Source organism: Mesorhizobium sp. M2A.F.Ca.ET.043.02.1.1 (genome assembly GCF_003952405.1).
In the GTDB taxonomy this organism is placed as follows: Bacteria; Pseudomonadota; Alphaproteobacteria; order Rhizobiales; family Rhizobiaceae; genus Mesorhizobium.
The window spans coordinates 278,146-335,348 of sequence record NZ_CP034445.1 but is presented as its reverse complement, the minus strand read 5'-3'; the positions used below and the strand labels follow the sequence as shown (position 1 = coordinate 335,348).

The window sequence follows — 57,203 nt, the reverse complement described above, 5'->3', positions numbered from 1 at the left end:
GCCGAACAGCATTTCCGCAAGGCGGTCGAGCTCAGATCCGACAATGCCGAAGCCTGGATGGGGCTTGCCGCTTCCTATGACGAGCTCGGCCGTTTCGACTTCGCCGACCGCGCCTATGCGCAATTGTTGAAGGTCGCCGGCCGCAAGCCGCAGATCGTCAACAATATGGGTTATTCGCAGCTTCTGCGCGGCAACAGGAAGAAGGCGCGTGCGCTGCTCCTCGAAGCCAAGGCCGGCATGGCCGACCAGACGGTGGTCAACGCCAATCTGGCACTCCTGAACAAGAGCTAGAGCCTTATCGGGCTTGGCTTAAATCGTTCCGCCCGAATTCCTCGGCCGCCGGCCGAACGCCGTTTCAGCGAAACGCGACAAGTTCCACCCGTTACAATTTTCGTTTGTCGATTGGCGAAATCAAAGCGACAGGGTTGAATTTCCGGCTGGCGGACGCACGCCTGTCAACCGGCTTACCAGGTGTACAACGTCGGGCGAATATCGTTTTTCGCGGGGATCGCCTCGCGCTGGTGAAAAGAACTGTTTCAATATAAACCAACAATTTCTAGTCTTCGCTTCTGCTGGATGCAGTAGTGGATGCTTTGTAAACCTTGTCGGAAGGTTGGGTCGAAAGGTTAGCTGAAAACGGTATCAGCGGGCCGCCGTTAACCTAGAATGCAGCGTCACTGACCACTCCCAAGAGGCGGCGGCTCAACAATGTTGGATTTTAGTTCGCTCCTGCTCGCGGCGGCGTTGTCGGGTACGTGCCTCAGCATCACCATGCTTGCGATCTGGCTCACCGCTCCGCGGGCGCCCTTCGTGCTGACGGTGGCGTGCGGCATCCTTGTGCTTGTCGCGCATGTCGTTCTGTTCTGGCAATACAGCAAGGAGCCCAACCCCTGGCTCTGCCAGGCAGTGCTGGTGCTGCTCAGCCTGGGTTTCCTCATCATCTGCCTGTCGGCGATGCAATATCTGGGCGTCGGCAACCATGGTAGCGTTGTTCTGCCGACATTGGCAGCCATGGCCGCCGGCGCCGTCTTCACCTATCTCGGATTCGACGGCATCGGTTTCCTCATCACCTATTCGGCCGTCACGGCGCTGCTCGCGGCGATCGGAACGATGTTCTGGATGAAGGGCGATCACGACCGCAGGATCCTGCTCGTCGTCTCGTTCCTGAGCGGAGCCTGCGGCTTGTCCTTCGCGCTGTGCGGCCTGGTGTTGCTGGTGCAAGGGCAATGGGTTCTCGGTGCTGCGCCCGACAACTGGGCGGAGCGGTTGAACACCGTCGTCGCGGTTGCCTGCATGACCGGCCTCGGGGCGCTGACGCTTTCGCTGCATCATCTGCAAGCGCAGATCGAGCTCAAGGCCGAGACCATGACCGATCCGTTGACCGGCCTGATGAACCGCAGGGCGCTCAACGAACTCTACGGCGATCGCAGCTTCGGTCCGTTCATGGCGATCGCGATGTTCGATCTTGACCATTTCAAGACGACCAACGATGTCTTCGGCCATCCCGTCGGCGACAAGGTCCTTTGCCGCTTCGCGGCGGTGATCAAGAAATATGGCAGGACAGGGGTCGACGCCTTCCGGCTCGGCGGCGAGGAGTTCGCGATCGTCATGTCGCGGATCACGCCTGAAAAGGCGCATGACATGGCAAGCCGCATCGGCGTCGCCTTCGGCACCGAGATCGTCGCGACGCATCGCGGCCCGCTGCGCAGCAGCGTCAGCGGCGGCATGGGATTTGGCGCAGCTAGTGGCCGGACCCTGGACGAGGTGCTGGCCGAAGCGGACGCCGCGCTCTATGCCGCCAAGCGCGCCGGGCGGAACCGCGTTATCGCCCAACGAGAACAGGGCCAGCCCGATAGCGGGTCGGCCCAGAAAACCGCCTGAACGACTACTCCGCGGCGCCGAGATATTCCGACAGCGGCGGGCAGGAGCAGACCAGGTTGCGGTCGCCAGCGACATTGTCGATGCGCGAGACCGGCGGCCAGTATTTCGCCGCCAGGTCGGCGTCGCCCGCTGGATAGGCCGCATCGAGCCGCGAGTAGGGATGCTTCCACTCAGCTGCGAGCGCCTCGGCGGCGGTGTGCGGAGCGTTGACCAGCGGATTATCGTTGGGCGGCCATTCGCCCTTTGCCACTTTTGCCGCCTCGCCGGCGATGGCGATCATCGCCTCGCAGAAGCGGTCGAGCTCACGCTTGGGCTCGGACTCGGTCGGCTCGACCATCAGCGTGCCGGCGACCGGGAACGACATGGTCGGCGCGTGGAAACCGTAGTCGATCAGGCGCTTGGCGATGTCGTCGACGCTGATGCCGGCGCTCTCCTTGAGCACGCGAGTGTCGAGGATGCATTCATGGGCGATGCGATCGTGCCTGCCCTTGTAGAGGAGCGGGAAGTGCGGCGCGAGCCGGGTGGCGATGTAGTTGGCGGAAACGATCGCCGTTTCCGTCGCGTGCTTCAGTCCCGAAGCGCCCATCATGCGGATGTACATCCAGGTGATCGGCAGGATGGAGGCGCTGCCGAACGGCGCCGCCGCCACGGCATGGGTAGTGCCTTCCGTCACGTGGCCGGGCAGGTAGGGCTTCAGATGGGCCTTGACGCCGATCGGACCGACACCCGGCCCACCGCCGCCATGCGGGATGCAGAAGGTCTTGTGCAGGTTCATGTGGCAGACGTCGGCGCCGATATCGCCTGGACGGGCGAGGCCGACCAGCGCGTTGAGGTTGGCGCCGTCGAAATAGACCTGGCCGCCATGCTCATGGACGATGGCGCAGAGGTCGCGCGCGCCTTCCTCGTAGACGCCGTGCGTCGAGGGGTAGGTGAACATCAGCGCCGCGAGGTCCTTCGAATGCTCGGCCGCCTTGGCCTTGAGGTCCTCGACATCGATGTTGCCGTCCTCGGTGCAACGCACGACGACGACGCTCATGCCGGCCATCGCGGCGCTCGCAGGATTGGTGCCATGCGCGGAGGACGGGATCAGGCAGACGGTGCGGTGACCTTCGCCGCGCGCGCGGTGATAGCCGCGAATGGCGAGCAGGCCGGCATATTCGCCCTGGCTGCCGGCATTGGGCTGCAAGGTCACGGCGTCGAAGCCGGTGATCTCCGACAGCCAGCCATCGAGATCGGCGATCATTGCGCGGTAGCCGCCCGAATGGCCGGCAGGCGCGAAGGGATGCAGATTGGCGACGCTGGGCCAGCTCACCGGCATCATTTCAGCGGCGGCATTGAGCTTCATCGTGCAGGAGCCGAGCGGGATCATGGCGCGGTCGAGCGCCAGGTCCTTGTCGGCCAGCCGGCGCAGGAAGCGCATCATGTCGGTCTCGGAGCGGTTCTCGTGGAAGACCGGCTGCGTCAGGAACTCCTTGCCGCGCGGCTTGCCGGGCATCGAGCCGCCGTCTGCGCCTGGCTTGGCGCCGAAAAGGCCGGCTATGGCCTCGAGATCGGCTTCCGTCGAGGTCTCGTCGAAGGCGATGCTGATCTTGTCCGCATCGATGACGCGCAGCAGCCGGCCTGTCTTCTCCGCCGCGGTGGCGATCGCGCTGGCCTTGCCCTTCACCTCGACCGTCACCGTGTCGAAGCGGCTTGCGCCGAGCACCGATACGCCGGCGGCTTTGAGACCTGAGGCGAGGCGGTCGGCAAGGCCGTGGATGCGACCGGCAATCGCCTGGAGGCCGGCAGGGCCATGCCAGATCGCATAGGCCGTGGCCATGTTGGCCAGCAGCGCCTGCGCGGTGCAGATGTTGGAGGTGGCCTTGTCGCGGCGGATGTGCTGCTCACGCGTCTGCAGCGCCAGCCGGTAGCCGGGGCGGCCCTTGGTGTCGGTCGACTGGCCGACGAGGCGGCCGGGCATCAGACGGGTCAGCTTGTCGGAAACGGCGCAATAAGCGGCATGCGGGCCGCCGAAACCCATCGGCACGCCGAAGCGCTGCATCGGACCGACGGCGATGTCGGCGCCGAGCTGCGCCGGCGCATCCGTCAGCGTCAGCGCCAGCGGATCGGCGATGAAGACGACCAGCGCGCCGGCGGCGCGGGCCTTCTCGATCGCCGCCTTGTGATCGCCATAGACGCCCAACGTGTCCGGCCAGGAGACGAGCAGGGCGGCGGTGTTGTCGTCGATCGTCTCGCCATCGACCTCGATGCCGAGCGGCTCGGCGCGGGTGCGCACGACGTCCAGCGTCTGCGGGTGCGGGGTGCCTGCAAGCGCCACCTTGGTGCGCTTGTCGCGATGATGGCGCAGCGCGATGCCGACGGCCTCGGCAACGGCGGTCGCTTCATCGAGCAGCGAAGCCGACGCCACCGGCAGGCCGGTGAGCTCGGTGACCAGGGTCTGGAAGTTGAACAGCATTTCCAACCGGCCCTGGCTGATCTCGGCCTGGTAGGGCGTGTAGGCCGTGTACCAGGCCGGATTCTCGAACAGGTTGCGCTGGATGACCGGCGGCACGAAGACGCCGTGATAACCGGCGCCGATGAAGCTCTTCAGCACCGTGTTCTTCGCCATCATCGCCGACAATTCGGCCAGCGCTTCGGCTTCGCTCGCCGGAGCGGGCAGGTCGAGTGGCCGATCGAGGCGGATCGACTTCGGCACGGCCTGGCTGATCAGCGTTTCGACGGATGGAACGCCGATGGCGGCGAGCATCGCCCTGACGTCGTTGACGGAGGGACCGATATGGCGGGCCGAGAAAGGAGCAGGTGCTGCGGTCATTTCCAAGATCCTGTTGTCAGCCGATATGGGCTTTGTAGGCGGCCTCATCCATGAGGCTGTCGAGTTGACCTTCGTCGGAGAGCTTCATCTTCCAGAGCCAGCCGTCGCCGGTCGCCGCCGAATTGACCAGCGAAGGGTCGGCCGACAGTGAGCCGTTGGCCTCGGTAATCTCGCCGTCGACCGGCGCGTAAACGTCCGAAGCCGCCTTCACGGATTCGACGACGACGGCGGTATCGCCCTTGGCGAGCTTGCGGCCAATTTCCGGCAGCTCGACGAAAACGAGATCGCCGAGCTGTTCCTGCGCATAGTCGGTGATGCCGACAGTGGCGACGCCGCCTTCGACGCGGAGCCATTCATGGTCTTCAGTGAAATAGGTCTTTGCCATTCGGAATCATCCTTTGCGGTAGCGGTGTGGGGTAAAGGGCAGGGACGTGACGTCGACCGGGATTTTCGTCCCGCGGACATCGGCGAAGAGTTTCGTGTCGGGCTTGGCCAGCGCGGTGTCGACATAACCCATGGCGACAGGGTGGCCGGTCGAAGGGCCGAAGCCGCCGGAGGTGACATGGCCGGCCGGATTGCCGCCGGCATCGACGAGCGTCGCGCCTGCGCGCACCGGCTGGCGGCCGTCGGGCTTCAGGCCGACGCGCTTCTGCGACGGCCCGCGCTCCAGGATCGAGCGCAGCGCGTCGGCACCGATGAAATGGCCAGTGGCGCGAACCTCCTTCGAGATCGCCCACATCAGCCCGGCGCTTGCCGGATCGATCTCCGGCGTCAGGTCCTGGCCATGCAGGCAGAGACCGGCTTCGAGGCGAAGGCTGTCGCGGGCGGCGAGGCCGATCCATTGCACGCGCTCGTCTTCCAGGAGTTTGGCGACGAGATCCCGCGCGTCCTTCTCCGGCAGGCCGATCTCGAAACCGTCCTCGCCGGTGTAGCCTGACCGGCTCATGAACCAGTTCTGGCGCGGCTCGATGCCATGCATGAAGAGCAGCGAGCCGGTCTCGATGCCGGCCCGTGCCAAAGCCGCCCAGGCATCCGGACCCTGAATCGCCAGGAAGACGCGGTCGAGCGGCTCGACCGTGGCGTCGAAACCGGCGGAGAGCGTGCGCAGATGCTTCTCGTCCTCGATGGCGTTGCCGGCATTGGCTACGACCATGAACCGGTCGTCGCCAAGGCGCGTGACGATCAGGTCGTCGATAATGCCGGCAGCCTCGTTGAGGAAAAAAGTGTATTTGGACTGCGAGATGTCCAGCGCGCCGGCATCAAGCGGGCAGGCCCGGTTCAACAGCGCCGCGGCGCCCGGACCGTCGACCTCGAACAGCTTCATATGCGAGATGTCGAACAGCCCGGCGTGCTCGCGCGTGTGCAGGTGCTCCTTCATCACGCCGGGCGGATAGGTGAGCGGCATCGACCAGCCGGCAAAAGCGCCGAAGCGCGCGCCCGCGGCCTGATGCAAATCCTCGAGGGGTAGGTGCCTGGTGTCTTCGCCTGTCATGTCTTCTCCAGAGTCGCACGCAATCGACCGCCATTGGCGGCCTGTTCCGTGCCCCTCTGTCTGAAGCCTGAGAGACTCGCGCCCCGTAACTCTGTCGGCAGCGCTTACACCTTCGGCGCGGGGCCAGGCCCCGACTTTCCAGAGTTGTCTTTCCCGTCAACGGTTCTTTTGCCTGAGAGATTTCGGGCGATTTCCCCTTCGGCGACAGCTTGCGCTGCTCTCTCCCGCAAACAGGTGGGACTCACAAACCGAGCCCCCGACGCGCCATCCATAGCTCGTTGACGACACCTTGTCACCTCCCAGCGACATGTTGCCGACAAGTCTTCGCTAACCACGCCATTTGCCCGTTTCTCAAGACACCGCTGTTAAACCTGACGGGATAACGCCGGCAAAAGGCGACAGGCAGGGACGGCAGATGGGCGAATTGATCATGAGCGCTCCGTTGGCGGGGCTGATGTCGAAGAACAAGATCACGGCTGAGAACGTGGCAATGCTGCGGCGCGAGGTATTCGCCGACGGCGTGGTGAGCCGCGGCGAGGCGGAGGCGCTGTTCGCGCTCGACCAGACGGCGCGCGACAAATGCGGAGAATGGGCACCGTTCTTCGTCGAGGCGGTGACCGACTACATCGTCCACCAGGAAAAGCCGGAAGGCTATATCTCGGAGGAGAATGCCGACTGGCTGGTCCGCACCGTCTCGCGTGACGGCATGGTCGACAGCCGCACGGCACTCGAGCTGCTGGTGCATGTGCTGGAGGAAGCGAAATCCTCACCCGGCCAGCTTTCGGCCTATGCGCTGGAGCAGGTCGCGCATGCGGTGATCGGCGGCAAGGGGCCGTTGATGATCGGCGGAGAGCTGGTTCCGGGCTTGATTGCCAGGGCCGAGGTCGATCTCCTTCGCCGCATCCTCCATGCCTTCGGCGGCGACGGCAACATCGCCATTACCAAAGCCGAGGCAGAGGTGCTGTTCAGGATCAATGACCGAACAGCGGCCGCAGACAATGATCCGTCCTGGAACGAGCTCTTCGTCAAGGCGATCGCCAACTATATCATGTGCTCGGCCGGCTACGAGCCGCCGACGCGCGAAGCGGCGCTGCGCCATGAAAACTTCCTTGACGAGGCAGGCCCGACGCTCGGTGGGTTCTTCAGCCGGATGGTGTCGGGCGGATTCGCCGCGGTCCTCGAAGCCTATCATTCTCCCGGCGATATCGAGGCCGAATGGGAAGCCAGGAACCGGGCCGCCGAGGCGCTTGCCCGCCGTGCCGAGACCATCGATGCCGACGAAGCCAAATGGCTGGTCGAGCGCGGCGGCGGCCAGCGGCCGCTGCGCGACAACGAGCGCGCGCTGCTGACGCTGATCAGGCACGCTTCGCCGGAAATCCATCCGGCGCTGAAGCCGCTGCTGGATAAAGTCGCTTAGGCGCTCTTAAATCGTCTTGCAAAGGATGATGTTGGAATGGCCTTCGGGCCATCCGGTGAGTTCGGCGATGCGCTCGAAACCGGCCTTTTCGTACAAGCCCGGCGCCTGGAAGTCGTGGGTCGAAACCCATATCCGCAGGGAGCCGCGCGCAGCGGCCTCCGCGACAAAGGCATCAAGCAGCTTCCTGCCGTGGCCAAGGCCGCAATAAGTTTCGTCGACCCACATCAGCGTGAGCTCGGCGATGCCGGCCCAGGAATGACCGGCGGCGATCCCGACGACGCGCCCTTGCTCATCCCGCAAGGCAAAGGTGAGGGCACGGTCGTCGTCACGACCGGTCAGCCGTCGGTTGTCGTCATGCAGACGCTCCTCGACGGCATCAAGCTCGGCAGACGGCAGATCGTGCTCGGCCCGCAGGCGAGGGATCATCAAATCCCGCCATACCAGTCGTAGCCATTATCCTCCCAATAGCCGCCGCGGCCGCCGCCGATAGTGGCGAAACTGTCGACCAGCTCGATCTTAGAAATGTATTTCGGCATCTTGTAGCCGAGCTGGCGCTCGACCCGGACGCGCAGCGGCGCGCCGTTCTCGACCGGAAGCGGCTTGCCGTTGAGACCGTAGGCCAAAATGGTCTGCGGATGGCGGGCATCGATCAGGTCGATGGTGCCGTAATATTTGATGTCGCCGGACAAACTCTGCTCGATCGTGTCGAGGCAGTGGAACATGACGTAGCGCGCCTGCGGCTTGACCACCGCCTGGTCGAGCACCAGCGACAGCGGCGTGCCGGTCCATTTGGCGATGCAGCTCCAGCCTTCGACACAGTCGTGGCGGGTGATCTGGGTGCGGCTCGGCATGTTCTGGAGCTGCTCGCGGGTCAGCGACAGCGGCTTCTCGACAAGGCCGGTCACCTCCAGGCGCCAGTCGGCGAAATTGTTGGCGAGCAGACCCTTGTAGGTGTCGTCATCGGGCGCCGTGACGCCATTCGGTCGCTGCGGCTGGCGGATATCGGCCTCGGTGAATTCCGGCGCCAGCGCGTCGCGGCCTGCAAGAAAGCGCTGCGCGCGGTAAGTCAGGCCATTGGCGTTTTCGAGGAAGCTGCGCAGGCCGCCGCCAATGCCGAGACCGCTGTCGAAGGCGTCGCAGCCCGACAATGCGATGCCTGACAGGCCCAGGCTGCCGGCGGTCAGGAACTTACGGCGCGTGATCTGGAATTTCGCCATGTCAGACGCTCCTCTCGGTCGACTGGTCGTGCTTCGCGGGCGGGTCCGTGCGGTACCAGCCGGTGATGATCGAGCGCAGCTCGTTGATCGGGCCGGCGGCGAGGATCATCAGGATGTGGACGATGAAGAAGAGGACGAGCAGCACCATGACGGTGAAATGGATGGTGCGCGCCGTCTGTCGGCCGCCAAGGATTTCGTTGAGCCACGGCAGCACCGAATCCATGCTCGGCGACATGGCGAGCCCGGTCACGATCATCAACGGCAGAGCCACGAACAGCACGCCGCCATAAGCCATCTTCTGCAGGGTGTTGTACTCGCGCGTGTGGTGGAATTTCAGCTTCGCGTGGTCGACGATGTCGCGCGGCAGCTTGCGCAGATCCGAGGGGCGAGGGGCGAGGTCGCGGCGGATATGGCCGTTGATCAGGCCGGCGATCAGCCAGACGAGCAGCGTGGTGGTCAGGATCCAGGCGAAGAAGAAATGCACGACGCGGGCGGTGCCAAGGTCGTAATAGGAGGGAATGGTCGCCCAGGCCGGAAAGGCGCGAGGCGTCTCTTGTCCCAGCGGACCCGACCAGCCGAGCACGCCGGTAGTGTCGAAGCGGTGGCCGAGGATTTCGGTGAAGCCGCGTGGGCCGTTGGCGGTGTTTTCGGCGCCGATCTCGAGAATGGTGTTGTTGAACTCGAAACCGGACTGCTTGCCGAGATAAAGCTGCGGCCGCGCATTGAAGATCTGCAGGCCGGAAAGCAGCATGAAGAACAGCGAGAAAGCCCAGAGCCAATGGGTCAAGCGCGTCCAGCGCGACTGCCGGTAGATGAGGGTGGTGTCCTTGCCGCCCGCCTTGGGGGCGGATTGGTTGTTGGCAACAGCGTCCATCTTGCCTCCGGCCGCCTCAGGCAGGCGGCTTCTCAGGTCCTTGTCTTCCCCTCAATACGTCACCGCACAAGGCAATGTTTCATGCGATCACGGATTTATTACGGAGGGCCTAGGCTGACCGCGAGATTGACCGCCGCGGCAACGATCACCGTGTTGAAGAAAAAGCTCAGGATCGAGTGGACAAGCACGACAAGGCGCATTTGCGAGGTGGTTATGGCGGTGTCCGCCGTCTGCGCCGTCATGCCGATGACCGTCGCGAAATAGAGGAAGTCCCAACCTTCTGGTCTTTTGCCGCCGGGAAAATCGAGGCCGCCGACCGGCATTTTCTTCTGGGTTTTCTGATCGATCTCGCCTCCATCCTTCCAATAGACATGCGCATAGTGAAGCGACGCCATGGCGTGGATGGTGAACCAGCCGAGCGGGATCGACAGCATGGCGAAGGCAAGCTGCCAAGGGTGCGCCGCATCTTTCTGATTGATCAAAAGAAACAGCGAGACGATGGCCGCAACGACGACGAAGAACGTGACGGCGAAGATAAGCAGCACGGGCATGTCCGTCGCGCGCGCGTTCCTGCTGAGATAGCGGCCGGTGAGGCTCGGCATCAGCGCCAGCACCATGGCGATATAGCTCACGAAGAACACATTGGCGCCGATGGAGTAGGGGAGCGGTGCCTTGAGCAGAAGAGCCACCAGTAGGGCGACGATGCCGATCGCAAAGGCCAGTGCGAACTGCATGTGGCGATGCATCGGCGTCTTGAGGTCTTCACCCATGGGTCGGGTCCCTGAAGACGTTGGATCAATCCGGTGTGACGGATTTGAGCGCGCGCCGCAAGATGCGGTCGAGCTCGCCTAGAAACTGCGACCTGTCCTTTTGCGTGAAGGAGGCATTGAAGCCGCGGCTTTCGCCGGTCTCGCGCAGATGCTGCTTCAGATCGCGCATCGCCACCGCCATGCCGATGGTTTCCGGGGTGAACGGGCGTCCGGTCGGCCCCAGCACATGCGCGCCGAGCGCCACCGTGCGCGCGGCAAGCGGAATGTCGGCCGTCACCACGATGTCGCTCTCCCTGGCGTTCTCGACGATCCAGTCGTCCGCGGCATCGGCGCCTTTGGAGACGACGACATTGCGGATCATCGGATCGCGCGATGGGCGCAGGCCGCCATTGGAGACATAGGTGACGACAACCCCATGACGCTCGGCGACCTTCTCGACCTCGGCCTTGACCGGGCAGGCGTCGGCATCGACGTAGATCATGATTTCCCGAGCGATCGGCGACTCCTGGCGGCTATTTGTCTTCCGGCGCCAGTTCCACCAGCAACCGAGTGACGATCATGTCACGCAGCACGATGCCCTCCGGCACCCCGGCGGCGGTGATGGCCACGAGTCTGGCTGTATTCTCGCTTTGCATTTTCTGCAAGGCGTCGACGTTGCTGGCCGTGTCGGCGATGGATTTGTCGGAGAAGCCGCCGACCGTCCGAATCGCCGCCGGATCGGACCCCCGCAGGACAGCCATCAGACGGCTGATCTGCTCAGAGTTCCTGTTATCGGTCAGCTGCGCCAGCACGACGCTGCCCTTGGCTGAGGCGACATACTTTCCGGCAGGGTCGATGACCACTACCGACATGTCGGGATCATGTTGCGATAGGACACGGATATACTCTGCAATGACGGGCGCCTGATAATAGTCGCCACGGCCAAGCTGCAAAGTCATGCTCACCGGCTTTCCCGGCGCCAAATTGCGATCGACATTCTCAAGCTGGACGAAGTCGCCCTTGGCGACGAACTCGCCTTCGACAATGGAAGAACTGATCGGTATCGGGTCGATTGTCTTCTTGGCTTCCTCGCGGAATTTCGCGCCCCAGCCACCCGGCCCGGTGAACTCGCTGATATCGCCGGACACTACCCCATAAGCGAGCAACGGAATGATCATGAGAGCGATCAGGGTTACACTGTCGCCAAGGGAAAACCGTTTGATGCCATAAGCGAGAACTATCCCGATCAAGAGCACGGCCGCTGCGATGGCTGTTGCCAGCATTTGTCCCTCCGGGCGAACGTCGACCAATGGGCGATCTTTCGATCGCCCATTGGCAATTTCCATGAAGCATTTCACGCAGGAGCGCCCGGTCGTCACCGGACCGACTGGGCTCAGGCCGGCAGCGCGCCGGACTTCTTCGCCGTCCAGGTGGCCATATAGTCCATCAGGCCGGGGTTGAGGCAGTCATAGGGCTCGAGCCCAATCGATCTCAGTTGCGCGCGGATACCGTCCATGCGGCTGGGGTCGACGCCGGATTCGATGATCGAGGAGACGAAGGCGGCGAAGCCCGGCGGCGACCAGCCGTCCTCTTCGAAGCGTTCCGGATGGATGAAGGACAGGCCTTTGAAGGGATGGTCGCGCTCGACCGGGCCATGCATGTGGACGCCGCAGCCGGTGCAGGCGTGGCGCTGGATCAGCGCCGAAGGATCGACCACCTTCAGCTTGTCTCCATTCTCGGTGACGGTGACGTCGCCGGTACCGGCGACGGCCACGACCGAGAATATGGCGCCTTCCGGCTTCCAGCATTTGGTGCAGCCGCAGGCGTGGTCGTGAGCGATCTGGCCCTTGACCTTCACCTTCACAGGGTTGCTGGTGCAGAGGCAGACCAGCGTGCCGCCGGAGAAGGATGCGCTTTCCTTCGGCAAGCCATTGTCAATCTTCGGATGCAGTTTTTCGGCCATTCCATTCCTCCCATGTTTTACCACAGAGGTCGCCGGCGTTCCGGCCTGCGGCCTAGTGGCTTTCCTCAGTAAACCACGACGCTCCGGATCGACTTGCCCTCATGCATGAGGTCGAAACCCTTGTTGATGTCCTCGAGCTTCAGCGTATGGGTGATCATCGGATCGATCTCAATCTTCTTTTCCATGTACCAGTCGACGATCCTGGGCACATCGGTGCGGCCGCGCGCGCCGCCGAAAGCGGTGCCCATCCAGGTGCGGCCGGTGACCAGCTGGAAGGGCCGCGTCGAGATCTCCTGGCCGGCGCCGGCGACGCCGATGATGACCGACTTGCCCCAACCGCGATGCGAGGCTTCCAGCGCCTGGCGCATCACCTTGGTGTTGCCGGTGCAGTCGAATGTGTAGTCGGCGCCGCCGATCTGGTCGGCGCCGCGCTTGGTCATGTTGACCAAGTAAGGCACGATGTCGCCGTCGATCTCCTTCGGATTGACGAAATGCGTCATGCCGAATTTCTCGCCCCAGGCCTTCTTGTCGTTGTTGACATCGACGCCGATGATCATGTCGGCGCCGGCCAGACGTAGCCCCTGGATGACGTTGAGGCCAATGCCGCCGAGGCCGAAGACGACGGCCGTCGCCCCTTGCTCGACCTTGGCCGTGTTGATGACGGCGCCGATGCCCGTGGTGACGCCGCAGCCGATGTAACAGATCTTGTCGAAGGGCGCGTCGGGATTGACCTTGGCGACAGCGATCTCCGGCAGCACGGTGAAGTTGGAGAAGGTCGAGCAGCCCATGTAATGGAACAGTTTTTCGCCGCCGAGCGAGAAGCGCGAGGTGCCGTCGGGCATCAACCCCTGGCCCTGTGTGGCGCGGATGGCGGTGCACAGATTGGTCTTGCGCGACAGACAGGACGGGCACTGGCGGCATTCGGGCGTGTAGAGCGGGATGACATGGTCGCCCTTCCTGACCGAGGTCACACCCTTGCCGATATCGACGACGATGCCGGCGCCCTCATGGCCCAGGATCGCCGGAAACAGCCCTTCCGGATCGGCGCCCGACAGCGTGAACTCGTCGGTGTGGCAGATGCCGGTCGCCTTGACCTCGACCAGAACCTCACCCTCGCGCGGACCTTCGAGGTCCACCTCCATGATCTCCAGCGGCTTTCCGGCGGCAACGGCAACGGCGGCACGCGTTTTCATGAGGCATTCCTCCCAAGCGATCTGTAAGTTTTAGCTAACGGCAGGCTGCCCGTGGCGAATGCCAGCCTGCCATCATTTAGTGTTGGGGTAACATTAGCGAGTTCCGTGCGGACGGCCAATGTCTCTTGCGACGTTTTTCGGCGCGGTTTCTGCAATCGGTGCCAGCCTTGGGAGCCTGCCCGTGGCACTTGAGGCGCGCCGGAATTATCCATAGAACTGGTCCGCTTCGCCGGAGGAACGACATCCGAATGTTCAAGAAGATCCTAATCGCCAATCGCGGCGAGATCGCCTGTCGCGTCATCAAGACGGCGCGCAAGATGGGCATTGCCACCGTCGCGGTCTATTCGGATGCCGATCGCGATGCCGTGCATGTCGAAATGGCCGACGAAGCGGTGCATATCGGCCCACCGCCCGCCGCGCAGAGCTATCTCCTGCCGGAGAAGATCATCGCCGCCTGCAAGGAAACCGGCGCCGAGGCCGTCCATCCGGGCTACGGCTTCCTGTCGGAGCGCGCCTCATTTTGCGAGGCGCTGGAGAAAGAAGGCATCGTCTTCATCGGACCGAAGTCCAAAGCCATCAAGGCGATGGGCGACAAGATCGAATCGAAGAAGTTCGCCAGCGAAGCCAAGGTCTCGACCGTGCCTGGATGGCTCGGTGTCATCGAAGATGCCGACCATGCCGAGCGGATCGCCGGCGAGATCGGCTATCCGGTCATGATCAAGGCCTCGGCCGGCGGCGGCGGCAAGGGCATGCGCATCGCCTGGAGCCAAGCGGAGGTGCGCGACGGCTTCGACCGGGCGCGTTCGGAGGCGAAAAGCTCCTTCGGCGACGACCGCGTCTTCATCGAGAAATTTGTCGTCGATCCGCGCCATATCGAGATCCAGGTGCTGGCTGACGCGCATGGCACGGCGCTCTATCTCGGTGAGCGCGAGTGCTCGATCCAGCGCCGCAACCAGAAGGTGGTCGAGGAGGCGCCGTCGCCATTCCTCGACGCCAAGACCAGGAAGGCGATGGGCGAGCAGGCGGTGGCGCTGGCGAAAGCCGTCGACTACCAGAGCGCCGGCACGGTCGAGTTCATCGTCGACAAGGACAAGAACTTCTATTTCCTCGAAATGAACACGCGATTGCAGGTCGAGCATCCGGTGACTGAACTGGTCACCGGCATCGACCTGGTCGAGCAGATGATCCGCGTCGCCGCCGGGGAGAAGCTCGGCATCAAGCAGAGCGATGTGAAGCTCAACGGCTGGGCGGTGGAAAGCCGCCTCTATGCCGAGGATCCTTTCCGCAACTTCCTCCCGTCGATCGGCCGGCTGACCCGCTATAGGCCGCCGCAGGAGGGCACGTTCGGCGACATCGTCATCCGCAACGATACCGGCGTCACCGAAGGCTCCGAAATCTCGATGTTCTATGACCCGATGGTGGCGAAGCTCTGCACCTGGGCGCCGACAAGGCTTGAGGCCATCGACGCCATGTCGGAGGCGCTCGACAGCTTCCTCGTCGACGGCATCGAGCACAACATTCCGTTCCTTTCGGCGCTGATGCAGCACCCGCGCTGGCGCGAGGGACGGCTGTCGACCGGCTTCATCGCCGAGGAGTATCCGGACGGTTTTTCGCCGGTCGCGCCGGATGGCGAGGAGAGGGCGGTTTTCGCCGCCGTCGCAACCGCGATCGAACTTTTGCGCCGCGACCGGCTCGACCGGCTGAGCGGCCGGCTGGCGCCGCATTCCGGCCATCTCAAGCGCGACTGGGTGGTGAAAATCGGCGCAGCCTATCTTCCGGTCGAGATTGTCGACGGCATGGTCTCGATCCCGATGGAGGTCGATCTGTCGATCGACGGCGGCAAGCCGCTGACCGTTGCCTCCGACTGGCGTCCAGGCGATGCGATCTGGCATGGCACGGTCGGCGGCAGCCGGATCGCGGCGCAGGTCCGGCCCGTGCTGAACGGTCTTCGCATCGCCTGGAAAGGCATGTCGGTTACGGTTCAGGCCATGCTGCCGCGCACCGCGGAGCTGGAAAGGCTGATGCCGGAAAAGCTGCCGCCAGACACCTCGAAGATGCTTCTCTGCCCGATGCCGGGCCTCGTCGTCTCGATCGCGGTGGCCGAGGGCCAAGAGGTCAAGGCCGGCGAGACGCTTGCCGTGGTCGAGGCCATGAAGATGGAAAATGTGCTGCGTGCCGAGCGCGACCTCACGATAGCCAAGCTCAACGCCAAGCCAGGCGACAGCCTGGCGGTCGATGCGGTGATCATGGAGTTCGCCTGAGAAGAGGCGGTAGCCAGCCGGCCTAAGCCTGTGCCCTGTCGGTCATTTGTGCTGGACTGGCACGGCCGCGTCCGGGACAATACATCTCAACAGATTGAGTCTTTGGGACAGCGCGAAAAAACATGGCGGATGAACGACTTCCACGCGATCCGTTGCAGCGCGAAGCAGCCGTGAGGGCCGCGCGGCCGGAAGCGCCGGCGCGGACCTTTATCCATTTGCGCGTGCACTCGGCCTATTCGCTTCTCGAAGGCGCGCTTCAGCTTGGCGCGATCGTCGGCCATGCGGTCAAGGACGAGGCGCCGGCGATAGCGGTCACCGACACCAACAATTTGTTCGGCGCGCTGGAATTCGCCCAGAAGGCGGTCAAGGACGGCGTCCAGCCGATCATCGGCTGCCAGGTCGATCTCGCCTTTTCCGGCGAGGCGAGCGATGGCCAGCGCGACCGTCGCCGGCATGGGCCGGAGATGTCGCCGGTCGTGCTGATCGCCGCCAGCGAGGCTGGCTATGCCAATCTCGTGCGGCTGATCAGCAAGGTGTATCTGGAGACGCCGCCCGGCGAGCCGGTGCACCTCACCAGCGCCATGCTGGAAGGCCGGTCCGATGGGCTGATCTGCCTGACCGGCGGCCCGCGCGGTCCGATCGGCAGCGCGCTCAAAGCGGACCGGCGCGACCTCGCCGAACAGCGGCTGCTGTTCCTCAAGGGTCTGTTCGGCGACAGGCTCTATGTCGAGCTGGAGCGGGTCGCCGGCTATGACCGCATGGTCGAAAAGTCGACGGTCGACCTTGCCTACACGCACGACCTGCCGCTGGTCGCCACCAACGAGGCGTTTTTCTCCAAGCGCGAGGATTACGAGGCGCATGACGCCCTGATCGCCATCGCCGAGGGATCAGTGGTCGCAGCGGACAATCGCCGGCGGCTTTCGCCGGACAATTTCCTGCGCAGCCAGGCCGAGATGGCGCGGCTGTTCTCGGACCTGCCGGAAGCGATCGACAACACGGTCGAGATCGCGATGCGCTGCTCCTACTATCCGAAGAACCGCAGCCCGATCCTGCCGCGCTTCACCGGCGCCGACGCGGCCGACAAGGACGCGGCGGAAAAGGCGGAAGCCGCAGAGCTTGCCCGCCAGGCGCGCGAGGGGCTGGAGGCGCGGCTTGCCGCGCACGGCCCGACGCCGGGCTACACGGTCGAGCAATATCGCGAGCGGCTCGAATTCGAGCTCGGCATCATCGAGAAGATGAAGTTTCCGGGCTATTTCCTGATCGTCGCCGACTTCATCAAATGGGCGAAATCGCAAGGAATTCCGGTGGGGCCGGGGCGCGGTTCGGGCGCCGGTTCGCTGGTCGCCTATTCGACCACCATCACCGACATCGACCCGCTGCGTTTCTCGCTGCTGTTCGAGCGCTTCCTCAACCCAGACCGCGTCTCGATGCCGGACTTCGACATCGACTTCTGCCAGGACCGCCGCGAGGAGGTCATCCGCTACGTCCAGCAGAAATACGGCCGCGACCAGGTGGGCCAGATCATCACCTTCGGTACGCTGCAGGCGCGCGCGGTGCTGCGCGACGTCGGCCGTGTGCTGCAGATGCCTTACGGCCAGGTGGACAAGCTCTCAAAGATGGTGCCGCAGAACCCGGCCAATCCGGTCAAGCTGGCGGATGCGATCGCCAACGAGCCGCGCTTCGCCGAGGAAGCGGAGAAGGAGCCGATCGTGCAGACGCTGCTCGACACGGCGCAGAAGCTCGAAGGCCTGTACCGCCACGCCTCGACGCATGCCGCCGGTATCGTCATCGGCGACCGGCCGTTGTCCGAGTTGGTGCCGATGTACCGCGATCCGCGCTCGGACATGCCGGTCACCCAGTTCAACATGAAATATGTCGAGCAGGCCGGGCTGGTGAAGTTCGACTTCCTCGGCCTGAAAACGCTGACCGTGCTGGAAACGGCGGTGAAGCTCATCCGCCGGCGCGGCGTCGACATAGACCTTGCCCGCATTCCGCTCGACGACAAAGAGACTTACTCGATGCTGTCGCGCGGCGAGGTCGTCGGCGTGTTCCAGGTTGAAAGTGCCGGCATGCGCAAGGCGCTGATCGGCATGCGGCCGGACTGCATCGAGGACATCATCGCGCTGGTGGCGCTCTACCGCCCCGGCCCGATGGAGAACATCCCGACCTACAATGCCAGAAAGCATGGCGAGGAGGAGATGGCCTCGATCCATCCCAAGATCGACCATCTGGTGAAGGAAACGCAAGGCGTCATCGTCTACCAGGAACAGGTGATGCAGATCGCGCAGGAGCTGTCCGGCTATTCGCTCGGCGAAGCCGACCTCTTGCGCCGCGCCATGGGCAAGAAGATTCGCGCCGAGATGGACAAGCAGCGCGAGCGCTTCGTGTCCGGCGCGGTCGAACGCGGCGTCTCCAAGCCGCAGGCCGACTTCATCTTCGATCTTCTGGCGAAGTTCGCCGACTACGGCTTCAACAAGTCGCATGCCGCCGCTTATGCGGTGGTGTCCTATCAGACCGCCTATCTCAAGGCGCATTACCCGGTCGAGTTCCTGGCGGCGTCGATGACGCTCGACATGAGCAACACAGACAAGCTGGCCGACTTCCGCCAGGACGCCATGCGCCTCGGCATCGAGGTGGTGGCGCCGTCGGTGATGACCAGCTTCCGCCCGTTCGAAGTGGGTGAAAACAAGATCTTCTATTCTCTGGCGGCGCTCAAAGGCGTGGGCGAGGCGGCGGTCGAGCACATCGTCGCCGTGCGCGGCGAGAAGCCGTTCAAGAACCTTGCCGATTTTTGCGAGCGGGTCGATCCGAAGATCGTCGGCAAGCGCGTCTTCGAAAGCCTGATCATGGCCGGTGCGCTGGATTGCTTCGGCAACGACCGCGCGCAGATGATGGCTGGGGTCGAGCGGATGATGGGGCTTGCCTCGCTGGCGCAGCAGAACGCCATCTCCGGCCAGGCCGACATTTTCGGCGCATCGCTCGGCAGCCAATCGCAGGCGCTCAACCTGCCGGCGACCGACCCTTGGCTTGCAGCCGACCGGCTGCACCGCGAGTTCCAGGTGGTGGGTTTCTATCTCTCCGCGCATCCGCTGGACGAGTACAAGGCCGCGCTTCAGAAGATGCGGGTGCAGAACTGGGCGGAATTCTCGGCCGCCGTCAAACGGGGCGCGGCCGCCGGGCGGCTTGCCGGCACCGTCACCACCAAGCAGGAGCGCAAGACCCGCACCGGCAACAAGATGGGCGTGGTGCAGTTTTCCGATACGACCGGCCAGTATGAGGCGGTGCTGTTCTCGGAAGGCCTGGCGCAGTATCGCGACATGCTGGAGCCCGGCCGCTCGGTGGTGATCACCGTTTCGGCCGAAGACCGGCCGGAAGGCATCAATCTGCGCATCCAGACCGTGCAGTCGCTGGAAGACGAAGCCAGCCGCATCCAGAAGGCGCTGCGCATCTTCGTGCGTGACGCAGCACCCCTCGGCACGCTCGCCAACCAGCTTTCGGTCAAGGGCGAAGGGCAGGTGAGCTTCGTGCTGATCAAGGATGCAGGACAGGGCGAGGTCGAGATCGAGCTGCCCAGCCGCTACCGCATCTCGCCGCAAGTGGCGTCGGCAATGCGCGCGGTGCCGGGCGTGGTCGAGGTGGAGTTGGTTTAGCTCAGGGCGTTGCCGCCTCAGCCTCCGCCACTTGCGGCGTCTTCTTCTGCAAATTGAGCAGGTTGCCGGCCAGAATCAGCGCCGCGCCGCCGGCGGTGAAGATGTCGATCTGTTCGTGATAGAGCAGCCAGCCGACAAACGCCGACAGCGGCACCCGCAGGAAATCCATCGGCGAGATGAGGGTGGCGTCCGCATAGGCCAGTGCGCGCGCCATGCAGAAGTGCGACGACATGCCTGTGAAAGCGATTACCACGATCCATGGCCAGAGCGAAAGCGGCGGGTTGCGCCACTCGTAGAGCGCGGGCAGCAGGCCGAGCACCGACTGGATGATCAGCATCCAGAAGATAATGCGCACGACGCTGTCTGTCCTCGTCAGCGATTTCACCATGACCACCGAACAGCCGAAGCAGACCGCGGCGCCCAGTACGATGAGCTGCCCCGGATTGACCGAGCTGACGCCTGGACGCACGATGATGATCACCCCGATCAGGCCGAGCACGATAGCCGTCAGCCTGGGCCTGGAGAGCCGTTCGCCAAGAAAACCGACTGCGAAAACCGCGGTCCAGATCGGTGTGGTGAATTCAATGGAAATCAGCACGGCGAGTGGTATCAGCGTCAGCGCATAGAGCCACGCCGCCTGGCCGGTATAGTGGATGACATTGCGGGCGATATGCGTAAACGGGCGTTTCGTGAGCATCGCCCGGAAGCCGCCGCTTGTCATCACCAGCGGCAGCAGGATGAAGAAACCGATCACCGAGCGCAGCTCCAGCACCTGGAAGACGTTGAGATCGCTGGTCGTGGCGCGGCCGGCAACGGTCATCGCCAGGAAGGAGGCGATTGACAGCGCCATCCAGAATGCGGCTTTGGGGATCGAGGGAGCGGGTGCCATTTGGGGCTCTATCTCGCAAGCCCGGACCTGGCCTGCAACCGTTAGCGACGTTATTCCACTGGGCCAGGGATTCGTGTCAAAAAACAGTCATCGCCGCGGCGGAACCTGACGCCTGGGCATCCGTTAAGCCCACGCCTTCCGTCGGCAGGCGCCGGCCGAACCGTTTCGTACTTTTCCTGGAATTGTACTAGTGATCGCGAGAGGGGAACGCCTTGATGAAATCGACCGCTGCCTTGCTGGCCGCCGCCTGTCTTTTCTGCGCGACCGGCGCGCATGCCGACGAGGCGGCCTGCCTGCGTTCGCTGCAGGGCGAGTTTTCCGGCAAGGGAACGGTCAGGATCAGGACGAACACGCCGGTGATGAACATCAACTGCACCTTCACCTCGGACGCGACGGCGGACTCGCTGTCGCTCGACGGCACCTGCCGCGCGCTGCTGATCATGTCGCGCGAAATCCGCGCCGACCTGAAGGTCAGCGGGGCGAGCTACACCGGCACCTATATCGGCTCGCGCAGCGGACCCGCCGGGCTCAACGGAAGCCGCAAGGGCGATGCGATCGACCTCGACATCCATTGGGCGAAAGTCGTCAATGGCGACCGCGACGCGGAGCTGACGGTCGAGAAGATCGGGCCGGACAATATGCGCATGACGGTGACCGACATGGATCCGGCCACCGGCAAGATGGTGGTGACCAGCCGGATGGATCTGAAGCGCAACTGACCGTTGCTTTGACGCAATTCCGGACGGAAAACCGCTCACACTTTTCCTGGAATTGCTCGAAACCTCAATCCTCCAGCGGCTCGGGCGGATTGGCGGCACGGCCCTTGCCGAATGTATAGCCGGTCTCGACCGCTTTCCTGCCGAACTTGTCGCGCAACGTGTCCATCGCGCCTTCGGCCAGCGCGCGCTTGCGCGACTGGATGTCGACCAGGTCGGGCGGGTCGGCCTTGTCGTCATTGGAGAGATCGCTGACGCCGATGCCGAGCAGGCGGAACTTCGTGCCGTCGGCTTCGCGGCGCAACAGGTCGAGGCCGGTCTGGAAAATGCGGTCGGCAAGGCGCGTCGGATCGCCGAGCTGGCGGTTGCGGGTGCGGGTCTTGAAATCCTGGGTCTTCAGCTTCAGCACCACGGTGCGCCCCGCAATGCCGGATTTCTTCAGCCGGGCCGAGACCTTTTCCGACAGGCCGCGCAGCACCGGCACCAGTTCCGACAGGGCGCCGATGTCATTATCGAAAGTGGTTTCGGCCGACACGCTCTTGGCATCGCCGCCGGGGTCGACCGGGCGGTCGTCTTCGCCGCGCGAGAGCCGGTAGAGCCGGTCGCCCATGACGCCATAGCGGCGCATCAGGTCGCCGCGCTCCATGCGCTGCAATTGCGCGATCATGCGGATGCCGTCGCGCTCCAGCGTCGCGGCCAAAGCCTTGCCGACGCCCCAGATCAGCGTCACCGGCTGCGCGGCGAGGAAGCTTGGCGCCTCCGCTTCGCCGATCACCGAAAAGCCGCGCGGCTTGCGGAAATCCGAGGCGATCTTGGCCAGGAACTTGCAGTAGGAAAGGCCCGCCGAGACGGTGATGCCGAGTTCCTTTTCCACCGTCTGCGCGAAGCGCGCCAGCACCAGCGCCGGCGGCATGCCGTGCAGACGCTCGGTGCCGGCGAGGTCGAGAAACGCCTCGTCGATCGACAGCGGCTCGACCTGCGGCGTCAGCGCCAGCATCAACGCGCGGACCTGGCGGCCGACGCCGACATATTTCTCCATATTGGGCGGGATCACCACCGCTTCCGGGCAGAGTTCCAGCGCCTTGAACATTGGCATGGCCGAGCGAACGCCCTGGATGCGGGCGATGTAGCAGGCGGTGGAGACGACGCCGCGCCGGCCGCCGCCGACGATGACCGGCCGGTCCTTCAGCGCCGGATTGTCGCGCTTTTCGATCGCCGCGTAGAAGGCGTCGCAATCGATATGGGCGATCTTCAGCCGGTAGAGCTCGGCGTGTCGGACAAGGCGCGGACTTCCGCAGCGATCGCAGCGCCGCGTCTCAGAGCGCTGGAACGCCAGGCAGTCACGGCAAAAACCGTGTTCGGGATTGTTGACAGGAGCCGCCATCGCTGCGAACATAAAGAGAACAAACGCAATGGTACGACAGCGCAGGGCTGGCAACAAGCTTGGCCTGGGGAGAACGCATGAGCACGACCATAGCACCGCTGACCCCCGAGCGCTGGGCCGATTTCGAGGACCTCTTCGGCAAGCAGGGCGCCTGTTACGGCTGCTGGTGCACGCATTTCCGGCTGGCACCGGCGGAGCGCCGCGCCAGCGACAAGGAGCGCAATAAGGATCTTATCAAGGCGCGCGTCGAGGCAGGTCCGCCGCCGGGGCTCCTGGCGTTCGAGGAGGGCAAGGCCGTCGGCTGGATGCAGGTCGGCCCGCGCGCAGACGTGCCCGAGTGGAACAATCAAGGGAGGGGTTCGGCGCCGGTTGACCCGGCCGACGCCGGCGACCCGGATGTCTGGGCGATCTCCTGCTTCTTCATCCGCGTCAAAGCGAGGGGCCGCGGCGTCACGCACCGGCTCGTCAAGGGCGGCATCGCCTTCGCCCGCGAGAATGGCGCGAGGCTGCTGGAAGCCTGCCCGATCGACCTGTCGCGCGATTCGCGTTCGATCGGGCTTTTCGTCGGTTCGTCGCGGGTGTTCGAGAAGGCCGGCTTCGAAAGGCTAGTGGAGCGCAAGCCCGGCCGGCCGCTGATGCGGCTGGTGCTTTAGCCGGATACGCTTTTGGCCTACAGTCGGCGTCTTGCGGCTGTAACGCTTCTTGCCTACCAGAAGCACCATTGTTTCGTCTTCCGACAGCACGGAGAACCGACGTGAAGCGTATTTTGCCACTTGCCTTTGCCCTCGCGCTCAGCGCGCCAGCCTTTGCCCAGACCGTGGACAATCAAGGCGCCAAGCAGCTTTCCGACGATCTGGCGCGCTATTTCGGCAAGCAGGCGTTCGACAAGGGCGTGCTCAAGGTTTCGGTGGAGGGCGACGCCTACAAGATCGCGCTCGACATCAAAGCGCTCGTCAATGCGGTGCCGGAGCAGAAGCTCCTGAAGTTCGACATGGCCCCGTACGCGCTGATGGTGAAGCCGCGCAGCGACGGGTCGTGGGACGTCTCGTCAAATTTCTCGCAGGGCGCCTCATTCGAGCTCGAAGGGCCGGAGGGCCGCCAGAGCATGGAATTCACGATCAAGGACGGCAAGCTGACCAGCGTCTACGATCCGGCCCTTGCGGCCTTCACCAATGCAACCAGCTCCTTGGCCGGGATGACAATGACGTCCCGGGACGCCAAGCAGCAGGCCGATGCCTCGACCGGCGCCGGCACCGCCACGGTTGTCGCGACCAAATCCGCCAGTGGCGGCGTCGACTTCAGGGCGACTCAAAAGGTCTCGGACTTCGTCGAGACCATCAAGATCAACGATGCCGACAACGGGATGAATTTTCCGCTTACCTTGAAAACGCCGGAACTTTCCGTTGACGCAAACGGCAAGGGCGTCCGGACCAAGCCGCTGCTCGACCTGCTCGCCTTTGCCGTGGCGAATGAGGACGAAGCGAAACTCAAGGCGAACCAGGCAGAGCTCAAATCGCTGATGCTGGCCGCGCTGCCGATCTGGCAAAGGATCGACGGCAATTACGGCTTCAAGGATTTCGAGGTGGAGAGCCCTGTCGGCAAGTTCGGGGCGAAGCAATTCAGCACCGCATTCGGCATGGACGGCGTCTCCCAGAACGGCAAGGTCGATTACACGATCAAGGCATCGGGGCTGACGATCCCGCATCAGACCCTGCCCGAATGGACCACCCCCTTGCTGCCAACCGACGTCGACCTGAATTTCGGCGGCGCCAATATCGATCTCGATACGATGGCGAAGAAGGCGATCGAAGCCTTTGATCTCAATAAGGAACCACCGCTTTCGGATGAATTCGGCAAGGCTCTGGTCGCCGATTTCAAGGCCAAGAATCCCAAGGTCGTCATCGGGCACAGCACGGTGAAAAACGGCGACATCGAGGTCGCGCTGGAAGGCGAGATGACATTTCCAGGCGAGAAACCGGATGCGAGCGTGACCATCGACGTCGCCGGCTATGACAAGATCGTCGATGCCCTGAAGGAAGGCGCCAAGAGCGATGAGCAGATGGCGCAGGCCTTTCCCTTTGCCCTGGCCGTCAAGGGCTTCGGCAAGACGTTGCCGGACGGTCGCCTGGAGTGGGTGATCAACACCAAGGCCGATGGGTCCGTCGCGGTCAATGGCGCTATGCTGAAGGGCCCGGACGAGGTCCAGGACGACAGCGCGGGACAGGACGACAATTCGAGCGGCGATGACGGCGCGAACGGAACGGACGATTCCACCGGAGGCGACGATTCGGACGGCGGCGACAATGGCGGGGCGGGCGCAAAGCTGCAGCCCTGAGCGTTTAAGCTAGTTCCCAGACACAGGGATCTTGAAGGGTTGCCGTTTGTTCCGGCGCAAGATTTTCCGTTCATTTCCGTGAACTCAGCGCAAACGCCTGGGATTGGTTGAAGCCGACTCCAACGTCGTCATTCTATGGCGGAGCAAGGAGCGGAGCGACGCGCGCAGACCATAGAATCCATGCCGTGACTTGGAAGCGCCGCCACGGTGCGGAATTCTGCTCCGTTGCACGCCTTGGCGAAGGTAACGGCATGGATTCCAGGGTCTTCGCGACGGAGCTTCGCTCCTGCTCCGCCCTGGAATGACGATCGCGATGGGCGTTTCGGCCAATCTCCAAGGCATGCCACCTCCAAGGCAAACAGAGCTGACTGGTCAAAATCCCTGTGCTGGGGAACTAGGGCGTTTCACCGTTTCACGGAAACGGCGAAGCGCCCTGCCTACAGCGGTCGCCGAGCCAACCGCTCACGGTTCTCCCAGGGTTACGCTAAAGCCCAAGAGCGCGCGCGATCTTGGGCGCGGCCTCGCGCCAGTCCTCGACCGAGACGATGTCCTCCGGCGTCGGCGGCAGGAAGGCGCGCAGCGAGTTGTCGGCCATCAGATGGAAGAGGTGGGCGTCGGCCACGGAATTGCGCGCCGAGACCAGGTTGGAGGGCTGGTCGTCGACAAAGGCGACCGGCCGGCCTTTGAGGCCGCGCAGCTTGGCGATGGCCGGCCCCTTAGCCATCTCCGTCGTCAGCAGCGGGTAGTCGAGCCCCAGCGCATTGAGATGGGCGCGGCGCACCGCGCGATGCTTGTGTGGCATGGCGGTCAGCAGGACGATCTCGGCGCCTTGGCCAAGCATCGCCAGGGCGTCCGCCGCGCCCTCGGTGATGCTTTGCCAATCCGCCTGGGTGTCGAAGAAATCGCCCAGCAGCGCCGTCACTTCCGGCTGTTCGATCAGCCGGCCGGTCGCCGTTTCGGCGATGTTGCCTGTCAATCGGAAGGACGAGAGCGTCAGCCCGAAGCCGCGCGTTTTGAGGAAATGCGGAAAGCGCCGGACGAATTCCAGCACGACATCGTCGACATCGAGCACCAGCAGCGGCCGGTCGTCGTCGGCAAGCTCTTCGATCTGCCTCGCCGTCTCGGGATCGTCGCTCATGTCGAGCGCTCGTGATCGTCGTTGCCGAGCGGGAGGGCACGCAATGCCTTGCCGATGGCGGCCGGCGGCGTGCCGGTCTCCTCGGCGAAGCGCAGCAGCGTCGGCTCATGAGCGAGGATGAATTGCAGGACGCCGGCAAGGAAGCCAGGCTCCGCAGCGGCCTTGCGGATCGAGTTGGCCTCGATGCCGGTGATCGCCAGGAAGCGGGGCAGAAGTTCCGGATCGGCGGCGACGAAGCCCAGCGCCTTGACGGCAATGGTTTCCGCTTCCTCGCGCATTGACGCTGCGTTCGCCATCATTACCTTTGGAATGGTGGATTTTTGAGTCTGCTAACGCAGTAACGGCAAGCGTCGCTCGCGGCAAGCCTCCGCTCTCTCCCACAAAACGCCCGAAGGTGGAATTGGTGCAGCTTTCCAACCTCCGGTTTCCGTTTCGTCAATTATATTGGGCTAGGGTGGAAAGGGTTGGGTGCGGTCCGAGGAGACGCATTACGACGGTCTTCGACTTCGAGGGCGGTCGGGACGGGAAATTGATGGCTAAGAAGGTCATGATCGTCGAGGACAACGAGCTCAACATGAAGCTCTTTCGGGACCTCATCGAAGCCAGCGGTTACGAGACGGTCCGCACGCGCAACGGGTTGGAGGCGTTGGATCTGGCGCGCCAGCACCGGCCGGACCTCATTTTGATGGACATCCAGCTGCCCGAGGTCTCCGGCCTGGAAGTGACCAAATGGCTGAAGGAAGACGACGAATTGCATTCGATCCCTGTCATCGCCGTCACCGCCTTCGCGATGAAAGGCGATGAGGAGCGCATCCGCCAGGGCGGCTGCGAGGCCTATATCTCCAAGCCGATCTCGGTGCCGCGCTTCATCGAGACGATCAAATCCTATCTGGGCGATGCCTGATGCCCGAGACCAGCAGAACCGGAGTTTTCTGATGACCGCGCGGATCCTCGTCGTCGACGATATCCCCGCCAATGTGCGGCTGCTGGAGGTTCGGCTGCTTGCCGAGTATTTCGAGGTGCTGACGGCCAATAACGGCCCGGATGCGATCGAGACCTGCGAGAACGGCAAGGTCGACGTCGTGCTGCTCGACGTGATGATGCCAGGCATGGACGGGTTCGAGGTCTGCAAGCGCCTGAAGGGCGATCCGGCGACCTCGCATATACCGGTGGTCATGATCACCGCGCTCGACCAGGTCTCGGACCGGGTGCGCGGCCTCGAGGCCGGCGCGGACGATTTCCTGACCAAGCCGGTCAACGACCTGCAGCTGATGACGCGCGTGAAGAGCCTCGTCAGGCTGAAGTCGCTGACCGACGAGCTCAGGCTGCGCGCCTCGACCACGCGCAATATCGGGATCGAGGAACTTCTGAGCCGTGATTTCGCGACCGAAGACGTCAAGCCGAAGGTGCTTCTCATCGACGAGCGCAGATCCTCGGTCGAACGCATCCAGAAGATGCTGCGCCTCAGCGCCGAGCTCGATGTCGCGACCGATCCAAATGCAGGGTTCTTCCAGGCGGCGGAGATGCCGTATGAATGCGTGCTGATCTCGACCGCCTTCTCCGGCTTCGATGCGCTGAGGCTTTGCTCGCAACTGCGTTCGCTCGACCGCACCCGCTTCCTGCCGATCATGCTGCTCGCTGACGAGGGTGAGGAGGGCCGCATCCTGCGCGGACTGGAGCTCGGCATCAACGACTACCTGATCCGGCCGATCGACCAGCACGAGCTGATGGCGCGGCTGCGCACACAGGTGCGGCGCAAGCGCTACAACGACCAATTGCGCGCCAGCGTTGCCCAGACGATCGAGATGGCGGTGATCGACGGGCTGACCGGGCTGCACAACCGGCGCTACCTCGACAGCCACCTGCAGACGCTGTTCGATCGCGCCGCAGCGCGGCGGCGGCCGCTGTCGGTGATGATCACCGATCTCGACCGCTTCAAGTTGATCAACGACACCTATGGCCATGACGGCGGCGACGATGTGCTGCGGGAATTCGCCAGACGGCTGCGCAAGAATGTGCGCGGCATCGATCTCGCCTGCCGCTTCGGCGGGGAGGAGTTCGTCGTGGTCATGCCCGACACGGACGGCGCGGTCGCCGAGAAGGTGGCCGAGCGCATCCGCGCCGAGATCGCCCAGGCGCCTTTTGCCATCGGGAACGACGGCAAGACGATCGAGGTGACCGTCAGCGTCGGCGTATCCTCGCTTCTGAACGGAACCGACAGCGTCGCGGCACTGATGAAGCGCGCCGACCTTGCGCTCTATGAAGCCAAAAGCGGCGGCCGCAATCGGGTGGTCGCCAAGGCGGCTTGAAGCGCCTCGCCATCTTCCCGACCCGCTGTTTATGCTTTAGATTTAGATTTCGCGCATGTTCGCGCTTCAGCGGCGTGCCTGCAAAGGCGCCGATTCCCGGCCGTCCCTACAAGGTTAGGAATTTACCTTAACCCAAGCGATTCGCGAGCGGTGGTTAAGAAATGGTTGATTTTTATAAGGTCTTGCGCAAATCTGCGGCATAGACAGAAGGCAAGGCCGGCACGAGGGTAGACTAGCCGGCTCGATCCGAAAAATACCCCATGATGCTCAGGTCCGCCGCATCTCCTGGGTCCGTGGGGTCGGCCGGCCGGCGCTGGCACATAGTGGCCTCCTCGTACCGCTGCCAAACGCCGACCGGCCCCCTTTTTTTCAAGACTGAACCGACCGCGAACCAGCGCTGAACAGCGGCGCGGCTACCTTGCCGCCGGTCCCTCCTGAAAACAAAAACGCCGCCCCAAGGGCGGCGCTTTTGGCTTACGCGGCGGGAAACCGGATTACTTGATCTTGGTTTCCTTGAACTCGACGTGCTTCTTGGCGACCGGATCGTACTTGCGGAACGAGAGCTTGTCCGTCTTGGTACGGCTGTTCTTGCTGGTCACGTAGAAGAACCCGGTGTCGGCGGTCGACAGAAGCTTGATCTTGATGTTTGCGGCTTTGGCCATGATGTTCGTCCGTTAATGTTCGTGGAGTTTTGGCCGCTGGAGCACGGGGAAAACACCCGGACGCGGGAAACTTGGCGCGACACATAAAGAACGCGCCCGGAAAGTCAAGCCCGGGCGCCTTCTTCGTCTAATTTCGGCATGGGCGATTTCACCGCTTCAAGCGCTATGCTCGACCAGCTGCCCCTTCTTTTTCCAGTCGCCGGTCGTGTTCCACCTGCGATTCGGATTGGCGCGGTCGTCCAGGCCCTTGGAGCGGCTGGCGAGCAGCGGCTGGATGCGGATGACGGGCTCCTGATAGGAATGGGCCTGGAATATCGCCTCGACGACACGGGCGGCGAGCGCCTGGTCGTCAGCGATCTCGAATGACACTTCGACGGTGCCCGGCCGCCGGCGCAGTTCGTTCTCGGCGCCGGCGGCGGCGCCGTCGAGCGGCCGATAGCGCTCGATGCCCTGCGCCGACTGATAGGCGTTGCTGTCATATTTGCCCATGCGCAGCGGCGTTATCGCCACTACCGCCTCCATGATACGCTCGACATCGGCAACCGGCGCCTGGAATGTGACGAGCAGAAGCAGTTCCATCCTGAGGGATTTGGTTTCAAAGCCGCTGTCGATCATCGCAATTCTCCTGCCTGGCGTTGGAGCCAAGGTATAGCAGGGGTGCTGCTGACACGGTGATGTCAGGATGTCCGATGCCGGCGGCGTCCGCCGCTAGAGAATCTTGCGCACCAGCCTGACCAGGACCAGAAGCATGTAGGCGGCGAAGAAGATGGCCAGCGACCAGCCGAAGCCCGAGGGGCCGAAGGCGTCCATGCCGATGCCGATCGCCTGCGGACCGATCACCATGCCGACCCCGTAGCACAGCACGAAGGCCGCGTTGGCGGATGCCAGCTCATGGCCGGAAAGCTGCGAGCCGAGATGGGCAAGGCCGATCGTGTACATGGCCGCGACGACGCCGCCCCAGACAAACAAAAGGGCGGCCATAAGATGCCAGTTCTGCGCGAAGAAGGGCATGAATACGGTGCCGATCAGGCCGACGGTGGCGCAGCCCAGAAGCAGATGGCGCCGATCCGAGACACGGTCGCTGATCATGCCGATCGGGATCTGCAGAAGCACGTTGCCGAGCCCGATCATCGTCAGCAGAAGTGCAGCGTCGGCCTCCGAATAGCCGATCCGGCTGCCATAGACGGGGAAGAGCGAGAAACCGCCGGTCTCGACCGCGCCGAAGACAAGCACGGCGAAGGTCGCGGTCGGCACCAGCCAGATGTAGCGCAGGAAATGGCTGGTCTCGCTCTCGGCGACGATTGTCGGGCTCTCGTTGCGGGCCGCCAGCACCGGAATCGCGGCAAGCGTCACCAGCGCTATGGTGACGCCGAATGGCAGGAAGCCCGAACTGCCGAGATGGGCGAACAGCCAGGGTCCGGCGGCGAAGCCGAGCGACAGCACGGTGGCGTAGATGCCAAGCACAAGGCCGCGGCGGTTCGGCGGCGCGGAGGTGCTGATCCAGAATTCCGACAGGATGAACAGCACCGTCAGCGAGATATGCAGGGCGACGCGGAGCGGGAACCACATCCAGAAATCCGGCGCGAAGTGAAAGCCGACGAAGGCGAGCGCGCCGATGGCGATCATCAACAGCATGGTCCAGGCGACGCCAAGCCGCATGGCAAGCGGGGTTGCCAGAGGCGCGCCGGCGATCGAGGCGAGGCCGGCGACGGCCGTGTTGAGGCCGATCATCGATGCGGAGTGGCCGCGGCTTTCCAGAATGACGCTGAGCAGCGGCATGCCGAGGCCGATGGCGATGCCGACGACGCTGATCGAGGAGATAGCCGCGACCATCGGCAGCCAGTGTACGCGTTCGTCGCCCTGTTGTTGGGTATCGACCGTCATGGGACCAAAATGCTCTGCTTCTAAAGAACTTCGCGGACGAAGCGGTTGCGGACGAGCCGGAAGAACGGCACGGCGCCGCCCGGCCGCAGCAAGGGATCGTCTGCAAGCCGACCTTCCAGTTCTTCCAGGATCATGCCGGTGATGTCCGGGATGTCGGCCTTGCGGGCATCGGCAAGCGGCAGCCAGACGAGTTCCTCCAGCTCGTTGGTCGGGCCGCCGCCGGGCAATTCCACGGCAACGTCGTGGCGCCAGGCGCTGAAGAAGCGCGTGTCGAAACGGCGCACGCGATTGGGCGGGGTGATGGCGCGGGCGACGAAGCGGAGCACGTCCAGCGACGGGATGACGCCATGTTCGGCGAAACCCTGCCAGTCGCGCTTCGCGGTCGAGAAGGCGCCCTTGCGGCCGATCAGCAGGCCGGCTTCCTCATAGGTCTCGCGAATCGCCGACAGGGCGATTGCTTGCGCCCGCGCCGCGCTGGCCCGGCCGGGGCCGGCGACCAGCTTTTTCTCTTCTTCGCCGCGCAGAGGCGCGCCGACGGCAATGCAGCTGTCCGCGGGATCGGTGCGGCCGCCGGGAAAGACGTATTTTCCGGGCATGAAGGCATGCCTGGCGTGTCGCCTGCCCATCAGCACCAGGACATCCTTGCCCTGGCGATCGAGCAGAATAAGGGTCGCGGCATCACGCGGACGCAGCGCCCGGCCGCTGCGCACGGCCAGGCCCTTATCGGGCTTGTCGACATCCGCCTTGGTCATTCCTTCCATGCGCCCGACCTAGCGGAAACTTCCTTGCTGTGAAAGTGGCTTGCGCGTCGCGGCTTTTGAACCAGGGCGGACAGCGGTGCGACCTGGCTTACGAATGGCTCTCGAATTCATCCTTCTCGCCGCCGAAGCCGTGCATATAAAGCGCCCATTGCAGGCCGATGACGGCGCCCTTGACCGGTTGCAAAAGTGCGAGCGCGAGAATGATGGTCAGCGGCACCCAGATCAGCGCGTGCTGTAAGTTTGACAGCGTGGTGGTCGCCTCCACTGCCATGAACGAGCCAACCACGATGTGGCCGACAATGACAATGACCAGATAGGCAGGCAGGTCGTCCGCGCGATGGTGATGGATCTCCTCGCCACAGACGCTGCACGTGTCGACGGTCTTGGTGAAGGCGTAAAACAGCTTGCCTTCGCCGCAACGCGGGCAACGGCCGAGAAGGCCGGGCTTGATCGCCGTCCACAGCGGACGGGCGACACGGCCAGAGTGATGCTCGCCACCAAAAACCTGTTCTTCCACATGCGAATCGCCTGGCATCATCTTCTCCTGCCGCGCGGACCGACGCGCGGTTGCGACGCGCGGGCGCGGCCCTTGGCCTTGTGGAACGACCGCCTCGAGCCGGGCAGGGGCTTCGGGTCGGTCAGCATCTCGAAACGCATCGCACCGGCCATCGGCGCGACTTCGACCAGCCGAACTTCGACGCGGTCGGCAAGCTGATAGCCTTTGCCGGTGCGTTCGCCGAACAGCGATCGGGCGGTTTCGTCATAGATATAGTAGTCGCCGCCCAGAGTTGACACCGGAATAAAGCCGTCGGCGCCATACTGCGGCAATTGGACAAACAGCCCCGCCTTGGTGACGCCGGAGATGCGCGCGTCGAACGTGTCGTTGACGCGCTCGGCGAGATAGGCGGCGATCAGCCGGTCGACCGTATCGCGCTCGGCGGCCATGGCGCGGCGTTCCGTGGCCGAGATCAGCGCGGCGACCTCTTCCAGCCGGTCCGCCTCCTGCTGCGTCAGCCCGCCAGGCCCAAGTCCAAGCGCCGAGATAAGCCCCCGGTGGACGATCAGATCGGCATAGCGGCGGATCGGCGAGGTGAAATGCGCGTAGCGACGGAGGTTGAGGCCGAAATGGCCGATGTTCTTCGGCGAGTACTCCGCCTGGCTCTGCGAGCGCAGCACCACTTCGTTGACCAGCGCCTCGTTGTCGGCACCGCGCACCCGCTCCAGAATGCCGTTGAACTGGCTGGGCCGCATCTGCGCGCCGCGCGCCAGAGACAGGCTGAGCGTTTGCAGGAACTCACGCAGCGATTCCTGCTTGGCGAGCGACGGCGCGTCATGGATGCGGTAGACGAGGGGCTCTTTCTTGCCCTCCAGGGTCTCGGCGGCCGCGACATTGGCCTGGATCATGAACTCCTCGATGAGCTTATGCGCGTCGAGACGCTCCGGCACGACGACCCGGTCGACGGTGCCGTCCGGCTTCAGCAGGATCTTGCGTTCCGGCAGGTCGAGCTCCAGCGGCTGGCGGGCGTCGCGGCCGCGCTTCAGCACGGCATAGGCATCCCAGAGCGGCTTCAGGACGCTGTCGAGGAGCGGCCGGGTCTTGTCGTCGGGCACGCCGTCGATCGCGGCTTGCGCCTGCGGGTAGGCGAGCTTGGCCGCCGACTTCATCATCACACGGTGGAAGGAATGGCGCAGCTTTCGGCCTTCCGAGGAGAAGGTGATGCGCACCGCGATGGCCGGCCGGTCCTCGCCTTCGCGCAGCGAGCAGAGGTCGTTGGAGATGCGTTCGGGCAGCATCGGCACGACCCGGTCCGGGAAATAGACCGAATTGCCGCGCTTCAGGGCTTCGCGGTCGAGCGGCTTTCCATAGCGCACATAGGCCGCGACATCGGCGATCGCCACGGTGACGACGACGCCGCCGGGATTCTTCTCGTCCGTGTCGGGCGTGGCGAAGACAGCATCGTCATGGTCCTTGGCGTCGGCCGGATCGATGGTCACCAAAGGCAGGTCGCGCCAATCCTCGCGGTGATCGAGCGTCGGCGGTTTCACCGCTTCGGCCTCGGCAATCACGTCCGCGGGAAAGACATGGGGAATGTCGTGGGCATGGATGGCGATCATCGAGACCGCCTTTTCGCTGCTCAAGGATCCCAGCACGGCCAGCACTTTTGCCCTGGGCAGCCCGTAACGGGATGCCCGCGCCGGCTCGACCTCGACGAGATCGCCGTTCCGGGCGCCATTCTGGAATTCCTTGTCGACGATCAGCTCCGGCTGGCGGCGTTCGACGGGCTCGATGCGGAACGTGCCGTCCTTCAGCACGCGGAAGACGCCGAGCACCGCGTCGCTGCGCTTCTCGAAGATCTTCATCACCCGGCCGGTATAGGCGGGGCCCGACGGGTCGTCGGTCGGGAAGGTTTTGGCAAGCACACGGTCGCCGATGCCGGGCGCCGGGCCGCCGGCGCCGCGCGAGATGCGGATGGCGATGACGGGCGCAGAACCGGCGCCGGTATATTCGCTCGGATTGGCCAGGAGCACGCCGTCTTCGTCTCGGCCGAAAATATCGAGCACGGCGACGTGAGGCACTGCGCCGGCGCGGGTCAGGCGCTTGCGCTCCTTGTTGAGCAGACCTTCATCCTGGAGATCGCGCAACATGTCCTTCAGCCAGACGCGATCCTCGCCGCGCAGCGCAAAGGCCTTGGCGATCTCGCGCTTGCCGGAGCGGTCGGGATTTTCGGCGATGTAGCGCAGGATCTCGTCGCGCGAGGGCCGATAGTCGTCCTTGACCTTGGCCCTCGTGTCGGCGTGGCGCGGATCGCCGTGGCTTCTTCCGGAGATCCTGCGCGCCACGTCCTGCTACCCCTTCTTCGCCGCCCTGCGGAAGGGCTTTTTGCCACCTCCGCCCTTGGCTTCCTTTTCGGCGATCAGGGCGAGCGCCTCTTCCATCGTCACCGATTGCGGGTCCTTGCCCTTGGGCAGCGTCGCATTGACCTTGCCGTAATTGACATAGGGCCCGTAGCGGCCGTCGCGTACCGTGATCTTGCCGCCGCCGTCCGGATGGTCGCCAAGCTCTTTCAGCGCCGCCGGCGTGGCGCCGTTGCGGCCGCCCTTGCCCTTCTGCTGCTTCTCGGCGATCACCGAGACGGCGCGGTTCAGGCCGATCGAGAACACGTCCTCGATGCTCTCCAGATTGGCGTACGTGCCGTCATGCAGCACGAACGGGCCGTAGCGGCCGAGGCCGGCCGAGATCATCTTGCCGGTTTCGGGATGTTTTCCGACGTCGCGCGGCAGCGCCAGCAGGGCCAGCGCCTTCTCGTGGTCGATCGACTCGGGCGTCCAGCCCTTGGGCAGGCTCGAGCGCTTGGCGTCCTTGCCTTCGCCGCGCTGGATATAGGGACCGAAGCGGCCGCTCCTCAGCGTGATTTCCTCGGCCGTGTAAGGATCCTTGCCGAGCAGCCTGACGCCGTCCTCGCCATTGCCGTTCTCGCCATTGGGGTTGGCGGCGTCGCCGAGCTGGCGGGTGTAGGAGCACTCCGGATAGTTCGAGCAGCCGACGAAAGCGCCGAACTTGCCGAGCTTCAGCGACAGATTTCCGGTGCCGCATTTCGGGCAGATGCGCGGGTTGGAGCCGTCCTCGCGCTCCGGGAAGACAAGCGGCGCGAGCTCTTCGTTGAGCGCATCGAGCACGTCGGTGACACGCAATTCCTTGATGTCGTCGACGGCGCCGGAGAAATCCTTCCAGAAGTCGCGCAGAACGTCCTTCCAGGCGAGCTTGCCGTCGGAAATCTCGTCGAGCTTCTCTTCAAGCGAAGCGGTGAAATCATATTCGACGTAACGCTCGAAGAAGCTTTCGAGGAAGGCCGAGAGCAGCCGGCCCTTGGCCTGCGGCACCAGCTTGCGCCGGTCGATGGTGACGTAGTCGCGATCCTCGAGCGTCTTCAGGATCGCGGTGTAGGTCGATGGCCGGCCGATGCCGAGCTCCTCCAGCTTCTTGATCAGCGACGCCTCGGAATAGCGCGGCGGCGGTTCGGTGGTGTGCTGGATGGCGTTGATCGCCTGGCGGGCAAGTTGCTCGCCGGAGCGGATCTCGGGCAGGCGGTGGCTCTCCTCGTCCTCCGCGTCCTCGTCCTTCTGGTCGGTGTAGGCGGCGATGAAGCCGTCGAAGCGGATGACCGAACCGATCGCGCGCAACTCGGCGGTGCGAGCGCCGTTGACGGCCTCGATCTCGGCCGTGGTGCGCTCGATCTCGGCCGGCTGCATCTGGCTGGCGATGGCGCGCTTCCAGATCAGCTCGTAGAGGCGGGCCTGGTCGGCGTCGAGATATTGCCGAACGGAAGCCGGCGTGCGCCGGAAATCGGTCGGGCGGATCGCCTCGTGGGCTTCCTGGGCGTTCTTGGCCTTGGTGGTGTAGAAACGCGGCTTCTCCGGTAGGTATTTCGCGCCGAATTCGCTGACGATGGCATTGCGGGCGGCCTCGATCGCCTCCGGCGCCATCTGCACGCCGTCGGTTCGCATATAGGTGATGAGGCCGGCGGTCTCGCCGCCGATATCCATGCCTTCGTAGAGCTTTTGCGCCACCTGCATGGTGCGCGTCGCCGAGAAGCCGAGGCCGGACGAGGCGGCCTGCTGCAGCGTCGAGGTGGTGAAGGGCGGGCCGGGATTGCGCTTTGTCGGCTTGGCTTCGACCGACAATGCCTTGAAGGTCGCGCCTTCCAGCATCGCCTTGATGTCGTCGGCCTGCGCCTTGTTGGCGATATCGAGTTTTTGCAGCTTCTTGCCGGCAAAGGCGGTGAGCCGCGCCTCGAAACTGTCGTTGCGCGGCGTGTTGAGGATGGCGGCGATCTGCCAGTATTCCTCGCGGATGAAGCGCTCGATCTCGGATTCCCGGTCGCAGACGAGGCGCAGCGCCACCGACTGCACGCGGCCGGCGGAACGGGCGCCCGGCAGCTTGCGCCACAGCACCGGCGACAGCGTGAAGCCGACCAGATAGTCCAGCGCGCGGCGGGCCAGATAGGCGTCGACCAGCGGCGCATCGATCTGGCGCGGATTGGCCATCGCGTCGAGCACCGAGGCCTTGGTGATGGCGTTGAAGACGACGCGGCTGACCGGTTTGTCCTTCAGCGCGCGCTTCTGCTTCAGCACTTCCAGCACATGCCATGAAATCGCCTCGCCCTCGCGATCCGGGTCGGTGGCGAGGATCAGGCCGTCAGCATCCTTGACCGCCTTGGCGATGTCGGCGAGGCGCTTGCCGGACGCCGTGTCGACCGACCAGGACATGGCAAAGTCCTCGTCCGGGCGAACCGAGCCGTCCTTGGCCGGCAGATCGCGGACATGGCCGAACGAGGCCAGAACCTTATAGTTCTTGCCGAGATATTTGTTGATTGTCTTCGCCTTGGCCGGCGATTCGACGACGACGACGTCCATGAGGTCTCTTTAATCAGCTGTGAGGTGGCGGAAGAACTCCGCGACGCACGACGAAATCCCACTCTTTTCGTCGCTCAAATGGCCGTGCTTTTGCAATCGGTCAAGGGGAAGCGGCCAATTTGGGAAGCGGCCGCCGACGATACACTCTTAGAGTGTATGGCAAAGATCACTTTTTTGGCGACGGAGGCGTGCGCGCCCCGAACCGGCGACGACCGGCGGAAAGAGGACTGGCTGCCGGATCAAGGAACCCGGCAGCCGGATCGCTCAATGAGGCGAGCTCAATCTGCCTTCACGACGTGCCAGGCTCCGGCGACGCCTTCGCCGTTCATGTCGCCGGCCTTCTTGTCCTTGACGAAGGTGTAGACCGGCTTGCCGTCATAGGCCCACATATTGGTGCCGTCGGTGCGCTTGACGACAGACCATTCGCCTTCGGTCTTCGTGCTTGCCTTGGCTTTCAGCGGCGGCCAGTTGGCGGCGCATTTGTCATAGCAGTTGGACTTGCCCTTCTCGTCCTTGTCGAAAGTGTAGAGGGTCATGCCCTTGGCGTCGGTGTAGATCTTGGTGCCGCCCACTTAGGCTTCCTTCCAGGCCTCGGCGGCCTGGGACGCGGCGGTGCCGAGCAGAAGGGCGGCAAACCCGAGTGCGATCATTTTCATGATAAATCTCCCTGAACAAGCGCGCGGCAGTCGCGCGCTCATTCGGTCAACGCGTTGTGGAGCCCGTTTCTTCCTTTGGCGAAGCGGCGACTTGCCACACAATGGTGATTGGCAGGCGCACGCCCGCATCGCTATATCGACGCCAGCACAATCGGGACTCATGGAATGGCACTGGACATCGGCTATGTCAGCGCGGTCGGGGCGGGAGCGATCTCGTTCCTGTCGCCTTGCGTGCTGCCGCTGGTGCCGCCCTATCTCTGTTACATGGCCGGCGTGTCGGTCGACGATTTCCGCGGCAATCATGCCATGACGGCGCGGGAAGGCACGCGTGGCGCGCTGCTCTATGCCTCGCTTGCTTTCGTGCTCGGCTTCTCCACGGTGTTCGTCGCGCTGGGCGCCGGCGCCTCGACCATCGGCAGGCTGCTGCGGGTCTGGCAGGAGCCGCTGGCGATGGCGGCTGGCGCACTCATCATCATCATGGGGCTGAATTTTCTGGGCATATTGCGCATTCCGCTGCTGTCGCGCGAGGCGCGCTTCCAGTCGCAGGGCAAGCCCGCAAACATGGTCGCCGCCTATGTCATGGGTCTGGCCTTCGCCTTTGGCTGGACGCCCTGCATCGGGCCGGTGCTGGGGCCGATCCTGACCTTGGCCGGCGGGCGCGAGACGGTCGGCGAGGGCGCGCTGCTGCTCGCCGCCTATTCGCTCGGGCTGGGCATCCCGTTCCTGATCGCGGCGCTGTTTTCCGGTGCGTTCATGCGCTTCCTCGGCAAATTCCGCGTCCATCTCGGCCGCGTCGAGAAGGGCATCGGCGCGCTGCTGGTCGTCGCCGGCGTATTTTTCCTCACGGGCGGCGTGCAGAGTGCGTCCTACTGGCTGCTGGAGAATTTCCCGGTGCTGGGGCGACTGGGGTAGGCTGCCATTTTATGCGCGACGATCACTCCGGCACGCCGGCGACGCCCAAGGCCTCGACGTAACGCTCGCCGAACACCTTGTCCTGCCATGGGTTGATCTGTCTCTGCAGGGTGAGCGTGTAGGTCGGGAACGCCTCCATCAGCCGCTGCGCCGCCGCCCGCGCCTCGTCCAACCGATTGAGTTTGACCAGCGCCATGATCACCACCCGGTGCGAGGAGCCGTAGTTCGGCATCTCGTGCAGCGCGCGTTCACCCCATGCCAGCGCTTCCTCGTAGCGCTCGAGCATCAGGTAGCTCATCCCGATGCCCGAGAGCGCGATGCCTTTCTCGGGATCGACCGGGCTCAGCCGCATTGCCCTATGAAAATGCTCGATAGCGACGAGCGGGCGGCCGGAATGTGCGTTGACCCAGCCGCAGCTCGTATGGCCCTGCGCCGAATTGGGATTGAGCCGCAGGGATCGTTCGATAGTGGCCAGCGCCATCTCGTAGTCCTTCGCGCTGTAGGCAATGACCTGCGCGGCGAAGCGCAGGCTCGTGGGGTCGTCGCGCGCTTCCGGCAGTACCTCGCGCGCCATGCGCGTGGCGACTCTGGTATCGTCGGGCTCGTGCCAGCACTGGCTCACGGAGATGCTGCGGATATGGGCGCCGAGTGCCTTCGCCAAGTTGAAGCCAGGATCGATGCTGAGCGCCTCGTTGGTGAGCCGTCGCACGTCGGCAAAGCCTTCGCGGGTCATGCTGTAGAAGCACGGCAGCGCGCGAAGGTAGAGGTCGTAGGCGCTCATGTAGTCGGTCGGCTTCATGCGCGCCTGCTTGATTTCCTCCAGCCGGATGCTCGGCTCGACAGCGCCGACGACGCTCTCGGTCACCTTGTCCTGCAGGTCGAAGATGTCGCACATATCGCCCTCGAAGCGGTCGGCCCAGACATGGTGCCCGCTGATCGCGTCCACCAACTGCCCACTGATGCGAACCCGCGAACCTGCTCGGCGGATGCTGCCTTCAAGCACGTAGCGGACGCCCAGCTCGCGCCCGACCTGGCGCAGGTCCACGGCCCGGCCCTTGTAGGTGAAGGACGAGTTTCGGGCGATCACGAAGAAGGAGTCCACCCGGCTCAATCCCGTGATGATGTCTTCCACCAGCCCGTCGGCGAAGTATTCCTGGTCGGGGTCGCCGCTCATGTTGGTGAAGGGCAGAACCGCGATCGAGGGTTTCTCGGGCAGGGGAGGCGGTGCGGCGCTGGCGTCGGCCTCGACGCGGTAAGCGCGCACGGGCCGCTCGATGTTCTTGAGGCGCAGGTCGCCAAGCGGCGTGAAGCCGCAGTCGAGCTTGCCCTGAAGGTGGTCGTAGGCGGTACCCGAGACGACCACGGTGCCTGGATCGGCGACGCTTTCGAGGCGGGCGGCGATATTGACCCCGTCGCCGTAGATGTCACCGTCCTCCTCGCAGACCACGTCCCCGAGATTGACGCCGATGCGGAAGCGAATCCGCTCTTCCTCGGGCGTCTCCGACTCGTGTTCCGCCAAGGCCTGCTGGATCGCCATCGCCGAGGTCACCGCGTTAACGACGCTCGCGAACTCGCAAAGCATGCCGTCGCCGGTGAGCTTGACGACCCGACCGTGGTGCTCGGAGACCAGCGGTTCGAGGAGATCCTTGCGGTAGGTCTTGAGCCGCTCGAGCGTGCCACGCTCGTCGCGCTCCATCAGGCGCGAGTAGCCGACCACGTCGCAAGCCAGGATCGCTGCGAGGTGGCGCTGCGTGCTCGGCCATACGCCTGCACGCGGGCCGCCCCGCGTCCATGTCCTGCCAACTTCCAGACGCGCCGCGCGCATGGTATCCATCTCTCTCCCAGTCTCCGCCGATATGGAACGGAAACGCAGTTTGACCTTGCCTTCACGAGAATTCGCTATCCCGCTTTCGAGGCGTGGAGCGTTCGAGTCGCCCCCGCCAACAGAGAACCGACGACACGCTCGCGCGGCCTCCGCCGATGCTGACACAGCACTCCCAGCAGGCCGGGGATATTTCCTGACCTATGTAACCGGCTGACGTCACCGCGGCGGTGCTTTTGTATCTGGAACCTCACCGGACATCCGCGCTTGGAGACCTCGCTCCGCCATCTCACCGGAATTTAACCGCATTGGTGCAGCATTACGCCGCTGCTAGCATGCATTGATTCAAGCCCTTTCATACGGTTGCCATCCATGAGCCAGAGATCCTGCCTGTCCGTCATCCTCGCCGCCGGCGAGGGCACGCGCATGAAAAGCGCGATGCCAAAAGTGCTGCATGCCATAGCCGGCCTGCCTATGGTGGCGCATGTCGTGAAAGCGGCCGAGGCGGCCGGCGCGACGGGCCTGGCGCTGGTGATCGGGCACGGCGCCGACGAGATGCGCAAGGCAGCACAGAAATTCGCGCCCAAGGCGGAGACTTTCGTGCAGGAGAAGCGGCTCGGCACCGCGCATGCTGTTCTGGCTGCTCGCGAAGCGATATCAAAGGGTTACGACGACATCCTCGTCATGTTCGGCGATACGCCTCTGATCGATGCGCAGGCGCTGGCCGCCGCGCGGCAGAAGCTCGCCGAGGGCGCCGCGGTGGCGGTCATCGGCTTTCGACCGCCAAGCCCGGCCGGCTATGGCCGTTTGGTCGAGAAGGGCAGCAAGCTCGTCGCCATCCGCGAGGAAAGGGACTGCTCGGAGGAGGAAAAGAAGATCGGCTTCTGCAACGCCGGCATGATGGCGGTGGCGGGCAGCCATGCGCTGCGGCTGCTGGACAAAGTCGGCAACAAGAATGCCAAGGGCGAATTCTACCTCACCGACATCGTCGAGATCGCCGGCGCCGAGGGGCTCGACGTGGTGGCCACCGAGGCGGGCTTCGAGAGCGCGCTCGGCATCAACAACCGGGCCGAGCTTGCCGAGGCGGAAGCGATCTGGCAGGCGCGCCGGCGGCGCGAGGCGATGCTGTCCGGCGTGACGCTGATCGCGCCCGAAACCGTTTATTTCTCGCACGACACCGAGATCGGCGCCGACACGATCGTCGAGCCGAATGTGTGGTTTGGCCTGGGCGTCAAGATTTCCACCGGCGCCACGATCCATGCTTTTAGCCATATGACGGGCGCTACCATCGCGGAGAATTGCGAGGTCGGGCCGTTCGCGCGGCTGCGGCCTGGTGCCGACCTCAGGAAAAAGGCCAAGGTGGGCAATTTCTGCGAAGTCAAGCAGTCGACAGTGGAAGAAGGCGCGAAGGTCAACCACCTGACCTATATCGGCGACGCGCGCGTCGGGGCCGGGGCCAATATCGGCGCCGGCACCATCACCTGCAACTATGACGGCTACTCGAAATTCTTCACCGATATCGGCGAGGGCGCCTTTGTCGGCTCGAATTCCTCGCTGGTGGCGCCGGTCACGATCGGCAAGGGCGGCTATATCGCCTCCGGCAGCGTGATCACCGAAAGCGTGCCTGACGATGCGCTGGCTTTCGGCCGTGCCCGCCAGAAGACGATCCCCGGCAAGGGCAAGGAATTGCGCGAGCGCTTCGCCTCGGCCGCAGCGGCAAGGAAGAAAGCGGCGGCGGAGTAGCGTTTCAGGCGGTGCTCTCGGTGGTTTTGCCGAAGGCGGCCGTCACCTCGATCTTGCCGACGATCGCCTTGTTGAATTGAGGCAGGTCCTCGGCGGGTATCCAATATTCGAGATGCGCCTTGCTGCCGGCATGCTCGACCCTGTAGCCGCTAAGAAAGCTCTTCAGGACCTCAAAGCGGGTGACGAAACCGGAGCCGCTCGCCGGTACGTTCCAGTCGCGGGCGATCTGGACCGCATAGGCTTCGGTGAGCACGGGATAGAAGATCGGCTGATCGCAGGCGCGGCGGAAATTCGCGCATGCCCGAAGCCTTGATTAGTTCCAACTTCTTGGGTCCGATCGGACGCCAGAGTGTCGTGGTGGGTTCGCTCATGGCCCGACATTTAGCCAAATCTTGCCGAAAAGAGAACCAAATGCCTGAAAAGGCGAACAATTGGAGTAACTGGATTGCAAGCGCCGTCTGGCATGGTGCATGGAGCAAAAGACCGTTCCGCTGACATGGAACGAAACGCAAAGTGACTTTCGCGGCAGGCCGGCAACCCCTAGATAACGCCGGGTTTTCCGCTGGGAATCGGGGGCAAGCGCCATGTGCGGTATCGTTGGAATCGTCGGCCATTCGCAGGTCGCGCCGCTCATCGTCGACGCGCTGAAGCGGCTTGAATATCGCGGCTACGACTCGGCCGGTGTCGCCACCATCGAGAAGGGCGAGCTCGGACGCCGCCGCGCCGAAGGCAAGCTCATCAACCTCGAACGCCGGCTGAAGGACGAGCCGCTCGACGGCACAATCGGCATCGGCCACACGCGCTGGGCGACACACGGCGTACCCAACGAGACCAACGCGCATCCGCATTTTTCCAACGGCGTCGCCATCGTCCACAATGGCATCATCGAGAATTTCGCCGAGCTGCGCGACGAGCTCACCCGCGACGGCTACAGCTTCGCCTCGCAGACCGACACCGAGGTCGTGGCGCATCTGGTGGCGCGCGAGCTAGCCAAAGGGCTGAAGCCGGTGGAGGCTGCGCATGCGGCGCTTAAGCGGCTGTCCGGCGCCTTCGCGCTGGCGATCATGTTCCAGGGCGACGAGGACCTGATCGTCGGCGCCCGCAACGGTCCGCCTCTGGCCGTCGGCCATGGCGAGGGCGAGATGTTTTTGGGCTCGGACGCCATCGCGCTGGCGCCCTTCACCAACTCGATCACCTATCTGGAGGATGGCGACTGGGCGGTGGTTCGCCGCGAAGGCGTGACCATCTACGACATCGACGGCAACAAGGTCGACCGCAAGCGGCAGCAGTCGCTTTCGACCAGCTTCATGGTCGACAAGGGCAACCGCCGGCATTTCATGGAAAAGGAAATTCATGAGCAGCCGGAGGTGATCTCGCACACGCTGGCGCATTACGTCGATTTCATTTCCGGCCAGTCGAAGCCGCTCGACCTGCCGTTCGACTTCGCCAGGATCGGCCGGCTGGCGCTTTCGGCCTGCGGCACCGCCTATCTCGCCGGGCTGATCTCGAAATACTGGTTCGAGCGCTATGCGCGGCTGCCGGTCGACATCGATGTCGCTTCCGAGTTCCGCTACCGCGAGATGCCGCTTTCGGCCAATGACGCGGCCTTCTTCATCTCGCAGTCGGGCGAGACCGCCGACACGCTTGCCTCGCTGCGCTATTGCCGCCAGGCCGGCATGAAAATCGGCGCCGTCGTCAATGTGCGGGAATCGACCATGGCGCGCGAATCCGACGTCGTGCTGCCGACGCTTGCCGGCCCGGAGATCGGCGTCGCCTCGACCAAGGCGTTCACCTGCCAGTTGTCCGTCTTGGCCGCGCTGGCGGTGCGCGCGGGAGTGGCGCGCGGCACGATCTCGCCCGATCAGGAAAAGCAGCTGGTGCGCGAGCTTTCCGAAGCGCCGCGTTTCGCCACCCAGGTGCTGAAGCTCGACGAGCAGATCGAGCGCATCTCGCGCGAGCTGTCGCGCTACAAGGATGTGCTCTATCTCGGCCGTGACACCAATTTCCCGCTGGCCATGGAAGGGGCGCTGAAGCTCAAGGAAATTTCCTACATCCACGCCGAAGGCTATGCCGGCGGCGAGCTGAAGCACGGGCCGATCGCGCTGATCGACGAGAACATGCCGGTGATCGTCATCGCGCCGCATGACCGCATCTTCGAAAAGACCGTGTCGAACATGCAGGAAGTGGCGGCACGCGGCGGCAAGATCATCCTGATCACCGACGCCAAGGGCGCGGCGCAGGCCGGCATCAAGTCGATGGAGACGATCATTCTGCCCGAGGTGCCGGAGATCATTTCGCCGATCATCTACGCGCTGCCGATCCAGATGCTCGCCTATTTCACCGCCGTGTTCATTGGCACTGACGTCGACCAGCCGCGCAATCTGGCGAAATCGGTGACGGTGGAATAGCGTGGTTATGCGGCGTTCGCTCCGGCGTAGATTCTAAAAACTTCGCAGTTCCAAACCGGCTCGCGGTTCTCTAATCTCTGCGCTGCAACATGCGCCGCGGGTGAGCCCCATGTCCGACGCCCTGAAGACTTCTGGCATGACCCGGCTGAGGAATTATTTCCTGACGGGGTTCGTCGTCTGCGCGCCATTGGCGATCACGGCCTATATCGCCTGGTCGCTCATCGGCTGGGTCGATTCCTGGGTGAAGCCCTACATCCCGGCCCGCTACAATCCCGACACCTACCTGCCGTTCCCGGTTCCGGGCTTCGGGCTGATCGTGGCGCTGGTGCTGATCACGCTGATTGGTTTCCTGACCGCCAACATCGTCGGCCGCGCCATCGTCAATTTCGGCGAGCGGCTGCTGGGTCGCATGCCGCTGGTGCGCGGCATCTATGGCTCGCTGAAGCAGATTTTCGAGACCGTGCTGTCGAACAAGGGCGACATGTTCCGCCAGGTCGGCTTGGTCGAATATCCGCGCAAGGGAGTCTGGTCACTGGTTTTCGTCGCCAGCGAGAAGGAAACCGAGATCAACCAGAAGCTCGACCAGGAAGGCGATCCGCTGATCGCGGTGTTCATGCCCTGCACGCCCAACCCGACCACCGGTTTCCTGATGTATGTGCACAAATCCGAGATCGTGCTGCTCGACATGTCGATCGAGGACGGCGCCAAGCTGATCGTCTCGGCAGGCATGGTGGCCCCCGAAGTCAAGGCCAAGCTGGTGACGCTGAATGGCGAGCCCGTCGAGGGCGGCCTTGCCAATCCGTCACTTGGCGCTCAGCCGGCGCGCAGCAGCCGTACCGCCTCGTCGCGGCCGAACAGGTAAAGCAACAGGCGCAGCGCTTCGCCGCGTTCGGACTGCAGTTCCGGGTCGCGCGACAGGATCAGCCGCGCGTCATCGCGTGCCGCTTCCAGTAGGTCGGCGTGGAATTCGATCCGCGCGACCTGGAAGCCGGGCGTGCCGGACTGGCGGGTGCCGAGCAATTCGCCTTCACCGCGCAATTTCAGATCCTCTTCGGCGATCTTGAAGCCGTCCTGGGTCTCGCGCATCACCGAAAGCCGGCGCTTCGCGGTCTCTCCGAGCGGGTCCTTGTAGAGCAGCACGCAGGAGGACGGCTTGTCGCCGCGCCCGACGCGGCCGCGCAACTGGTGCAACTGGGCAAGGCCGAAGCGCTCGGCATGTTCGATGACCATGATGGTGGCGTCAGGCACGTCGACGCCGACTTCGATGACGGTGGTGGCGATCAGGATGCGTGTCTCACCGTCCTTGAAGGCGCGCATCGCTTCGTCTTTCTCCGCGCCCTTCATGCGGCCGTGCACGAGGCCGATCCGGTCGCCGAACAGCGGTTTCAGCGAAGCAAAGCGATCCTCCGCCGACATCAGTTTTATTTCCTCGGATTCCTCGACCAGGGGGCAGATCCAGTAGATTTTCTGCCCCTCCGCAACCGCGTCGCGCATGCGACCCACCAATTCGTCCAGCCGTTCCATCGGCAGGGTCACTGTGCGGATCGGTTGGCGCCCGGCGGGTTTCTCGGTGAGCTTCGAGACATCCATGTCGCCGAAGGCGGTCAGCACCAGCGTGCGCGGGATGGGTGTGGCCGTCATCACCAGCATGTCGGGCGCATCGCCCTTGGCAGTGATGGCCAGGCGCTGGTGGACGCCGAACCGATGCTGCTCGTCGATGACAGCGAGCACAAGGTCGTGGAACGTCACGGTCTCCTGGAACAGCGCGTGCGTGCCGACGACGATGTCGATCGCGCCGCTGGCAAGGCCTGCAAGCGTCTCGGTGCGCTCGCGGCCCTTCTCGCGCCCGGTGAGGATGGCGAGGCGCAAGCCGACTTTCTCGGCCAGCGGCGCGATGGTTGCCAGATGCTGGCGCGCCAAGATTTCGGTCGGCGCCATCAGCGCCGCCTGGCCGCCGGCCTCCACCGCGCGCGCCATGGCAAGCAGCGCCACCACCGTCTTGCCGGAGCCGACATCGCCCTGCAGGAGACGCAGCATGCGTTCGGGATCGGCAAGGTCGGCGTTGATCTCGCCGAGCGCGAATTCCTGGCTGGGGGTGAGCCTGTAGAGCAGGGCGGCGCGCAGCTTCTCGACGATGCGGTCATCGCCGATGAGCGGCCGGCCCGAGAGGCGGCGGATTCTGGCCCGCACCAACGCCAGCGACACCTGGCCGGCCAACAGCTCGTCATAGGCAAGGCGGCGCCAGGCGGATCCCTCGACGGCGACATCGATCGGGACGTTCGGGTGATGGATGCGGGAAAGCGCATCGCCGAAGGATGGAAAGGTGTGCCGACGCATGAAGGCGTCGTCCTGCCATTCCGGCAGTTCCGGCAGGCGCCCCAGCGCCTGTCCGATGGCGCGGCGCAGCACCTTGGCCGACAGGCCGGCGGTGAGCGGGTAGACCGGCTCGACCAGCGGCAGGCCCTCGGCCTCGTCGATTGGCGCGATGTGGTCCGGATGGACCATGGTCGGGCGGCCGTTGAACCATTCCATGCGGCCGGAGATCACCACACGCTCGCCTTCGGGAAGCATCTTCTGCAGATAGGCGGCATGGGCATGGAAGAAGGTCAGCGCGACCTCGCCGGTATCGTCATGCGCGTAGACGCGGTACGGCACCGACCTGTTGCCGCGCGGCGGCGGCTGATGGCGATCGACCCGCACTTCCAGCGTGACGATCTGGCCCTCGGCCGACAGCGCGATGCCGGGCCGGTTGCGGCGGTCGATCACGCTGTTGGGCAGCAAGAACAGAAGATCGGCAGCGCGCGCGGCGCGATCGCCGAGGTCGGCCGGCACCACCCTCTCGATCAGCAAGCCAACCTTCGGGCCGACGCCGGCGAGCGAGGTGATCGGGACAAACAACGGATCGAGGATGGTGGGGCGCATCAGCGCTGCGCCGGTTTGGAAGCTGGATAGGCCGAGTTCCTTCGCGCCCCCCTCTGTCCTGCCGGACATCTCCCCCACGAGGGGGGAGATTGGCAGCTTCGGCGCTGCGCCCATTCTGCAACGTTGAAGATTGGCGAAAGCGGAGGTGCCGGCTGATCTCCCCCCAAGTGGGGGAGATGTCCGGCAGGACAGCGGGGGGCGCGAAGGAATGCAATCATTTCAGGTTGATTGTCGGGTGTCTTACTTTGCCTTGCAAGGCTGACACCGGTCTCTATCCACGCTATATGCGCCGCTTCGAACAAGGATAGCCTGCCATGACCGGAACACAGCGATCAAGCGAGGGGTTGGATGCCCGCCGCCGCAAGCTGCTGTTCCGGTCATGGCATCGTGGCATGCGCGAGATGGACCTGATCCTCGGTTGCTTCGCCGACGCCGAGATCGGCGCCTTGACCGGCGATGAAATCGACCAATATGAGAGGCTTCTCGAAATTCCCGACACCGATTTCCTGCCGATGGTCACCGGCGAGCACCCGGTTCCGCCCGATGTCGATTGCGCGGTGCTGCGGAAAATCATGGCGTCGCGCCGGACCATGACATTTTGAAAAACGCCTATCCATGAGCCTCATTCCTTCCATCGGCCTGCCCAAGGGCCGCGCCGGCCAGTTCATCGTCGATGGCGTCGCCGACGGCTACGAAGCCTTCGCCCTGGTCCAGACGGCGCAGGAGATCGCGCCCGACAAGCCGGTGCTGTTCGTCGCGCGCGACGGCCAGCGGCTGCCGGCGATCATCGAAGCCCTCGCCTTTGCCGCGCCGGGCCTGCCGGTGCTGGAACTGCCGGCCTGGGACTGCCTGCCTTACGATCGCGTTTCGCCCGGCGCCGATGCCGCGGCGCGGCGGCTCGGCGCGCTTTCCGCCATGATCGCGCTGGCGAAGAAGCCGCATCGCGCCGTGATCCTCACCACCGCGAATGCCCTGTTGCAGCGTATCCCGCCGGCCGAATTGATCGAGGCGCAGACCTTTCACGCCAGGCCCGGCAACCAGATCGACATGAACGCGCTGATCGCGCGGCTGGAGATTTCGGGCTTCGAGCGCGTGCCGACGGTGCGCGGGCTCGGCGAATTCGCGGTTCGCGGCGGCATTCTCGACCTCTTCGCACCCGGCTGGAGCGAGGCGCTCAGGCTCGACTTCTTCGGCGATACGCTGGAATCGATCCGCGTCTTCGACGTGGCAACACAGCGCACCACCGGGCAGCGCAAGTCGATGTCGCTGCAGGCGATGAGCGAGGTGGCGCGGACGCCGGAGACGATCAGCCGCTTCCGCCGTTCCTATATCGAAGCTTTCGGCGCGCCGTCGCGCGACGACGCACTCTATGCGGCGGTGAGCGAAGGCCGGCGCTTTGCCGGCATGGAGCACTGGCTGCCCTTCTTCTATGAGCGGCTGGAGACCGTGTTCGACTATATGCCGGATGCGCCCGTGGTTTTCGACCATCTGGCGCATGAGGCGTTGGCCGAGCGGCACACGCTGATCCTCGACCATTACGAGGCGCGCCGGAAACAGGCCGACAGCGCGCTCAAGGACGCCGTGCCCTACAAGCCGGTGGCGCCGGACCTGCTTTACCTGTCGCCGGACAATCTCAAGGCTTCGCTCGGTCCGCGCGAAGATATCGACTTCACGGTGTTCGATGCCCCGGATGTCGGAGGCAAAAAGGTCTTCCATGCCGGCTCGCGGCACGGCCGCAGCTTCGCCGAGGAGCGCGCCGACCCGAATATCAACGTGTTCGACGTGGTGGTGAAGCACATTGCCGATGAGCGCGCCGCGCGTCGCCGTGTCATTGTCGCTGGCTGGACCGAAGGCTCGCTCGACCGGCTCGGCCAGATCCTGGCTGAACATCTTCTTGGCAATCTGAAGACCGTCGCGACGCTTGCCGAGGTCGAAAAGCTCGAGCCGGGGCAGGCGGGCCTTGCCGTGCTGCCGCTCGAATCCGGTTTCGAGACCGACGACATGGTAGTCGTCGCCGAGCAGGACATCCTCGGCGACAGGCTGATCCGGCGCTCGAAGCGCAAGAAGAAGGCTTCCGATTTCATCGCCGAAGCCTCGTCGCTGTCCGCCGGCGACATCGTCGTCCATGCCGATCACGGTATCGGCCGCTTCATCGGCCTGCGCACCATCGAAGCGGTCGGCGCGCCGCATGACTGTCTCGAAATCCACTATGCCGGCGACGACCGCCTGTTCCTGCCGGTCGAGAACATCGAGCTTCTGTCGCGCTACGGCTCGGATTCGGCCGAGGCGACGCTCGACAAGTTGGGTGGCGGCGCCTGGCAGGCGCGCAAGGCGCGGCTGAAGCGGCGCCTGCTCGACATGGCCGGGCAATTGATCCGCATCGCCGCCGAGCGGCAGATGCGGGCGGCGCCCGCCATGATACCGGCGGACGGGCTTTATGGCGAGTTCGCCGCGCGCTTCCCCTATGAGGAGACCGACGACCAGCAGACGGCGATCGATGCCGTCATGGACGATCTCGGCGCCGGCAAGCCGATGGACCGGCTGGTCTGCGGCGACGTCGGCTTCGGCAAGACGGAAGTGGCGCTGCGCGCCGCCTTCATCGCGGCGATGGAAGGGTTCCAGGTCGCGGTCGTCGTGCCGACGACGCTTTTATCGCGCCAGCATTTCAAGACCTTCTCGCAGCGTTTCTCCGGCCTGCCGATCCGCATCGCCCAGGCCTCGCGCCTGGTCGGCTCCAAGGAACTGGCCGAAACCAAGAAGGGCATTGCCGAGGGCACGATCGACATCGTCGTCGGCACGCATGCGCTGCTCGGCAGCTCGATCTCATTCAAGAATCTCGGACTTCTGATCATCGACGAGGAGCAGCATTTCGGCGTCAAGCACAAGGAGCGGCTAAAGGAGCTCAAGAACGACGTGCACGTGCTGACGCTTTCGGCGACGCCGATTCCGCGCACGCTGCAGCTGGCGCTGACCGGCGTGCGCGAGCTGTCGCTGATCGCCACGCCGCCGGTTGACCGCATGGCGGTGCGCACCTTCATCTCGCCCTTCGATCCGCTGGTCATCCGCGAGACGCTGCTGCGCGAGCGCTATCGCGGCGGCCATTCCTTCTATGTCGTGCCGCGCATCAGCGACCTGGCCGAAATCCATGATTTCCTGAAGGAATCCGTGCCGGAGCTGAAGGTGGCGGTGGCGCATGGCCAGATGCCGCCGGGCGAGCTCGACGACATCATGAACGCTTTCTATGACGGCCAGTACGATGTGCTCCTGTCGACCACCATCGTCGAATCCGGCCTCGACATCCCGACCGCCAACACGCTGATCATCCACCGCGCTGACATGTTCGGGTTGGCGCAGCTCTACCAGCTGCGCGGCCGTGTCGGCCGCTCGAAGGTGCGCGCCTACGCGCTGTTCACGCTGCCGGCCAACCGCAAGCTGACCGACACGGCCGAGCGCAGGCTGAAGGTGCTGCAGTCGCTCGACACGCTCGGCGCCGGCTTCCAGCTCGCCAGCCATGACCTCGACATCCGCGGCGCCGGCAATCTGCTCGGCGAAGAGCAGTCCGGTCACATCAAGGAGGTCGGCTTCGAGCTCTACCAGCAGATGCTGGAGGAGGCGGTGGCCGAGGTGAAGGACACCGGCGAAGTTCAGGACGGCGGCTGGTCGCCGCAGATCGCGGTCGGCACCGCGGTGATGATTCCGGAAAGCTATGTGCCGGACCTGCAACTGAGGATGGCGCTCTACCGCCGCCTCGGCGACCTCGAGACCACCGAGGAGATCGACGGTTTCGGCGCCGAGCTGATCGACCGTTTCGGGCCGCTGCCGCAAGAGGTGACGCATCTGTTGAAGATCGTCTTCATCAAGGCGCTCTGCCGCAAAGCCAATGTCGAGAAGCTCGATGCCGGCCCCAAGGGCGTGGTCATCCATTTCCGCAAGCGCGAGTTCCCCAATCCGGTCGGGCTGGTCAAGTTCATCGGCGAGCAGGGTTCGCTGGCCAAGATCAGGGCGGACCACAGCGTCGTCTTCATCCGCGACTGGCCGAATGCGGAGAAGCGGCTGGCAGGCTCGGCCGTGGTGATGACGCAGCTGGCGCGGCTCGTCGACAAGGCCGCGTAGCAGCATCGGGTCCATTCGCACCGCTGAAAAACCCGGCTAGAATAGGCAGTCGGCTTCGTGTAAGGAGCCGCGACCTCTGTTGGGGCGAAAATAGCGGGCAAGGGCGCTCGCCGAGAAGAGTATTGGGTGCAGCGATGACGAAATGGTCGCCTAATTCGTGGAGAGAGAAGCCGATCAAGCAGGTTCCGGCCTATCCGGATCTTGCCGCGCTGAAGGCGACGGAAGCCCAGCTCGCCACGTTCCCGCCGCTGGTTTTTGCCGGTGAGGCGCGCAAGCTGAAGAAGCAACTGGCGGCGGTCGCCGCCGGCGAAGCCTTCCTGCTCCAGGGCGGCGACTGCGCCGAGAGCTTTGCCGAGCATGGCGCCGACAACATCCGCGACTTCTTCCGCGTCTTCCTGCAGATGTCGGTGGTGCTCACCTTCGCCGGCGCGCAGCCGGTGGTGAAGGTCGGCCGCGTCGCCGGCCAGTTCGCCAAGCCGCGCTCCTCCGACAACGAGACCAAGGGCGGGGTGACATTGCCGAGCTACCGCGGCGACATCATCAACGGCATCGAGTTCGACGCCAGGTCGCGCATCCCGGATCCCGCGCGGCAGGAGATGGCCTACCGCCAGTCGGCCGCGACGCTCAACCTTCTGCGCGCCTTCGCGCAGGGCGGCTATGCCAGCCTGGAGAACGTGCATCGCTGGATGCTGGGCTTCGTCGCCGACAGCCCCCAGGGTGAGAAGTACGAATCGCTTGCCAACCGCATCACCGAGACGATGGAATTCATGCGCGCGGTCGGCATCACGTCGGAAACCAATTTCGCGCTGCGCGAGACCGATTTCTACACCAGTCACGAGGCACTGCTGCTCGGCTACGAGGAAGCGCTGACGCGCGTCGATTCCACCTCCGGCGACTGGTACGCGACCTCGGGCCACATGATCTGGATCGGCGATCGCACCCGCCAGCCCGACCATGCCCATGTCGAATATTGCCGCGGTATCAAGAACCCGCTTGGCCTGAAATGCGGACCTTCGCTGACGCCGGATGGTTTGCTGGAATTGATCGACCTGCTCAATCCCGAGAATGAGCCTGGACGGTTGACGCTGATTGCCCGCTTCGGCTCCGACAAGGTGGCCGAGCACCTGCCGAAGCTGGTGCGGGCGGTGAAGAAGGAAGGCCGCAGCGTCGTGTGGTCGTCCGATCCGATGCATGGCAACACCATCGAGGCGGCCGGCTACAAGACGCGGCCGTTCGACCGGATTCTCAAGGAAGTGCAGACCTTCTTCGAGGTGCATCGCGCCGAAGGCACGCATCCGGGCGGCATTCATGTCGAGATGACCGGCAAGAACGTCACCGAATGCACCGGCGGCGCCCGCGCCATCACGGCCGAAGACCTGCACGACCGCTATCATACCCATTGCGATCCGCGCCTTAACGCGGATCAGGCGATCGAGCTCGCCTTCCTGGTCTCGGATCTGCTCAAGAAGAGCCATCCGATCCAGCACAAGCAGGTTGCCAACGCCTGAGCAGCGCCCAGCGCTTGTTCATTGGAAGCGCCGGCGAAACCGGCGCCTTTTCAATTCAGGCGGGTGGATCAAGCCTAAAGCGCGTCGCGATCTTTCAGATTCGCTCCATACGCTTTAGGTTTTTGATTTCATGCATGTCTTTGTCCCGAAACCGGTTCCCACTTTCGGGAGACATGCTTTAGCCGGTCATTCCGGGTCGGGCGGCCCGGGCGGGTCTCCCGGGAAACTCGATCTGCCGGGTGGAATGACAGCGAAGTTGATCTCCAGGGGCGGCGCCCTGAGCGACCAGTCGAAGGACACCGTCTTGACCGGCAGGCCGTCGGTCCAGGCCAATTGCTGCGGCGTGAGTGGCCAGCCTTTCGGCCACACCAGCAGCATTCCCTGATCCCGCAGGCGCTGGTCGGTGATCCATGGTGCGAGGCGCCTGTCGAGAGCCGTGAAGATGGAAGGCTGGTCCGCGGCTTCCAGCCCGGCGAGCCGGGCCACGCCGTCTTCGCCGCCGACAATGCCCAACGGCCCGGGCACCGCCTCATGCCAGATCGCCTCGGCTGTCCGTGAAATCGATTGCGCCGGCCAGCACATCGGCTGCAGGCGACCGCGGACGTTGCAGCCGGTCCAGCGGGTGACGGCGTAGGCGCTCGATACGGCGACCACGCATAGCAGCGCCAGCACCGTCAACCGGCGCAATTCCGTCGCTCCCAGCCGGTGGCCCAGAAACGCGATCGCCAGGACGCCCACGAGATTGTACATCGTCGCGCCCCAGGACTCACCGGTGCCTGTGAACAGCGAGGCGATCATGATGAGGAGCGCTGGCCCCAGGCCCATCCATGCCAGGTAGATAATAGCGCGTCGCTCGGGAGCCGGCTGGGGCTGCAAGGGCTCCTGCGCGGGGCTTGCTCGCCGCCGCAGCAGGCCGGACAGAGCAAGAACGACGGGAACGGCGGAAAGCCCGGCAAGCTGAACGCCGATATAGTAAAGCCTGGCGCGGTGGGCGAGAACCCACTCGTTGCGGTGCGCGGCGTAGGTCAGCGGCAGGAAATCGAGTCGGAAAAGCTCGACCGCCAGCGGCGCCGCGATGCCAAGGAAAACCGCAAGGCCAAGCCACGGCCATTGGGTGGCGAGCCGGTTCCGGGCACGGCTATCGTATAAGAGCCAGATGCCGCCGAAAACCAGCAGCAAAGCCGTCGAGAACTTGGCGTAGAGTCCCAGGCCGGAGACGACGCCGAGGGCGAGCCACCAGCCGGGCCGTCCGTCGCGCGCGGCGCGCCACAACAGCCATGAGATGCCGGCCCAGAAAGGCATCTGTGCATAGTCGTGGTTGAATTGCGGGGTCGGCCAACCGAAGAAATAGATCGAGGGCATCAGCAACACCGCGGCGAGAGCGCGGGTCGACCCCATGATGTCGCGTGCGAGAAGATAGACCAGGATGAAAGTCGTCGAGATCAGCAGTTGCGAAAGCATATATTGCGGCCAGCGGAACGAGCCGGTCAGTAGATGGCTGATCTCAAGCAGCCAGCAGGGTAACTGCGGGTGTTTGTAGGTCAGCAGAACCCATTCGCGGCCCCACATGAACCCCTCGACGACGTCGTATGGCGGCCCAACGTTGACGAGCGCCGGCATGACGGTCCAGCAAGCGATCTGGGTGAGGCACAAAAGCGCCAGCAATCGCCATGGGTGCCGGATCAGTCCGTTCCAGATTGAAGGCGGATTGCCTTCCGCGGTGGCTGCCACCGGCCAAAGATGAACGGATTCGCTGGTTCTCGACATGCGGGCCTAAAACCACACCGGCGGATTTCTGAACAGTCCGATAGCAAAAGCTTACGAAAATGTATGCTGCCGCAACATTGTAAAACCAAGATTGCGATGGAACCCGTCGCCGGCGCTTCGGGCAGAACCGTGGCCGGCTGAATGTTGGTTGAGCCGGGCCTCCCAAGGCGCCGCGATTCTAGCCATACGGGTGTCTCCATGCGTCACCAGCACGCCGTCATCCATGATCGCGGGCTCGACTTCTGGTCGGCGCGCGCGGCGGTTCTCGTCGTCATCTGTCTTCAGCTTTTGGTCATCAACAACCTGTCCTTCGGTCCGCGCTGGCTAGCCCCGACGGTCGAGGCGGCACTGCTGGTGCCCCTGTCGATCGCGACGGCATGGACGCAGATGCAGACGCGCACGGCTGTCGACCACGAGCATTGGTACGCGATCGGCCGATTGCGCCTCTACATCCGCCGCACGGCATTGGTGATGACCGGCGTCATCAGCGTCATGAATTGCGGATCGCTGGTTTTCCTGGTGCGGGCGCTGCTGGAAGGGCATGCCGGCGCCGGCACGACGCTGCTCGTCGATGCCCTCAACATCTGGGTCACCAATGTGATCGTCTTTGCGCTGTGGTTCTGGAGCACGGACAGGGGCGGGCCGCCGACCTGTGGCCTGGTCAAGCGCGCGCAGGCCGACTTCCTGTTCCCGCAAATGACGCTGCCAGATCGCGAGATACAAGGCTGGCTGCCGGGGTTTGTGGACTATTTCTTCCTGGCTTTCACCAACGCCACCGCCTTCTCGCCGACCGACACCTTGCCGCTCACGCAGCGCGCAAAGCTCCTGATGATGGCCGAAGCGATGATCTCGCTCTTGACGATCGCGCTGGTGGCGGCGCGGGCGGTCAACATCCTGGCATAGCTAACTGCCGGCCCGTCCTGAACCTCGAGAGAGTTTTCCGAGTTCAGTGGCCGCGTTCCCAACGCATGCCGGCCAGTCGCGGATCGGCAAAAGCGGTGCGTGAGAATTCCAGCCGCTTGTCGGGGAACTCGCAGATCGCCTGCAGGCCGAAAGAGCCGATCCGGATGCGCCAGGTCTGCGGCTCCAGCGGCTTGGCCTTGGCAAAGCCCTTGCAGGTCAACAAAGCGATGTTGGCGCCCTTCGGATCGCGCACCGAACGATAGCGGATCGCCTGCATCTCGGCTTCGCGCGCGACATCGGCGATCGCCTGGCAGGCGGTGTAATCGGTGGGCAGCGTCCAGGCCTTATCGTCCCGATCGAGCGGCGGCCGCGTCAGGTCGATCGCGCGCTCGCACTTGATCGCGGCGGCGAAGGCGGTGTATTCCGCCGCATCGTTCGGCCATGGCGTCGCCGGCGATTCCGCAAAGAACAGCAAGCGGTAGAAGGCCATCTCCGCCACCGCCGTCAGCACCGTCTCGGCCGCGTAGTAGACGCCTTTCGTCTTGCCCGCGCGACGGAAGCGCGAGCCGTAAGGATAGACGGAGCCGTAGCGGAAAGGCGTCGCCAGCAGATAATGGAGGTGGCGGCATTCCAGCGGGATATGGGGCTTGGTGTCCTCGACGAGGTCCTCGAGCAGCGACTGCTCGTCGAGCGTGTCGACCAGCTTGAGGGTCGACACGCGGTGCTGCGCCTCCACCATGCGCCAGTATTTGCCTTCGAGTCTGACGGCCTCAAACGAGAGCGCGCCGGGAGTCCAGGTAGGCAATGACATCGACAAGTCCGGCAATGGTCAGGATTTTCTCGAGCGGCGTGCCGTCGAGCGTGATGTTGGGATTCCTCAGCCATGCCCGCGCCACAGTCTCGTCGCCGCCGACGATGGCGTCGAGCGAGCGGAACAGGCGCACGAACAGCACCGCCAGCTCGAACGGCTTGGTGCCGCGTTCGAGCAGGAACTCCTGTTTGCGCATGCGCGAGACCGTTGCCTCCGACACGCCGATGACCAAAGCGAGCGTCCTGGCGGTGATGTCGAGCAGGTCGGCCGCGCGCAGCGTGGCCTTGGTGATGACGGCGTTCTCGGCCGCCGCCGCGGCCGCGACTGGACGTTGCATATGCGCACCCTTTCATTTCTGTGGAAAATATAGTTCACAAAAATTCTTCTGGAAAGGGTAATGTCAGTCTTTCTTGTAAAGCAGCCAGCCTTTGCCGGCCCGGCCGGCCGTGGCCGAGTGCCTTGTCACACGGTTGCGGCCGCCGACCTTGGAGCGATAAAGCGCGCGGTCCGCCTTGGTGTAGAGATCCTCGGGGTTTTCCGCCTCCGAGGCCATGCAGATGCCCAGCGATACGGTGACGGTGCCGTAATTCATGCCGGTCTGGCTGCTGGTGAATGGGGTCTGCTCGATCAGCGCGC

46 protein-coding genes, 2 pseudogenes and 1 riboswitch (2 of these 49 only partly in view) are annotated in these 57,203 nt (G+C 64.2%); of the genes and pseudogenes, 18 read left to right on the top strand and 30 right to left on the bottom strand.

The genetic code is table 11. From position 1 onward, the window contains the following. Both EJ068_RS01620 and EJ068_RS01615 read left to right on the top strand, forming a co-directional pair. On the top strand, positions 1-291 hold the 3' portion of the coding sequence (locus EJ068_RS01620) for a hypothetical protein (RefSeq protein WP_127252984.1). The gene continues 183 nt to the left of window position 1, outside the view; only the last 291 of its 474 coding nucleotides appear in the window; the start codon falls outside the window, past its left edge; it ends in the stop codon at positions 289-291. A 417-nt stretch (positions 292-708) separates the two neighbouring features. Continuing rightward, positions 709-1,881, top strand: a complete 1,173-nt coding sequence (locus tag EJ068_RS01615; RefSeq protein WP_127252983.1) for a GGDEF domain-containing protein — start codon at positions 709-711, stop codon at positions 1,879-1,881. 4 nt (positions 1,882-1,885) lie between these two features. Here the strand turns inward: EJ068_RS01615 and gcvP are convergent, their stop codons facing one another. The 3 genes from gcvP to gcvT are packed head-to-tail and all read right to left on the bottom strand — an operon-like array spanning position 1,886 to position 6,185. Then, positions 1,886-4,693, bottom strand: coding sequence for an aminomethyl-transferring glycine dehydrogenase (gene gcvP, locus EJ068_RS01610; RefSeq protein WP_127252982.1), 2,808 nt, complete (start codon positions 4,691-4,693; stop codon positions 1,886-1,888). A 16-nt stretch (positions 4,694-4,709) separates the two neighbouring features. Continuing rightward, a complete protein-coding gene (gene gcvH / locus EJ068_RS01605) occupies positions 4,710-5,078 on the bottom strand; it encodes a glycine cleavage system protein GcvH (RefSeq protein ID WP_042644226.1) in 369 nt (122 codons plus the stop codon). Positions 5,079-5,084: 6 nt separating this feature from the next. Further along, positions 5,085-6,185 carry a glycine cleavage system aminomethyltransferase GcvT gene (gene gcvT, locus EJ068_RS01600; protein WP_127252981.1) on the bottom strand — a complete coding sequence of 367 codons (1,101 nt, stop codon included), beginning with the start codon at positions 6,183-6,185 and terminating at the stop codon, positions 5,085-5,087. A gap of 150 nt (positions 6,186-6,335) precedes the next feature. Next, positions 6,336-6,422, bottom strand: a riboswitch (glycine riboswitch). A gap of 178 nt (positions 6,423-6,600) precedes the next feature. On the opposite strand from gcvT, the gene EJ068_RS01595 reads away from it, so the two are divergent. Continuing rightward, the gene (locus EJ068_RS01595) at positions 6,601-7,602 is read left to right on the top strand and encodes a hypothetical protein (protein ID WP_128315301.1); all 1,002 of its coding nucleotides are present in this window, start codon (positions 6,601-6,603) and stop codon (positions 7,600-7,602) included. Positions 7,603-7,608: 6 nt separating this feature from the next. Here EJ068_RS01595 and EJ068_RS01590 read toward each other — a convergent pair whose 3' ends face one another. The 8 genes from EJ068_RS01590 to EJ068_RS01555 all read right to left on the bottom strand — a co-directional run bounded on the left by EJ068_RS01590 (position 7,609) and on the right by EJ068_RS01555 (position 13,598). Further along, complete coding sequence (locus tag EJ068_RS01590) at positions 7,609-8,028, bottom strand: GNAT family N-acetyltransferase (protein WP_127252922.1); 420 nt, start codon at positions 8,026-8,028, stop codon at positions 7,609-7,611. Continuing rightward, positions 8,028-8,819 carry a molybdopterin-binding protein gene (locus EJ068_RS01585; protein WP_126060491.1) on the bottom strand — a complete coding sequence of 264 codons (792 nt, stop codon included), beginning with the start codon at positions 8,817-8,819 and terminating at the stop codon, positions 8,028-8,030. Before EJ068_RS01585 ends, EJ068_RS01590 begins: the two co-directional genes overlap by 1 nt. Position 8,820: 1 nt before the next feature. Next, the gene (locus EJ068_RS01580) at positions 8,821-9,693 is read right to left on the bottom strand and encodes a cytochrome b/b6 domain-containing protein (protein WP_129554449.1); all 873 of its coding nucleotides are present in this window, start codon (positions 9,691-9,693) and stop codon (positions 8,821-8,823) included. Between the two features lie 98 nt (positions 9,694-9,791). Further along, a complete protein-coding gene (locus EJ068_RS01575; protein WP_127252924.1) occupies positions 9,792-10,463 on the bottom strand; it encodes a DUF1345 domain-containing protein in 672 nt (223 codons plus the stop codon). A gap of 25 nt (positions 10,464-10,488) precedes the next feature. Beyond that, positions 10,489-10,944 carry a YaiI/YqxD family protein gene (locus EJ068_RS01570; RefSeq protein ID WP_127252925.1) on the bottom strand — a complete coding sequence of 152 codons (456 nt, stop codon included), beginning with the start codon at positions 10,942-10,944 and terminating at the stop codon, positions 10,489-10,491. A gap of 31 nt (positions 10,945-10,975) precedes the next feature. Continuing rightward, complete coding sequence (locus EJ068_RS01565) at positions 10,976-11,725, bottom strand: hypothetical protein (protein ID WP_127252926.1); 750 nt, start codon at positions 11,723-11,725, stop codon at positions 10,976-10,978. A gap of 110 nt (positions 11,726-11,835) precedes the next feature. Then, positions 11,836-12,405 carry an S-(hydroxymethyl)glutathione synthase gene (gene gfa / locus EJ068_RS01560; RefSeq protein ID WP_126060495.1) on the bottom strand — a complete coding sequence of 190 codons (570 nt, stop codon included), beginning with the start codon at positions 12,403-12,405 and terminating at the stop codon, positions 11,836-11,838. 65 nt (positions 12,406-12,470) lie between these two features. Then, a complete protein-coding gene (locus EJ068_RS01555) occupies positions 12,471-13,598 on the bottom strand; it encodes an S-(hydroxymethyl)glutathione dehydrogenase/class III alcohol dehydrogenase (RefSeq protein ID WP_127252927.1) in 1,128 nt (375 codons plus the stop codon). Between the two features lie 248 nt (positions 13,599-13,846). Here EJ068_RS01555 and EJ068_RS01550 point away from each other — a divergent pair, with 248 nt between their 5' ends. Beyond that, positions 13,847-15,859: an acetyl/propionyl/methylcrotonyl-CoA carboxylase subunit alpha gene (locus tag EJ068_RS01550; RefSeq protein WP_127386438.1), complete on the top strand. Its 2,013-nt coding sequence runs from the start codon at positions 13,847-13,849 to the stop codon at positions 15,857-15,859. 122 nt (positions 15,860-15,981) lie between these two features. Then, a complete protein-coding gene (gene dnaE, locus EJ068_RS01545; RefSeq protein ID WP_129554448.1) occupies positions 15,982-19,509 on the top strand; it encodes a DNA polymerase III subunit alpha in 3,528 nt (1,175 codons plus the stop codon). A 1-nt stretch (position 19,510) separates the two neighbouring features. Here dnaE and EJ068_RS01540 read toward each other — a convergent pair whose 3' ends face one another. Further along, positions 19,511-20,398, bottom strand: coding sequence for a DMT family transporter (locus tag EJ068_RS01540; RefSeq protein ID WP_128315527.1), 888 nt, complete (start codon positions 20,396-20,398; stop codon positions 19,511-19,513). A 215-nt stretch (positions 20,399-20,613) separates the two neighbouring features. On the opposite strand from EJ068_RS01540, the gene EJ068_RS01535 reads away from it, so the two are divergent. Continuing rightward, entirely contained in the window at positions 20,614-21,117 is a 504-nt protein-coding gene (locus EJ068_RS01535; protein ID WP_128315526.1) for a hypothetical protein, read from the top strand. A 64-nt stretch (positions 21,118-21,181) separates the two neighbouring features. On the opposite strand, the gene EJ068_RS01530 is transcribed toward EJ068_RS01535, so the two are convergent. After that, positions 21,182-22,510, bottom strand: a complete 1,329-nt coding sequence (locus EJ068_RS01530; RefSeq protein WP_127253015.1) for a DNA polymerase IV — start codon at positions 22,508-22,510, stop codon at positions 21,182-21,184. A 65-nt stretch (positions 22,511-22,575) separates the two neighbouring features. Here EJ068_RS01530 and EJ068_RS01525 point away from each other — a divergent pair, with 65 nt between their 5' ends. Both EJ068_RS01525 and EJ068_RS01520 read left to right on the top strand, forming a co-directional pair. Continuing rightward, entirely contained in the window at positions 22,576-23,151 is a 576-nt protein-coding gene (locus tag EJ068_RS01525; RefSeq protein ID WP_127253014.1) for a GNAT family N-acetyltransferase, read from the top strand. Positions 23,152-23,252: 101 nt separating this feature from the next. Then, a complete protein-coding gene (locus EJ068_RS01520) occupies positions 23,253-24,833 on the top strand; it encodes a hypothetical protein (RefSeq protein WP_127253013.1) in 1,581 nt (526 codons plus the stop codon). 484 nt (positions 24,834-25,317) lie between these two features. Here EJ068_RS01520 and EJ068_RS01515 read toward each other — a convergent pair whose 3' ends face one another. Next, positions 25,318-25,971 (bottom strand): hypothetical protein, encoded by a 654-nt coding sequence (locus EJ068_RS01515; protein ID WP_127253011.1) that lies wholly within the window; start codon positions 25,969-25,971, stop codon positions 25,318-25,320. Continuing rightward, positions 25,968-26,267 (bottom strand): DUF3572 domain-containing protein, encoded by a 300-nt coding sequence (locus tag EJ068_RS01510; protein ID WP_126083783.1) that lies wholly within the window; start codon positions 26,265-26,267, stop codon positions 25,968-25,970. Before EJ068_RS01510 ends, EJ068_RS01515 begins: the two co-directional genes overlap by 4 nt. A 236-nt stretch (positions 26,268-26,503) precedes the next feature. Between EJ068_RS01510 and EJ068_RS01505 the strand changes: the two genes are divergently transcribed. Together EJ068_RS01505 and EJ068_RS01500 are read left to right on the top strand one after the other, a co-directional pair. Beyond that, on the top strand, positions 26,504-26,875 hold the full coding sequence (locus EJ068_RS01505; protein ID WP_027166515.1) for a response regulator: 372 nt from the start codon (positions 26,504-26,506) through the stop codon (positions 26,873-26,875). 31 nt (positions 26,876-26,906) lie between these two features. Then, entirely contained in the window at positions 26,907-28,280 is a 1,374-nt protein-coding gene (locus EJ068_RS01500; protein WP_127253010.1) for a PleD family two-component system response regulator, read from the top strand. A gap of 494 nt (positions 28,281-28,774) precedes the next feature. On the opposite strand, the gene rpmG is transcribed toward EJ068_RS01500, so the two are convergent. The 8 genes and pseudogenes from rpmG to EJ068_RS01455 form a co-directional block, all read right to left on the bottom strand. After that, positions 28,775-28,942, bottom strand: coding sequence for a 50S ribosomal protein L33 (rpmG, locus tag EJ068_RS01490; protein ID WP_006201775.1), 168 nt, complete (start codon positions 28,940-28,942; stop codon positions 28,775-28,777). Between the two features lie 156 nt (positions 28,943-29,098). Further along, positions 29,099-29,557, bottom strand: a complete 459-nt coding sequence (locus EJ068_RS01485) for a hypothetical protein (protein ID WP_127386062.1) — start codon at positions 29,555-29,557, stop codon at positions 29,099-29,101. Between the two features lie 93 nt (positions 29,558-29,650). Continuing rightward, positions 29,651-30,826 (bottom strand): MFS transporter, encoded by a 1,176-nt coding sequence (locus tag EJ068_RS01480; RefSeq protein ID WP_126060507.1) that lies wholly within the window; start codon positions 30,824-30,826, stop codon positions 29,651-29,653. A 20-nt stretch (positions 30,827-30,846) separates the two neighbouring features. After that, the gene (locus tag EJ068_RS01475) at positions 30,847-31,587 is read right to left on the bottom strand and encodes an NUDIX hydrolase (RefSeq protein ID WP_127250152.1); all 741 of its coding nucleotides are present in this window, start codon (positions 31,585-31,587) and stop codon (positions 30,847-30,849) included. Between the two features lie 88 nt (positions 31,588-31,675). Then, entirely contained in the window at positions 31,676-32,122 is a 447-nt protein-coding gene (locus EJ068_RS01470) for a DUF983 domain-containing protein (protein ID WP_127250153.1), read from the bottom strand. Next, positions 32,122-34,428, bottom strand: a complete 2,307-nt coding sequence (gene rnr / locus EJ068_RS01465) for a ribonuclease R (RefSeq protein ID WP_127250154.1) — start codon at positions 34,426-34,428, stop codon at positions 32,122-32,124. The genes EJ068_RS01470 and rnr overlap by 1 nt, the downstream gene beginning before the upstream one ends. Positions 34,429-34,434: 6 nt before the next feature. Then, positions 34,435-37,002 carry a type I DNA topoisomerase gene (topA, locus tag EJ068_RS01460; protein ID WP_127250155.1) on the bottom strand — a complete coding sequence of 856 codons (2,568 nt, stop codon included), beginning with the start codon at positions 37,000-37,002 and terminating at the stop codon, positions 34,435-34,437. A gap of 278 nt (positions 37,003-37,280) precedes the next feature. Then, a pseudogene (locus EJ068_RS01455) lies at positions 37,281-37,658 on the bottom strand (hypothetical protein). A 165-nt stretch (positions 37,659-37,823) separates the two neighbouring features. Here EJ068_RS01455 and EJ068_RS01450 point away from each other — a divergent pair. Further along, positions 37,824-38,570 carry a cytochrome c biogenesis CcdA family protein gene (locus EJ068_RS01450; protein WP_126082398.1) on the top strand — a complete coding sequence of 249 codons (747 nt, stop codon included), beginning with the start codon at positions 37,824-37,826 and terminating at the stop codon, positions 38,568-38,570. Positions 38,571-38,592: 22 nt separating this feature from the next. Here the strand turns inward: EJ068_RS01450 and EJ068_RS01445 are convergent, their stop codons facing one another. After that, entirely contained in the window at positions 38,593-40,404 is a 1,812-nt protein-coding gene (locus EJ068_RS01445) for an adenylate/guanylate cyclase domain-containing protein (protein ID WP_245463311.1), read from the bottom strand. 360 nt (positions 40,405-40,764) lie between these two features. On the opposite strand from EJ068_RS01445, the gene glmU reads away from it, so the two are divergent. After that, positions 40,765-42,135, top strand: a complete 1,371-nt coding sequence (glmU, locus tag EJ068_RS01440) for a bifunctional UDP-N-acetylglucosamine diphosphorylase/glucosamine-1-phosphate N-acetyltransferase GlmU (RefSeq protein ID WP_127250157.1) — start codon at positions 40,765-40,767, stop codon at positions 42,133-42,135. A 4-nt stretch (positions 42,136-42,139) separates the two neighbouring features. Here the strand turns inward: glmU and EJ068_RS01435 are convergent. Then, positions 42,140-42,506 (bottom strand): annotated as a pseudogene (locus EJ068_RS01435) (ADP-ribosylation/crystallin J1). Positions 42,507-42,719: 213 nt separating this feature from the next. On the opposite strand from EJ068_RS01435, the gene glmS reads away from it, so the two are divergent. Together glmS and EJ068_RS01425 are read left to right on the top strand one after the other, a co-directional pair. Continuing rightward, positions 42,720-44,543 (top strand): glutamine--fructose-6-phosphate transaminase (isomerizing), encoded by a 1,824-nt coding sequence (gene glmS, locus EJ068_RS01430; RefSeq protein WP_129554447.1) that lies wholly within the window; start codon positions 42,720-42,722, stop codon positions 44,541-44,543. Between the two features lie 109 nt (positions 44,544-44,652). Further along, positions 44,653-45,405, top strand: coding sequence for a DUF502 domain-containing protein (locus EJ068_RS01425; protein ID WP_127250159.1), 753 nt, complete (start codon positions 44,653-44,655; stop codon positions 45,403-45,405). Here the strand turns inward: EJ068_RS01425 and recG are convergent. Beyond that, positions 45,357-47,465, bottom strand: a complete 2,109-nt coding sequence (gene recG, locus EJ068_RS01420; protein WP_127250179.1) for an ATP-dependent DNA helicase RecG — start codon at positions 47,463-47,465, stop codon at positions 45,357-45,359. The two genes, EJ068_RS01425 and recG, sit on opposite strands and share 49 nt — an antisense overlap. Before the next feature lie 314 nt (positions 47,466-47,779). Between recG and EJ068_RS01410 the strand changes: the two genes are divergently transcribed. The 3 genes from EJ068_RS01410 (at position 47,780) to EJ068_RS01400 (ending at position 53,086) form a co-directional block, all read left to right on the top strand. Beyond that, complete coding sequence (locus EJ068_RS01410) at positions 47,780-48,067, top strand: succinate dehydrogenase assembly factor 2 (RefSeq protein WP_127250160.1); 288 nt, start codon at positions 47,780-47,782, stop codon at positions 48,065-48,067. Positions 48,068-48,080: 13 nt separating this feature from the next. Next, positions 48,081-51,578 (top strand): transcription-repair coupling factor, encoded by a 3,498-nt coding sequence (gene mfd, locus EJ068_RS01405; RefSeq protein WP_127250161.1) that lies wholly within the window; start codon positions 48,081-48,083, stop codon positions 51,576-51,578. 134 nt (positions 51,579-51,712) lie between these two features. Further along, positions 51,713-53,086 (top strand): 3-deoxy-7-phosphoheptulonate synthase class II, encoded by a 1,374-nt coding sequence (locus tag EJ068_RS01400; RefSeq protein ID WP_126082404.1) that lies wholly within the window; start codon positions 51,713-51,715, stop codon positions 53,084-53,086. Positions 53,087-53,272: 186 nt separating this feature from the next. Here the strand turns inward: EJ068_RS01400 and EJ068_RS01395 are convergent, their stop codons facing one another. Then, complete coding sequence (locus tag EJ068_RS01395) at positions 53,273-54,853, bottom strand: glycosyltransferase family 39 protein (protein WP_127250162.1); 1,581 nt, start codon at positions 54,851-54,853, stop codon at positions 53,273-53,275. A 198-nt stretch (positions 54,854-55,051) separates the two neighbouring features. Between EJ068_RS01395 and EJ068_RS01390 the strand changes: the two genes are divergently transcribed. Continuing rightward, on the top strand, positions 55,052-55,756 hold the full coding sequence (locus EJ068_RS01390) for a hypothetical protein (RefSeq protein ID WP_127250163.1): 705 nt from the start codon (positions 55,052-55,054) through the stop codon (positions 55,754-55,756). A 43-nt stretch (positions 55,757-55,799) separates the two neighbouring features. On the opposite strand, the gene EJ068_RS01385 is transcribed toward EJ068_RS01390, so the two are convergent. The 3 genes from EJ068_RS01385 to EJ068_RS01375 form a co-directional block, all read right to left on the bottom strand. Beyond that, the gene (locus EJ068_RS01385) at positions 55,800-56,567 is read right to left on the bottom strand and encodes an RES family NAD+ phosphorylase (RefSeq protein ID WP_127250164.1); all 768 of its coding nucleotides are present in this window, start codon (positions 56,565-56,567) and stop codon (positions 55,800-55,802) included. Continuing rightward, positions 56,527-56,904, bottom strand: a complete 378-nt coding sequence (locus EJ068_RS01380; RefSeq protein ID WP_042644375.1) for an antitoxin Xre/MbcA/ParS toxin-binding domain-containing protein — start codon at positions 56,902-56,904, stop codon at positions 56,527-56,529. Before EJ068_RS01380 ends, EJ068_RS01385 begins: the two co-directional genes overlap by 41 nt. A gap of 63 nt (positions 56,905-56,967) precedes the next feature. After that, positions 56,968-57,203: the end of a diguanylate cyclase gene (locus tag EJ068_RS01375; RefSeq protein WP_127250180.1), read on the bottom strand. The gene runs 835 nt beyond the window's last position; 236 of the gene's 1,071 nt are visible here — the last part of the coding sequence; its start codon lies off the right edge, out of view; the stop codon is at positions 56,968-56,970.

Bases quoted from the DNA above. Each gene is read 5' to 3' on its own strand.
- EJ068_RS01390 (WP_127250163.1), top strand. From the start codon at position 55,052: ATGCGTCACCAGCACGCCGTCATCCATGATCGCGGGCTCGACTTCTGG.
- EJ068_RS01395 (WP_127250162.1), bottom strand. From the start codon at position 54,853: ATGTCGAGAACCAGCGAATCCGTTCATCTTTGGCCGGTGGCAGCCACC.
- EJ068_RS01410 (WP_127250160.1), top strand. From the start codon at position 47,780: ATGACCGGAACACAGCGATCAAGCGAGGGGTTGGATGCCCGCCGCCGC.
- glmU (WP_127250157.1), top strand. From the start codon at position 40,765: ATGAGCCAGAGATCCTGCCTGTCCGTCATCCTCGCCGCCGGCGAGGGC.
- EJ068_RS01550 (WP_127386438.1), top strand. From the start codon at position 13,847: ATGTTCAAGAAGATCCTAATCGCCAATCGCGGCGAGATCGCCTGTCGC.
- topA (WP_127250155.1), bottom strand. From the start codon at position 37,002: ATGGACGTCGTCGTCGTCGAATCGCCGGCCAAGGCGAAGACAATCAAC.
- gfa (WP_126060495.1), bottom strand. From the start codon at position 12,405: ATGGCCGAAAAACTGCATCCGAAGATTGACAATGGCTTGCCGAAGGAA.
- EJ068_RS01510 (WP_126083783.1), bottom strand. From the start codon at position 26,267: ATGGCGAACGCAGCGTCAATGCGCGAGGAAGCGGAAACCATTGCCGTC.
- EJ068_RS01590 (WP_127252922.1), bottom strand. From the start codon at position 8,028: ATGATCCCTCGCCTGCGGGCCGAGCACGATCTGCCGTCTGCCGAGCTT.
- EJ068_RS01400 (WP_126082404.1), top strand. From the start codon at position 51,713: ATGACGAAATGGTCGCCTAATTCGTGGAGAGAGAAGCCGATCAAGCAG.
- EJ068_RS01575 (WP_127252924.1), bottom strand. From the start codon at position 10,463: ATGGGTGAAGACCTCAAGACGCCGATGCATCGCCACATGCAGTTCGCA.
- rpmG (WP_006201775.1), bottom strand. From the start codon at position 28,942: ATGGCCAAAGCCGCAAACATCAAGATCAAGCTTCTGTCGACCGCCGAC.
- EJ068_RS01380 (WP_042644375.1), bottom strand. From the start codon at position 56,904: ATGCAACGTCCAGTCGCGGCCGCGGCGGCGGCCGAGAACGCCGTCATC.
- EJ068_RS01485 (WP_127386062.1), bottom strand. From the start codon at position 29,557: ATGATCGACAGCGGCTTTGAAACCAAATCCCTCAGGATGGAACTGCTT.
- EJ068_RS01580 (WP_129554449.1), bottom strand. From the start codon at position 9,693: ATGGACGCTGTTGCCAACAACCAATCCGCCCCCAAGGCGGGCGGCAAG.
- recG (WP_127250179.1), bottom strand. From the start codon at position 47,465: ATGCGCCCCACCATCCTCGATCCGTTGTTTGTCCCGATCACCTCGCTC.
- EJ068_RS01535 (WP_128315526.1), top strand. From the start codon at position 20,614: ATGAAATCGACCGCTGCCTTGCTGGCCGCCGCCTGTCTTTTCTGCGCG.
- EJ068_RS01500 (WP_127253010.1), top strand. From the start codon at position 26,907: ATGACCGCGCGGATCCTCGTCGTCGACGATATCCCCGCCAATGTGCGG.
- EJ068_RS01425 (WP_127250159.1), top strand. From the start codon at position 44,653: ATGTCCGACGCCCTGAAGACTTCTGGCATGACCCGGCTGAGGAATTAT.
- gcvT (WP_127252981.1), bottom strand. From the start codon at position 6,185: ATGACAGGCGAAGACACCAGGCACCTACCCCTCGAGGATTTGCATCAG.
- EJ068_RS01615 (WP_127252983.1), top strand. From the start codon at position 709: ATGTTGGATTTTAGTTCGCTCCTGCTCGCGGCGGCGTTGTCGGGTACG.
- gcvH (WP_042644226.1), bottom strand. From the start codon at position 5,078: ATGGCAAAGACCTATTTCACTGAAGACCATGAATGGCTCCGCGTCGAA.
- dnaE (WP_129554448.1), top strand. From the start codon at position 15,982: ATGGCGGATGAACGACTTCCACGCGATCCGTTGCAGCGCGAAGCAGCC.
- EJ068_RS01445 (WP_245463311.1), bottom strand. From the start codon at position 40,404: ATGGATACCATGCGCGCGGCGCGTCTGGAAGTTGGCAGGACATGGACG.
- EJ068_RS01475 (WP_127250152.1), bottom strand. From the start codon at position 31,587: ATGGAAGGAATGACCAAGGCGGATGTCGACAAGCCCGATAAGGGCCTG.
- EJ068_RS01470 (WP_127250153.1), bottom strand. From the start codon at position 32,122: ATGCCAGGCGATTCGCATGTGGAAGAACAGGTTTTTGGTGGCGAGCAT.
- EJ068_RS01595 (WP_128315301.1), top strand. From the start codon at position 6,601: ATGGGCGAATTGATCATGAGCGCTCCGTTGGCGGGGCTGATGTCGAAG.
- EJ068_RS01530 (WP_127253015.1), bottom strand. From the start codon at position 22,510: ATGTTCGCAGCGATGGCGGCTCCTGTCAACAATCCCGAACACGGTTTT.
- EJ068_RS01505 (WP_027166515.1), top strand. From the start codon at position 26,504: ATGGCTAAGAAGGTCATGATCGTCGAGGACAACGAGCTCAACATGAAG.
- gcvP (WP_127252982.1), bottom strand. From the start codon at position 4,693: ATGACCGCAGCACCTGCTCCTTTCTCGGCCCGCCATATCGGTCCCTCC.
- EJ068_RS01450 (WP_126082398.1), top strand. From the start codon at position 37,824: ATGGCACTGGACATCGGCTATGTCAGCGCGGTCGGGGCGGGAGCGATC.
- EJ068_RS01480 (WP_126060507.1), bottom strand. From the start codon at position 30,826: ATGACGGTCGATACCCAACAACAGGGCGACGAACGCGTACACTGGCTG.
- EJ068_RS01540 (WP_128315527.1), bottom strand. From the start codon at position 20,398: ATGGCACCCGCTCCCTCGATCCCCAAAGCCGCATTCTGGATGGCGCTG.
- EJ068_RS01385 (WP_127250164.1), bottom strand. From the start codon at position 56,567: ATGTCATTGCCTACCTGGACTCCCGGCGCGCTCTCGTTTGAGGCCGTC.
- glmS (WP_129554447.1), top strand. From the start codon at position 42,720: ATGTGCGGTATCGTTGGAATCGTCGGCCATTCGCAGGTCGCGCCGCTC.
- EJ068_RS01565 (WP_127252926.1), bottom strand. From the start codon at position 11,725: ATGCTGGCAACAGCCATCGCAGCGGCCGTGCTCTTGATCGGGATAGTT.
- EJ068_RS01555 (WP_127252927.1), bottom strand. From the start codon at position 13,598: ATGAAAACGCGTGCCGCCGTTGCCGTTGCCGCCGGAAAGCCGCTGGAG.
- EJ068_RS01525 (WP_127253014.1), top strand. From the start codon at position 22,576: ATGAGCACGACCATAGCACCGCTGACCCCCGAGCGCTGGGCCGATTTC.
- EJ068_RS01515 (WP_127253011.1), bottom strand. From the start codon at position 25,971: ATGAGCGACGATCCCGAGACGGCGAGGCAGATCGAAGAGCTTGCCGAC.
- mfd (WP_127250161.1), top strand. From the start codon at position 48,081: ATGAGCCTCATTCCTTCCATCGGCCTGCCCAAGGGCCGCGCCGGCCAG.
- EJ068_RS01570 (WP_127252925.1), bottom strand. From the start codon at position 10,944: ATGATCTACGTCGATGCCGACGCCTGCCCGGTCAAGGCCGAGGTCGAG.
- EJ068_RS01585 (WP_126060491.1), bottom strand. From the start codon at position 8,819: ATGGCGAAATTCCAGATCACGCGCCGTAAGTTCCTGACCGCCGGCAGC.